Annotated in this window: 54 protein-coding genes and 1 pseudogene (1 of these 55 cut by a window edge); 25 read left to right on the top strand and 30 right to left on the bottom strand. The window is 69.4% G+C overall.

Going from position 1 to position 54,801, the window contains the following annotated elements; translation table 11 throughout:
• The 3 genes in view from Q1B08_RS03600 to Q1B08_RS03590 are tightly spaced (each overlapping or abutting the next) and all read right to left on the bottom strand, a layout consistent with a single transcriptional unit that may run on beyond the window.
• Positions 1-470, bottom strand: partial view of a DUF3618 domain-containing protein gene (locus Q1B08_RS03600; RefSeq protein ID WP_299814784.1) — the 5' portion only. The gene continues 730 nt to the left of window position 1, outside the view; only the first 470 of its 1,200 coding nucleotides appear in the window; the start codon lies at positions 468-470; the stop codon falls past the left edge of the window.
• Positions 470-862 (bottom strand): phage holin family protein, encoded by a 393-nt coding sequence (locus Q1B08_RS03595; protein ID WP_299814781.1) that lies wholly within the window; start codon positions 860-862, stop codon positions 470-472. The genes Q1B08_RS03600 and Q1B08_RS03595 overlap by 1 nt, the downstream gene beginning before the upstream one ends.
• Positions 859-1,614 (bottom strand): hypothetical protein, encoded by a 756-nt coding sequence (locus Q1B08_RS03590; RefSeq protein ID WP_299814778.1) that lies wholly within the window; start codon positions 1,612-1,614, stop codon positions 859-861. Before Q1B08_RS03590 ends, Q1B08_RS03595 begins: the two co-directional genes overlap by 4 nt.
• A 538-nt stretch (positions 1,615-2,152) precedes the next feature.
• Here Q1B08_RS03590 and Q1B08_RS03585 point away from each other — a divergent pair.
• A pseudogene (locus Q1B08_RS03585) lies at positions 2,153-2,437 on the top strand (mannitol dehydrogenase family protein); the annotation flags it as partial.
• A gap of 75 nt (positions 2,438-2,512) precedes the next feature.
• Here Q1B08_RS03585 and Q1B08_RS03580 read toward each other — a convergent pair.
• The 3 genes from Q1B08_RS03580 to Q1B08_RS03570 form a co-directional block, all read right to left on the bottom strand.
• Positions 2,513-4,186, bottom strand: coding sequence for an MFS transporter (locus tag Q1B08_RS03580; RefSeq protein WP_299814775.1), 1,674 nt, complete (start codon positions 4,184-4,186; stop codon positions 2,513-2,515).
• Positions 4,187-4,342: 156 nt separating this feature from the next.
• Positions 4,343-4,546: a hypothetical protein gene (locus Q1B08_RS03575; RefSeq protein WP_299814772.1), complete on the bottom strand. Its 204-nt coding sequence runs from the start codon at positions 4,544-4,546 to the stop codon at positions 4,343-4,345.
• 170 nt (positions 4,547-4,716) lie between these two features.
• A complete protein-coding gene (locus Q1B08_RS03570) occupies positions 4,717-5,325 on the bottom strand; it encodes an outer membrane lipoprotein carrier protein LolA (RefSeq protein WP_299814769.1) in 609 nt (202 codons plus the stop codon).
• Between the two features lie 270 nt (positions 5,326-5,595).
• On the opposite strand from Q1B08_RS03570, the gene Q1B08_RS03565 reads away from it, so the two are divergent.
• The gene (locus Q1B08_RS03565) at positions 5,596-6,192 is read left to right on the top strand and encodes a hypothetical protein (RefSeq protein ID WP_299814766.1); all 597 of its coding nucleotides are present in this window, start codon (positions 5,596-5,598) and stop codon (positions 6,190-6,192) included.
• A gap of 14 nt (positions 6,193-6,206) precedes the next feature.
• Here Q1B08_RS03565 and Q1B08_RS03560 read toward each other — a convergent pair whose 3' ends face one another.
• The 3 genes from Q1B08_RS03560 to Q1B08_RS03550 form a co-directional block, all read right to left on the bottom strand.
• Positions 6,207-8,951 (bottom strand): DNA translocase FtsK, encoded by a 2,745-nt coding sequence (locus Q1B08_RS03560; RefSeq protein WP_299814763.1) that lies wholly within the window; start codon positions 8,949-8,951, stop codon positions 6,207-6,209.
• A gap of 11 nt (positions 8,952-8,962) precedes the next feature.
• Positions 8,963-10,135, bottom strand: a complete 1,173-nt coding sequence (locus tag Q1B08_RS03555) for an aminotransferase class I/II-fold pyridoxal phosphate-dependent enzyme (RefSeq protein ID WP_299814760.1) — start codon at positions 10,133-10,135, stop codon at positions 8,963-8,965.
• A gap of 129 nt (positions 10,136-10,264) precedes the next feature.
• Positions 10,265-11,590 (bottom strand): amidase, encoded by a 1,326-nt coding sequence (locus Q1B08_RS03550; RefSeq protein ID WP_299814757.1) that lies wholly within the window; start codon positions 11,588-11,590, stop codon positions 10,265-10,267.
• An 84-nt stretch (positions 11,591-11,674) separates the two neighbouring features.
• Here Q1B08_RS03550 and Q1B08_RS03545 point away from each other — a divergent pair, with 84 nt between their 5' ends.
• Positions 11,675-12,877 (top strand): UbiH/UbiF/VisC/COQ6 family ubiquinone biosynthesis hydroxylase, encoded by a 1,203-nt coding sequence (locus Q1B08_RS03545; RefSeq protein ID WP_299814754.1) that lies wholly within the window; start codon positions 11,675-11,677, stop codon positions 12,875-12,877.
• Here Q1B08_RS03545 and Q1B08_RS03540 read toward each other — a convergent pair whose 3' ends face one another.
• The 5 genes from Q1B08_RS03540 to Q1B08_RS03520 all read right to left on the bottom strand — a co-directional run bounded on the left by Q1B08_RS03540 (position 12,878) and on the right by Q1B08_RS03520 (position 16,423).
• Positions 12,878-13,060, bottom strand: a complete 183-nt coding sequence (locus Q1B08_RS03540) for a Trm112 family protein (protein ID WP_299814751.1) — start codon at positions 13,058-13,060, stop codon at positions 12,878-12,880.
• A complete protein-coding gene (locus Q1B08_RS03535) occupies positions 13,057-13,701 on the bottom strand; it encodes an LON peptidase substrate-binding domain-containing protein (RefSeq protein ID WP_299814930.1) in 645 nt (214 codons plus the stop codon). Before Q1B08_RS03535 ends, Q1B08_RS03540 begins: the two co-directional genes overlap by 4 nt.
• A 37-nt stretch (positions 13,702-13,738) precedes the next feature.
• Positions 13,739-14,653: a tetratricopeptide repeat protein gene (locus Q1B08_RS03530; protein ID WP_299814748.1), complete on the bottom strand. Its 915-nt coding sequence runs from the start codon at positions 14,651-14,653 to the stop codon at positions 13,739-13,741.
• Positions 14,654-14,707: 54 nt separating this feature from the next.
• Entirely contained in the window at positions 14,708-15,496 is a 789-nt protein-coding gene (locus Q1B08_RS03525; RefSeq protein WP_299814745.1) for an exodeoxyribonuclease III, read from the bottom strand.
• 240 nt (positions 15,497-15,736) lie between these two features.
• Positions 15,737-16,423: a response regulator transcription factor gene (locus Q1B08_RS03520; protein WP_299814742.1), complete on the bottom strand. Its 687-nt coding sequence runs from the start codon at positions 16,421-16,423 to the stop codon at positions 15,737-15,739.
• 167 nt (positions 16,424-16,590) lie between these two features.
• Here Q1B08_RS03520 and ribA point away from each other — a divergent pair, with 167 nt between their 5' ends.
• Both ribA and Q1B08_RS03510 read left to right on the top strand, forming a co-directional pair.
• Positions 16,591-17,640 carry a GTP cyclohydrolase II gene (gene ribA / locus Q1B08_RS03515; protein ID WP_299814739.1) on the top strand — a complete coding sequence of 350 codons (1,050 nt, stop codon included), beginning with the start codon at positions 16,591-16,593 and terminating at the stop codon, positions 17,638-17,640.
• 14 nt (positions 17,641-17,654) lie between these two features.
• Entirely contained in the window at positions 17,655-18,134 is a 480-nt protein-coding gene (locus Q1B08_RS03510) for a L,D-transpeptidase family protein (protein WP_299814927.1), read from the top strand.
• A 4-nt stretch (positions 18,135-18,138) separates the two neighbouring features.
• Here the strand turns inward: Q1B08_RS03510 and Q1B08_RS03505 are convergent, their stop codons facing one another.
• Positions 18,139-18,792: a YggS family pyridoxal phosphate-dependent enzyme gene (locus tag Q1B08_RS03505; protein WP_299814736.1), complete on the bottom strand. Its 654-nt coding sequence runs from the start codon at positions 18,790-18,792 to the stop codon at positions 18,139-18,141.
• An 88-nt stretch (positions 18,793-18,880) separates the two neighbouring features.
• Positions 18,881-19,996, bottom strand: coding sequence for a porin (locus Q1B08_RS03500; RefSeq protein ID WP_299814733.1), 1,116 nt, complete (start codon positions 19,994-19,996; stop codon positions 18,881-18,883).
• A gap of 258 nt (positions 19,997-20,254) precedes the next feature.
• Here Q1B08_RS03500 and Q1B08_RS03495 point away from each other — a divergent pair, with 258 nt between their 5' ends.
• Genes Q1B08_RS03495 through Q1B08_RS03480 form a run of 4 tightly spaced genes read left to right on the top strand, consistent with a single transcriptional unit; the run spans position 20,255 to position 24,843 of the window.
• Positions 20,255-20,764 carry a DUF3576 domain-containing protein gene (locus Q1B08_RS03495; protein ID WP_299814730.1) on the top strand — a complete coding sequence of 170 codons (510 nt, stop codon included), beginning with the start codon at positions 20,255-20,257 and terminating at the stop codon, positions 20,762-20,764.
• A gap of 50 nt (positions 20,765-20,814) precedes the next feature.
• Positions 20,815-23,364: a leucine--tRNA ligase gene (gene leuS / locus Q1B08_RS03490; RefSeq protein WP_299814727.1), complete on the top strand. Its 2,550-nt coding sequence runs from the start codon at positions 20,815-20,817 to the stop codon at positions 23,362-23,364.
• Entirely contained in the window at positions 23,351-23,848 is a 498-nt protein-coding gene (gene lptE / locus Q1B08_RS03485) for an LPS assembly lipoprotein LptE (RefSeq protein WP_299814724.1), read from the top strand. Before leuS ends, lptE begins: the two co-directional genes overlap by 14 nt.
• Entirely contained in the window at positions 23,845-24,843 is a 999-nt protein-coding gene (locus tag Q1B08_RS03480; RefSeq protein WP_299814721.1) for a DNA polymerase III subunit delta, read from the top strand. Before lptE ends, Q1B08_RS03480 begins: the two co-directional genes overlap by 4 nt.
• A 3-nt stretch (positions 24,844-24,846) precedes the next feature.
• Here Q1B08_RS03480 and Q1B08_RS03475 read toward each other — a convergent pair whose 3' ends face one another.
• On the bottom strand, positions 24,847-25,989 hold the full coding sequence (locus Q1B08_RS03475; RefSeq protein WP_299814718.1) for a TIGR03862 family flavoprotein: 1,143 nt from the start codon (positions 25,987-25,989) through the stop codon (positions 24,847-24,849).
• A 10-nt stretch (positions 25,990-25,999) separates the two neighbouring features.
• Between Q1B08_RS03475 and Q1B08_RS03470 the strand changes: the two genes are divergently transcribed.
• Positions 26,000-26,320 (top strand): HNH endonuclease, encoded by a 321-nt coding sequence (locus Q1B08_RS03470; RefSeq protein ID WP_299814715.1) that lies wholly within the window; start codon positions 26,000-26,002, stop codon positions 26,318-26,320.
• A 4-nt stretch (positions 26,321-26,324) separates the two neighbouring features.
• Here Q1B08_RS03470 and msrA read toward each other — a convergent pair whose 3' ends face one another.
• Both msrA and Q1B08_RS03460 read right to left on the bottom strand, forming a co-directional pair.
• On the bottom strand, positions 26,325-26,948 hold the full coding sequence (msrA, locus tag Q1B08_RS03465) for a peptide-methionine (S)-S-oxide reductase MsrA (protein ID WP_299814712.1): 624 nt from the start codon (positions 26,946-26,948) through the stop codon (positions 26,325-26,327).
• An 87-nt stretch (positions 26,949-27,035) separates the two neighbouring features.
• Positions 27,036-28,079 (bottom strand): AbrB family transcriptional regulator, encoded by a 1,044-nt coding sequence (locus Q1B08_RS03460; protein ID WP_299814709.1) that lies wholly within the window; start codon positions 28,077-28,079, stop codon positions 27,036-27,038.
• Between the two features lie 199 nt (positions 28,080-28,278).
• On the opposite strand from Q1B08_RS03460, the gene Q1B08_RS03455 reads away from it, so the two are divergent.
• Positions 28,279-29,049: a VPLPA-CTERM sorting domain-containing protein gene (locus Q1B08_RS03455; protein WP_299814706.1), complete on the top strand. Its 771-nt coding sequence runs from the start codon at positions 28,279-28,281 to the stop codon at positions 29,047-29,049.
• Positions 29,050-29,101: 52 nt separating this feature from the next.
• Here Q1B08_RS03455 and Q1B08_RS03450 read toward each other — a convergent pair whose 3' ends face one another.
• Positions 29,102-30,334: an argininosuccinate synthase gene (locus Q1B08_RS03450; protein ID WP_299814924.1), complete on the bottom strand. Its 1,233-nt coding sequence runs from the start codon at positions 30,332-30,334 to the stop codon at positions 29,102-29,104.
• 107 nt (positions 30,335-30,441) lie between these two features.
• Between Q1B08_RS03450 and Q1B08_RS03445 the strand changes: the two genes are divergently transcribed.
• Positions 30,442-31,236, top strand: a complete 795-nt coding sequence (locus Q1B08_RS03445; protein WP_299814703.1) for a hypothetical protein — start codon at positions 30,442-30,444, stop codon at positions 31,234-31,236.
• Positions 31,229-32,461: a threonine ammonia-lyase IlvA gene (ilvA, locus tag Q1B08_RS03440; protein ID WP_299814700.1), complete on the top strand. Its 1,233-nt coding sequence runs from the start codon at positions 31,229-31,231 to the stop codon at positions 32,459-32,461. The genes Q1B08_RS03445 and ilvA overlap by 8 nt, the downstream gene beginning before the upstream one ends.
• Here the strand turns inward: ilvA and Q1B08_RS03435 are convergent.
• Positions 32,424-32,774: an Hpt domain-containing protein gene (locus Q1B08_RS03435; RefSeq protein ID WP_299814697.1), complete on the bottom strand. Its 351-nt coding sequence runs from the start codon at positions 32,772-32,774 to the stop codon at positions 32,424-32,426. The genes ilvA and Q1B08_RS03435 overlap by 38 nt on opposite strands.
• 131 nt (positions 32,775-32,905) lie before the next feature.
• On the opposite strand from Q1B08_RS03435, the gene Q1B08_RS03430 reads away from it, so the two are divergent.
• Positions 32,906-34,177, top strand: a complete 1,272-nt coding sequence (locus tag Q1B08_RS03430; RefSeq protein WP_299814693.1) for a fused response regulator/phosphatase — start codon at positions 32,906-32,908, stop codon at positions 34,175-34,177.
• Here Q1B08_RS03430 and Q1B08_RS03425 read toward each other — a convergent pair.
• Complete coding sequence (locus Q1B08_RS03425; protein ID WP_299814690.1) at positions 34,141-34,623, bottom strand: NUDIX domain-containing protein; 483 nt, start codon at positions 34,621-34,623, stop codon at positions 34,141-34,143. The two genes, Q1B08_RS03430 and Q1B08_RS03425, sit on opposite strands and share 37 nt — an antisense overlap.
• A 94-nt stretch (positions 34,624-34,717) precedes the next feature.
• Between Q1B08_RS03425 and Q1B08_RS03420 the strand changes: the two genes are divergently transcribed.
• The 7 genes from Q1B08_RS03420 (at position 34,718) to Q1B08_RS03390 (ending at position 43,462) form a co-directional block, all read left to right on the top strand.
• Positions 34,718-35,716 (top strand): Hsp33 family molecular chaperone HslO, encoded by a 999-nt coding sequence (locus Q1B08_RS03420; RefSeq protein ID WP_299814687.1) that lies wholly within the window; start codon positions 34,718-34,720, stop codon positions 35,714-35,716.
• Positions 35,706-36,308 carry a CoA pyrophosphatase gene (locus tag Q1B08_RS03415; RefSeq protein ID WP_299814684.1) on the top strand — a complete coding sequence of 201 codons (603 nt, stop codon included), beginning with the start codon at positions 35,706-35,708 and terminating at the stop codon, positions 36,306-36,308. The genes Q1B08_RS03420 and Q1B08_RS03415 overlap by 11 nt, the downstream gene beginning before the upstream one ends.
• Positions 36,284-37,435, top strand: a complete 1,152-nt coding sequence (locus Q1B08_RS03410) for a CCA tRNA nucleotidyltransferase (protein ID WP_299814681.1) — start codon at positions 36,284-36,286, stop codon at positions 37,433-37,435. The genes Q1B08_RS03415 and Q1B08_RS03410 overlap by 25 nt, the downstream gene beginning before the upstream one ends.
• 82 nt (positions 37,436-37,517) lie before the next feature.
• Positions 37,518-39,368 carry an ABC transporter ATP-binding protein gene (locus tag Q1B08_RS03405; RefSeq protein ID WP_299814678.1) on the top strand — a complete coding sequence of 617 codons (1,851 nt, stop codon included), beginning with the start codon at positions 37,518-37,520 and terminating at the stop codon, positions 39,366-39,368.
• A complete protein-coding gene (locus Q1B08_RS03400) occupies positions 39,365-40,312 on the top strand; it encodes a GIY-YIG nuclease family protein (protein WP_299814675.1) in 948 nt (315 codons plus the stop codon). Before Q1B08_RS03405 ends, Q1B08_RS03400 begins: the two co-directional genes overlap by 4 nt.
• Positions 40,309-42,165, top strand: coding sequence for an ABC transporter ATP-binding protein (locus tag Q1B08_RS03395; RefSeq protein WP_299814672.1), 1,857 nt, complete (start codon positions 40,309-40,311; stop codon positions 42,163-42,165). Before Q1B08_RS03400 ends, Q1B08_RS03395 begins: the two co-directional genes overlap by 4 nt.
• A 76-nt stretch (positions 42,166-42,241) precedes the next feature.
• Positions 42,242-43,462, top strand: a complete 1,221-nt coding sequence (locus tag Q1B08_RS03390) for a class I SAM-dependent RNA methyltransferase (protein ID WP_299814668.1) — start codon at positions 42,242-42,244, stop codon at positions 43,460-43,462.
• Positions 43,463-43,531: 69 nt separating this feature from the next.
• On the opposite strand, the gene Q1B08_RS03385 is transcribed toward Q1B08_RS03390, so the two are convergent.
• Complete coding sequence (locus tag Q1B08_RS03385; protein WP_299814665.1) at positions 43,532-44,173, bottom strand: sugar transferase; 642 nt, start codon at positions 44,171-44,173, stop codon at positions 43,532-43,534.
• A complete protein-coding gene (locus Q1B08_RS03380) occupies positions 44,170-44,976 on the bottom strand; it encodes an NAD-dependent epimerase/dehydratase family protein (protein WP_299814662.1) in 807 nt (268 codons plus the stop codon). The genes Q1B08_RS03385 and Q1B08_RS03380 overlap by 4 nt, the downstream gene beginning before the upstream one ends.
• 130 nt (positions 44,977-45,106) lie before the next feature.
• Here Q1B08_RS03380 and Q1B08_RS03375 point away from each other — a divergent pair, with 130 nt between their 5' ends.
• The 3 genes from Q1B08_RS03375 (at position 45,107) to Q1B08_RS03365 (ending at position 48,353) form a co-directional block, all read left to right on the top strand.
• The gene (locus Q1B08_RS03375; RefSeq protein WP_299814659.1) at positions 45,107-47,257 is read left to right on the top strand and encodes a YjbH domain-containing protein; all 2,151 of its coding nucleotides are present in this window, start codon (positions 45,107-45,109) and stop codon (positions 47,255-47,257) included.
• On the top strand, positions 47,236-47,925 hold the full coding sequence (locus tag Q1B08_RS03370; protein ID WP_299814656.1) for a YjbF family lipoprotein: 690 nt from the start codon (positions 47,236-47,238) through the stop codon (positions 47,923-47,925). The genes Q1B08_RS03375 and Q1B08_RS03370 overlap by 22 nt, the downstream gene beginning before the upstream one ends.
• Positions 47,926-48,110: 185 nt before the next feature.
• Positions 48,111-48,353: a hypothetical protein gene (locus tag Q1B08_RS03365; RefSeq protein ID WP_299814653.1), complete on the top strand. Its 243-nt coding sequence runs from the start codon at positions 48,111-48,113 to the stop codon at positions 48,351-48,353.
• Positions 48,354-48,441: 88 nt separating this feature from the next.
• Here Q1B08_RS03365 and dxs read toward each other — a convergent pair whose 3' ends face one another.
• From dxs to Q1B08_RS03335, 6 genes are read right to left on the bottom strand one after another with little or no spacing between them, the layout of a single operon-like run.
• Positions 48,442-50,355 carry a 1-deoxy-D-xylulose-5-phosphate synthase gene (gene dxs / locus Q1B08_RS03360; RefSeq protein WP_299814650.1) on the bottom strand — a complete coding sequence of 638 codons (1,914 nt, stop codon included), beginning with the start codon at positions 50,353-50,355 and terminating at the stop codon, positions 48,442-48,444.
• A 25-nt stretch (positions 50,356-50,380) separates the two neighbouring features.
• On the bottom strand, positions 50,381-51,250 hold the full coding sequence (locus tag Q1B08_RS03355; protein WP_299814648.1) for a polyprenyl synthetase family protein: 870 nt from the start codon (positions 51,248-51,250) through the stop codon (positions 50,381-50,383).
• Complete coding sequence (locus Q1B08_RS03350; protein ID WP_299814645.1) at positions 51,247-51,492, bottom strand: exodeoxyribonuclease VII small subunit; 246 nt, start codon at positions 51,490-51,492, stop codon at positions 51,247-51,249. Before Q1B08_RS03350 ends, Q1B08_RS03355 begins: the two co-directional genes overlap by 4 nt.
• Positions 51,485-52,411: a histone deacetylase family protein gene (locus Q1B08_RS03345; protein ID WP_299814642.1), complete on the bottom strand. Its 927-nt coding sequence runs from the start codon at positions 52,409-52,411 to the stop codon at positions 51,485-51,487. Before Q1B08_RS03345 ends, Q1B08_RS03350 begins: the two co-directional genes overlap by 8 nt.
• Complete coding sequence (locus Q1B08_RS03340) at positions 52,411-53,142, bottom strand: response regulator transcription factor (RefSeq protein WP_299814639.1); 732 nt, start codon at positions 53,140-53,142, stop codon at positions 52,411-52,413. The genes Q1B08_RS03345 and Q1B08_RS03340 overlap by 1 nt, the downstream gene beginning before the upstream one ends.
• Before the next feature lie 3 nt (positions 53,143-53,145).
• On the bottom strand, positions 53,146-53,634 hold the full coding sequence (locus Q1B08_RS03335) for a MarR family transcriptional regulator (protein WP_299814636.1): 489 nt from the start codon (positions 53,632-53,634) through the stop codon (positions 53,146-53,148).
• Positions 53,635-53,766: 132 nt separating this feature from the next.
• Between Q1B08_RS03335 and Q1B08_RS03330 the strand changes: the two genes are divergently transcribed.
• Complete coding sequence (locus Q1B08_RS03330) at positions 53,767-54,636, top strand: branched-chain amino acid aminotransferase (RefSeq protein WP_299814633.1); 870 nt, start codon at positions 53,767-53,769, stop codon at positions 54,634-54,636.
• Positions 54,637-54,801: the final 165 nt, after the last annotated feature.

The following is a 54,801-nucleotide window of genomic DNA, read 5'->3' as shown; positions in this document are numbered from 1 at the left end:
CGGAAGCCGTGAACGGGTTCGTATTCCCGGTCGTCATAGGCCACCTTCGGCGTATGGGCCGCCGGTTCGAGCTGGGTGCGCGATGCCGGCATGCGGTCACGATGCACGAAGCCGGACGTCTCCTCATCGGAGCCGGTCCCGACCGGATCGGGCCGTCCGTAGGTATCGCGGAAAGACTCGATATCGTGCGTCGCATCCCAGCGGTCGTATGTTCCAGCCGTCGGACGGGAGGGGCCGGCGATCAGCCAGGCGAGCCCCACCCCCGTCAACGCGAGCGCAATGGGATTGGCCTTCGCCTGACGGACGGCACCGTCCGCGAACGCACCGCCATGTTCCCGGAACAGCCCGGACGCGGTCTCCACCATCGCTTCGGGCGAGAAGCGGTTCTGCAACGCGTCGAGGGAGCGGGCGAGCTCGCCGCGCTCGGCCTCGATCTCGCGTTCGATCTCGTCGGGGGACTTGTCGGACATCACATCGTCTCCTTCACGGCCACGGCGTCGCGCTTGACGTTCTTCACCGTGCGGTTCGGTGCAAGGCTCGACAGCTTAAGATCGCTGATGCCCTTCGAAACCATCACGAAGGCGACCACCGCCAACGCGCCGCCCACAATCAACGCCGCCCAGCCCGCATCGAGCCCGAGCTCGGCGATCGCCGAGACGAGTGCCGCGGCCAGCACGTTCAACGCCACGAGCGCTACGATCAGCGCGCCGGCCAGCAGGCCGACGGCGACACCGGCACGGGTGACATTCTCGGACACCTCGGCGCGCGCGAGGTCCACTTCCTTGCGGACGAGATTGGAGACGTGCGACAGCACGTCCCCGATCAGGCTCGTCGTTCCTTTCGTTTCGGGCGTCTCGTTCATCGTCCATACCCCCCGACCGGGCGGTCATAGGCGGTTCTCGCGACGCCCGGCGTCGGCGCGTCGAAGCGCGAATCGTAGTCGTCACGGCGATAATCCGAACTGTCCCGCGATGTCTCGACGCGGTAGCCGCCCCGGCCACGCTCGGTAGCCTTGAGCATCCGCGCCACGGCGAAGCCGAGGAGTGTCGCGCCACCGAGGAACATGCCCGGATTGCGTCGCGCGAAGTGGGTCACGTCATCGGCGAGGGAGCCGAGATCCTTGTCACGGATCACGTCGGCCGCGTAGCCCAAGTTCGAGGCGAGGTAATCCGCCGCGCGGGCCTGGTAGCTGTCGTCACCGAATTCGTGGCCGGCATTGCGGATCTGGTCAGCCGTGCGCTCGATATTGGAGGTCGCGTAGCTGCGGGCTTCCTCGACGCGGGAATCGGCGACCGAACGGGCCTGATCGGCTAGTTTCTGCGCTTCGTGACGGGCCTTGTCGCCGAGTTGCGACGCACGGCTTTCGGCAGCGTCCCGGGTTTCCTTCGCCATATCGGCGGCGTTCTTCTCGGACCCGGCCTTGGAGCCGGTCGCGGTTGTGCCGCTTGCGGCGGAGGCGCTGCCCGTTCCGCCGGCCGTGGCGGCGCTGCCCGTCGAACCGGAAGATGCGCCAGTGGCCGCGGTCGCGGGATTCGCCGTCGTGGCGGTGGCGCTCGACGGGTTGCCGGGTTTCGGCGTGGCCGTCGGGGTGGGGGTGGATTTATCGGTGCTCATTCCATGTCTCCTATAGCCTGAAATCGGTCGATCGGATCAGCCGATGAAGCTGATCACCGCGAGGACCACGACAACGACGCCGATGATGTAGAAAATGCTGTGCATGATGGCCTCTCAGGTTCCACGAGGCGCCGGATTCGTGTGCGGTTGGCCGACGCCTCAACTTCGGCACCCCAACGCGGCCATTCACAAATCTGTTCCCTTTGGTTAAAGGGCCGTCTCCGTAAGTGCGCGCTTGCTCGTCCGAGGCCGGTTCCCATGGACGCGATGACACTCGAAAAGGTCACCGAAATCCTTTGGCGATGTGCTGGTCATTCCGCCCCGTCGAACCACGAAACGGGAGGGAATGAACGCTATCCCCAAGGGCGTGCGAACGCCGGACTGCGATCCCGCCGCGCTATCGCTAGGCATCGTTTGTATTGGCTGACAATTTCCACGGCGCGCATATGGGTGTCTGTCTCGATCAGCTGATCGGGTAGGGCGGGCCGAAGGACTAGCGGATCGTGGGCGCGGATGTGTGTCCGCCAGGCTGGCGGAGATGCGGGGCGAGAGGGACCTGCCGGGCGGCGTGACGTTCCCCAACGACCTGGACGACTGCATCACACCCGCGACAACCCACAAGGTGCGTGTCATGGTGCGGACCCGCTTCGGCCTCGACGATGCCGCGCCCGTCATCTGCGAGCCGTTCCGGCAACGGGTGCTGGAGCGCCATTTCCCGACGGGCCGTCCCCCGCTGGAGGAGGTCGGCGTCGAGTTCGTGACAGACAGGGTGCCCTATGAGCGGATGACGCTGCGCGTCCTCGACGCTGTCCACACCGCCATCGCCTATCCCTCGGCGCCGCCATCGAGGCGAAGGGGCCGCGCGGCGCCGTCCGGGGTTACGCCGCCACCTGACCCGTCAGCTCGCGCGCGTCGGGTCGGTCATCGGATCGCCCGCCTCCCGGCCCGATGGCGTGTGCGTCGTGGAGGCCGATCCGACGGGCCGCTCGATCATCCGGTGGACGCGCGGCGGATGGTTGTCGATATGCAGGGCACGGACCCGGTCGAAGTTCTCGAGGTCGGCCCTTGTCCGGCGCTGGGTGTCGCGCACGTATTCGAGCCAGGTCGGCATGTGGTACCGCTCGATCCAGAGCTCCGGGTCGGCGAGGTCGCGCAGCAGCGTCCAGCCGCGCGCGCCGTCGCGCAGGCAGATGCGGCGGCGCTCGTTCATGACTTGAACGAAGGTCGCTGCGTCGGCCTCCTGGATGCGGTGCTCGATGGTGATGACGATGGGGCCGCTCGTGTGCCGCAGGGGGATCGCCGTCTCCGGCTCCTGCCAGCGGTTCAGCGGGGCAAGGTCCTCCTGCCCGGTTCCCGGGACCGGCAGAACCAGCCCAAGGAGCCCCCCCGCGGCTTGCGTCGCCGCCGCCACGAGGAGCGCCGCGGTGACGCCATGTTCTTCCGCGATGGCGCCGCAGGTCCACGCCCCCGCCGACATGCCGCCGAACGTCGCCATCTGGTAGAGCGACAGCGCCCGCGCGACGACCCAGCGGGGCGACGAGAGCTGCACCGAAACGTTGAAGGTGGAAAGCGCGAGCACCCAGCCCATGCCGGCCACCATCAGCGCCGGCACCGACAGCGCCATCGCGCGGCTCACCCCGGTGCCCACGGCGCCGATCACGAGGAGCACGGAAGCCAGCCGCACGATCCCCTCCGTCGTCAGGTGCCCGCGCGCCCAGCCGCTCGACAGCGCCCCGCCGATGGCGCCGATGCCGAAGCCGCCGAGCAGGATGCCGTAGGTCAGCGGTCCACCCTGGATCAGGTCGCGCGCCACCACCGGCAGGAGCGCCGGCAGCGCCGCCGCGGCGAGGCCGAAGACGCAGCCGCGCAGGAGGACGATGCGGATGTTGGGCGACATCGAGACGTAGCGGAGCCCGGCCGCCATCGCGACGTCGAGCCGCTCGGGCGGCAGGGTGCGCGGCGTCCGCTTCGGGTGCCAGCGCAGCAGGACCACGATGATTCCGATATAGCTCAGCGCGTTGGTCAGGAACGCCGCTGCTGCACCCGCGACGGCCACGATCAGGCCGCCGATGGCCGGGCCGACGGACCGGGCGATGTTGAACCCCATCGAATTGAGCGCCACCGCGCCGGGCAGCGCAGCGCGGGGCACCATGTCCCCGACGGAAGCTTGCCAAGCCGGGTTGTTGAGCGCGGTGCCGCAGCCGATGGCGAAGGTGAAGGCCAGAAGCCCCCAGACCGAGAGCCAGTCGTTGTAGGCGAAGAGCGCGAGCAGCAGCGAGATCGCGATCATGAAGCTCTGCGCCGAAAGCATGACGAGGCGACGGTCGAGATTGTCCGCGATCGCCCCGGCAAGGAGCGAGAACATCATGATCGGCAGCACGGTCGAGGCCTGCACCAATGCCACGTCCTGCGACGAGTCCGACAGGCTCGTCATCAGCCACGACGCGCCGACGGCCTGCACCAGCCCGCCGAAATTCGAGGAGACGGAGGCCAGCCAGATCGCGCGGAAGATCGGGATCGAAAACGGAGAAGGCGCCGCGGAGGCGGCGTCCGAAGGCGCGGTCGTTGTCATCGGAAGCTGGTCATCAAGAGGTCTCGACGACATCGTTAGCGGGAACCATCGGCCCGCACATCCCGCAAGTGCCGTGATCCGCCTTTGCATCCATCCCCGGACGCAGGAGGATGGCCCGGACGGCGCCCCGGGATGCGATCCGAGCGCGCCGCCGGATCAGGCGTCCTTCCGGGTCGGGTCGTGCGGGCGGCAGGACCAACGCGCGACCGTCCAGCCCGGATGCGTGGCCGTCCAGTCCGCGAGCTGCGTCTGGCCGCGCATCATGCAGGCCGCCAGTGGCAATTCGGTGAAGAGGAGACTTTCCCGACGGCATTCCACAACGGATGCGTTCAGACAGGCGAGAAACATCAGTTCGATCATCACAAGGCCCCTATGCGTGGCATCGGGTCCGCCCGGCCGGCATGCGCCGACATGCCGATCTCAGGGGCGTCGCGACGATGCACCCGGAAGGAAGAGTAACACGACAAGGCCCGCGAGGCGAAACTGCGACCTTTTGCCCGATCACGCGGCATTTGCCCACGGAGCCGGCATCACTCGGTCAGGCCGCGCCGGCGCAACTCCAACGGAATGCTGAACAGGCTCGTTCCGAGGGCGCCGCCCGTCCGCATGTCGCCGAGAACCACCGTGGTCTCGGTTCCGGCATCGTCGGTAATGACCCATTGGCGGAGCTTCGTCGGGTTCGGCGTGAAGACGAGCTGGATGTTGCCGTATTCCGGATGGGCCGGATCCTGCAGCGTCACCGAGGTCTGCGTCGCGTTGCCCGCATGGCGGACCAGCATGCCCGAGCGGCCGAGATCGACGTTCCGGGCGAGGATCAGGCTCAGCGGCGTCTGGGAGAGGGGATACTGCTCGGGCGGTGTGTTCGAGACCGAGTCGAAGATCGCGACCTGTCCCCCGCCGGCGATCACCAGCCCCTTGTTCGGAGCGTCGTAGTCGAACCGGGCGCGGTTCGGCCGGCTGATCGAAAGATCGCCGGTGGAGATGCTGCCGTCGCCGTTCACCTGCGTGAACTCCGACTCGGCAGTCTCGAAGGAGTTCATGTAACGGCTGATCTCGCCCACCGGGATCTGTGCGGCGGCGGGCAGCGCGAGGGTGACGAGCGTGATGGCGGCCAGAAGGCTGCGGACAAGAGGACGCATGGGGCAGAATCCCTGTGGTTTCGTGACGAGGGGCATATAGGGATCCTGTCGCCGGATTGCCCGCGCTATGCGATAGCAGGCGGGCGTCGGCCGATCGCGCCGAACCCTGCCGCCGGACACATCGTGGCCGGAGGGCACCACGTCGGGGACCGCGGCGAGACAGGCAACAATCCGCGTGATCGAATCGTTAAGCCGGCTTAACCTTACGTGACGTTCCGCTGGATAGGATCTGGTTTTATGTACGCTCGTTTGCTCGGTTCCGCAGTTGTCATGGCCGTCGCGATACCGGCGGCCTCCGCGGTCTTTCTGTTCGAGGGCGGCGTCGTCGCGACGATCGGGGAATCGACGGACGGCGCGATCCCGTTCGATCCGCCGCTGGATACGCCCGCGGACGTTTCACTGACCATCTTCGACGACCACCCGAGCGCGGCCATCGCGGATCGCCTTGCCGCATCCGGTCCCGTCGCATCAGTGATGGTCGAGATCCCCGATGACCCGGTGGGGGTCACCGACCTCTTCTCGGCGGATGGCGGGTTTGTGGGGTCGGCCGGACTCGGCTTCCCGGGTGCGGCCTCTGCGACGATCCTCGCCGGGCCGGTTCCCGATCCGTTGGCGACGGGCAGCCTTTCCTTCGACGGCTTCTTCGATACGCCGATCGAGACGGCGCCGGTGACGGTCGGCAACCTCGTCGCGGCGCTGTCGAGCGATCCGCTGTCGGGATCATACCGGTTCGGCCCCGGCGGCGGCGGGACCGCCGTCGCCTTCGCCGATAAAGAACCGGTTCCCGCCGTGCCGCTTCCGCCCGCGGGCCTCGCCTTGCTGGGCGGTCTCGGCCTGCTGGGTTTCGCGGGCGCCCGGCGCCGCTGAGCGGCGGGTGGTGCTCAGCCGTTCGGATCGGGCAGGAGGATGTCGCGCTTGCCGACGTGGTTCGCCGCGGTGACGGCGCCGTTGTCCTCCATCTGCTCCACCAGACGCGCGGCCTTGTTGTAGCCGATGCCGAGTTTGCGCTGGATGTAGGAGGTCGAGCACTTCCGGTCCCGCGCCACGATGGCCACGGCCTGATCGTAGAGCGCGTCCTCTCCGCCCGTGTTGCCGCCGGTGAGCCCGAGCACGGCGTCGATGTCGGACGCGCTGTCCTCCGCCGGGCCGTCGAGAACGGAGGCGGCGTAGTCCGGCGGGCCGTAGGCCTTCAGGTGGTTGACGATCTCCTCGACCTCCTCGTCGGAGCAGAAGGGCCCGTGGACGCGGGTGATCTTGGAGCCGCCGGCCATGTAGAGCATGTCGCCCATGCCCAGAAGCTGCTCGGCGCCCATCTCGCCCAGGATCGTGCGGGAATCGATCTTGGAGGTGACGTGGAAAGAGATCCGCGTCGGGAAGTTCGCCTTGATCGTGCCGGTGATGACGTCGACCGAGGGGCGCTGCGTCGCCATGACGAGGTGGATGCCGGAGGCCCGCGCCATCTGCGCCAAGCGCTGGATGCAGGCTTCGATCTCCTTGCCGGCGACCATCATCAGATCCGCCATCTCGTCGACGATGACGACGATATAGGGCAGCTTCTCGGGCACCGTCTCCTCGGTCTCGAAGACCGGGTCGCCCGTCTCGTCGTCGAAGCCCGTCTGCACCGTGCGGCTGAAGAGCTCGCCCTTCGACAGGGCGTCGCGGACCCGGCCGTTGTAGCCCTCGATGTTGCGCACGCCCATGCGGGACATCTTGCGGTAGCGCTCCTCCATCTCGCCCACGACCCATTTCAGGGCGACCACGGCCTTTTTCGGATCGGTGACGACGGGGGAAAGCAGGTGCGGGATGCCATCGTAGACGCTGAGTTCCAGCATCTTTGGGTCGATCATGATCATCCGGCAATCGTCGGGCGAAAGCTTGTAGAGCAGCGACAGGATCATCGTGTTGATCGCCACCGACTTGCCCGAGCCCGTCGTCCCGGCGATCAGCAGGTGCGGCATCTTGGCGAGGTTGGCGACGATGGGGGCGCCGCCGATGTCCTTGCCGAGGGCGAGCGGCAAAGCCTGTGTGGTCTCATCGAAGTTCGGGGCCGAAAGGATCTCGCGCAGCACGACCTTTTCGCGCTTCTCGTTGGGAAGCTCGATACCGATGACGCTGCGCCCCGGCACGGTCGAGACACGCGCGGAGAGCGCCGACATGGAGCGCGCGATGTCGTCGGCGAGTCCGATCACGCGGGAGGCCTTGAGGCCGGCGGCGGGTTCGAGCTCGTACATGGTGACGACGGGGCCGGGGCGGACGGAGACGATCTCGCCCTTCACGCCGTAATCCTCGAGCACATTCTCGAGCTGCCGGGCATTCTCCTCCAGCGCCTCGTCGGAAAGGTGGTGACGCTCGACCGTGCCCGGATCGGTCAGCAGGTCGAGCGGCGGCATGTCGTAGTCGTTGTCCGCCACGGACACGGGCGGGGCGGGGCGGGGCCTGGGCTGCGGGGCGGGCATCGGGGCGGCGGGCACGACCTTGCGGTCGATCGCCTGCCGGAGCGGGAGATCGCGCTGCCGCGCTTCCTCGTCGTCGTCCTCGTCCTCGATAAGCGCGTCGTCCTCCAGATCGGGCGCCGAGGTGCGACGGATGGGCGGGGCCGTGTGCTCGACCTCGACAGGCCGATCCTCCGCAGGCCGGTCCTCCGCCGGTCGGTGCGGCATGGCGGTGAGCGTGGGCTCCGCCCGTTCGACCGGCGCCTCGTCCTCCGCGGCGAGCGCTTGCGCGATGCTGGCCCGACGGACGCGGGTGCGGACGGCATTGGCGATCCGGGCGCGGACGCGGTCGTCGTCGGGCATGTCGGGGTCGAACCCGTCCGCCTCGACGTCCATTTCCCCGGCCCCCGGACGGGTGCGCCGGCGGGGCAGCCAGGCGAGCCAGCGGGTCCGCGCCGGCGCGTCCTCCGTCTCGTCCTCCTCGATGAGATCGTCCCGCGACGCCCGGCGTTCGCGCAGGGCCGCGGCGCCCTTCGCCGTGCCGCGCGCCGCACTTCCCGTGGCCAGACGCAGCGCCTGCCACGCAACGCCGAGCCCGTTGAGGAAGAACAATCCGCCGGTCCGCAGATCCTCCCGCGTGAAGCCCAGCACCCAGGCGCCGACGAAGACCGCCGTGGCCGAGATCACCAGCGTGAAGAGCTTGAGGCTCAGCTCCGCGTGGATCGGCACGACCGACAGGAGCGCGCCGAGCCCGGTATCGCCGAAAAGGCCCCCGAGCCCGAAATCATGGGTCCAGTCCGGTCCCGGCACCAGCGAGGCGCTGTGCAGCGACAGGAGCAGCACCCAGCCCGGCACGAAGAACGCGCGGGGCAGGACGCGCTCCGACCCGCCATGAAGCGCGAAGCGCAGCCCCCACACGACGAGCGCCACCGGCAGGCCGAGCGCGCCGTAGCCGAGAACGAGATGGAGCGGCGCGGCCAGCGACGCGCCGAAGACGCCGAGCCAGTTGCGCGGCGGCGCGTCCGTCGCGGTCAGCCAGTTGGGATCGTCCGGATGATAACTGAGCAGCAGCGCGGCACTCAGCAGCCCCAGGACGACCATCAGAACGCCAAGTCCCTCGCGTCCGCGCCGGGCGAGGCTGATCTGCAGATTGGTGTCCAGAAGGGGATCGCGTTGCCGCACCGGATAGGCCATTCGGAGTCCTCTTACGTGTATAGGCAGTCGCGCAGCAGGGTGAGGCCGCGGACGGTCTCGTCCTGCGGTCCGACCAGCGCGACCCGGACGAAGCCGGTGCCTGGATTGCCGTCCTTCGTGTCGCGGGCGAAATAGGCGCCGGGCATCACCCGCACGCCCGTCTCGGTCCACAGCTTCAGCGCCGCCCGCTCGCCGTCCTCCACGGGCAGCCACAGAAAGAAGCCGGCCTCCGGGACGGGGTGGTTGCCGAGGATCTCGCGCGCCGCCGCGAACTTCGCGGCGTAAAGGGCGCGATTGGCTTCGACATGGCTGTCCTCGGCCCAGGCCCGCGCGGCCGCCATCTGCAGCGGCAGCGGCAGGGGCGCGCCCGAATAGGCGCGGAGCTGCTTCATGCGGGCCATGTTGCCCGGTCCGGACACGGCGAACCCGGACCGCAGGCCCGCGAGGTTCGACCGCTTGGAGAGCGAATGGAAGGCCACGACCCGCTCGGGATCCGCCCCCGACGCGCGCACCGCCTCGAGAATGCCGGCCGGCGGCGTGCCGGTATAGATCTCGGCGTAGCATTCGTCCGCGAAAATCGTGAAGTCGTGCCGCTCGGCGAGTTCGAGGAGCGTCGTCCAGTAATCGAGCGAGGCCACCGCGCCCTGCGGGTTGGACGGCGAGCAGATGTAGACGATGGCCGTCCGGTCGAGAAGCTCCGCCCCGAGCGCCGCGAAGTCCGGCAGGTCGCCCGTCGCCGCCGTGGCGTTCACGTAGACCGGCTCCGCCCGGGCCGCGAGGGCGGCGATGGCGTAGACCTGATAGAACGGGTTCGGGGTCAGGATCGCGGGCCGCTGCCCGTTCTTCTCCTCCGGGCAGAGCGCCGTTGCGGTGTTGTAGAGCCCTTCGCGCGTCCCGTTCAACGCGAGGATCTCCCGCTCGGGATCGGCCCGGTAGCCGTAGCGCCGCTCGAGCCAGCCGGCGCAGGCCGCGAGCAGTTCGGGGGTGCCGTCGTTCGGCGGGTAGGAGACGAAGGCGTCCCGGTGCGCGGCGATGACCTCGCCGACGAAGGCCGGGGCCGGGTGGCGCGGATCGCCGATCGTCATCTGAATCGGATCGCCGCCCGGGGCGAGATCGCCGAGCAGCGTCTTGAGACGCGAAAACGCGTATTCGGGCAGTTCGGAGAACCGCGTCGGAGAAATCATGCCTGAACCTCGATACGGATGCTCTGCCGGCCCCGTTTCGTTCACGATAGCAAAGCGGTGCCGCCGGGGTCCAACGAAAAGCGGGCCGAGCCGGGAGGTGTGGCAATCGGGTCAGTCGATGCCCGCCCGTCAGGTCAGCGCCGTCTCCATCGCCGCGCCGAGTCGCAGGAGGCGGTGTTCGTGCCCCGGCGGGGCGAGCGCCATGACGCCGCACATCGGCACGCCCGTCGGCAGCGTCAAACCGCAAAGGCCCAGAAGGTTGCCCACCCGCGTATTGCGTAGCGACAGCAGGTTCTCCTCCACGTAATACGCCTCGTCCGCGAGGAGGCGTTCGCGTTCCGGGGGCAGGATGGCCGAGGTCGGCAGCAGCACCGCGTCGTAACCTGCCGTTGCGGAAAGGTACTCCGTCACCGCCGCCCGCCGCCGTCGCTCCGCCACGATGACGTCCTTCGCGGTCGCGTCGCGCCCCGTCCGGAACCGCTCCAGGATGCGGTCGAACATCAGGTGTGGCGCGGCCTCGATCGCTTCGTGCCAGATCGCGTAGGCCTCCGGCGAGAACAGGTGTGGCGTCTGCGCCATCGCCGCCGCGACGGAGGGCAGTTCCGCCCGCTCGATCGTGGCGCCGGCGGCCGCGAACCGCTCGATGGCTTGCTGGCACGCCGCGCGCGGCTCGTCGCGACTCGTCTCCAGGTAGTCGGCCAGCACGAGGAAGCGCCGTCCGCGCAGGCTCGCTCCCGCGAGGTCGGGGACTGCCGTGCCTTCGATGAGGGCAAGCGCCAGCGCGCAATCCTCCACGTTCCGGGCAAGCGGGCCGATCGTGTCCATCGATTCGACGAGCGGGACCGTGCCCCGGTCGGACACGCGTCCATGCGCCGTTTTGAGACCCACGATGTCGTTCCACGCAGCCGGGTTGCGGACCGAGCCGCCGGTATCGGAGCCGATCGCCACCGGCGCGAGCCCGAAGGCCACAGAAGCCGCCCCGCCGGAGGTCGAGCCACCGGGCACGCGGTTCGGGTCGTGGCGGTTCGGCGGCGTCGCGGTGATCGGGTTCAGGCCGAGTCCGGAAAAGGCCAGCTCGCTCATATGCGTCTTGCCGAGGCAGACGCTGCCGCCCGCGGTCGCGTTGGCCAGCGTCTCCGCATCCTCCCGCGGCACGCGACCTTTCAAAAGCGCCGAGCCGGATTCGGTCGGCACGCCGGCCGTATCGAACAGATCCTTCCAGGTGATCGGCACGCCGTCGAGCGTCCCGCGCCGCGTCCCCGCCCGCGCCCGTCCGGCGGCCGCGGCGGCCTCGGCCCGCGCGCGGTCGGCGGTGACGTGAGTGAAGATCGTGTCGCGGTGCGCATGTGCTTCGACCGCGTCGAGGAACGTCTCGCAAAGCGCCTCCGGGTCGATCTCGCCCGTGCCGATCCCGCGCCCGAGGTCGCCCGCGCCCATCCAAAGCCAGTCGCGCATGTCCGTCTCCGTCCGTTGCCGTGCGCCACGCTAGGGGCGCGGACGCGGTTGGACAATGGCGATGCGGCACGCATATGGAGGCGCATGGATACGGACGTCATCATCGTCGGCGGCGGGCTGACCGGGCCGCTGACCGCGCTCGCGCTGGCCGATGCGGGGATCGATTCCATCCTTCTGGACGCGCGGCCCCGGGCGACGTTCGACGAGGCGTTCGACGGGCGGGCCTACGCGCTGGCGCTGGGCTCGGTCCGCGTGCTGCGCGCGCTCGGCCTTTGGGACGATCTGGCGGAGGAGGCGCAGCCGATCACCGGCATCCGCGCGAGCGACGGTCGCGCGGGCGAGGGGGCGTCGCCCCTGCACCTCGCCTTCGAGGCGTCGGAGATCGGCGAGCCCTTCATGGGGCAGATGGTCGAGGACCGGCACCTGCGTCCCGCGCTCCTCGCCGCCTGCGACGCGAACGCCCGGATCGAGACGCGCTTCGGGACGGAGGTCACAGCGCAATCCGTCGAGGGCGCCGCCGTGCGGGTCAATGCGGACGGGATGCTTGCCGCGCGCCTCCTCCTCGGCTGCGACGGGCGGACGAGCGGCGTGGCACGGCGCGCCGGGATCGGGCGGGCGGGCCGCGAATACGGGCAGACCGCGCTCGTCTGTGCCATCGGCTTCGAACGGCCGCACGAGGGCGTCGCGCATCAGTTCTTCATGCCCGCGGGCCCGCTCGCCATCCTTCCCCTGAAGGGCCGGCGCGCCAGCATCGTCTGGACCGAGGCCGACAGCATCGCCGCCGAACTGAACGCCATGCCGGATGCGGAATATCTCGACGTCCTGCGACCGCGCTTCGGCAGCTTCCTGGGCGAGATCGAGCTTCTGGGCGCGCGGCACACCTATCCGCTTTCCCTGAGCCTCGCGCAGGATTTCGCGGCCTCGCGCGTGGCACTGGTCGGCGACGCGGCGCACGGCATCCACCCGATCGCGGGGCAGGGTCTCAACCTCGGGGTGAAGGACGTGGCCGCGCTGGCCGATGTACTCGGCGGCGCGCGGATGCGGGGCGAGGATATCGGCACGTCGGACGTGCTCGCGCGCTACACGCGCTGGCGGCGGTTCGACACGACGACGATGGGGTTCGCGACCGACGCGGTGAACCGGCTCTTCTCCAACGACAACCCGCTGCTGCGGCTGGGACGCGATCTGGGGATGGGCGCGATCTCGGCGATGCCGTCGTTGCGGCGGCGCTTCATCTGGGAGGCGGCGGGCCTGACCGGCGACCTGCCCCGCCTGATGCGGCGCTGATCACTCGAGCGGGCGCGCCTCGTCGACGAGCATGATCGGGATGCCGCCCCGGATCGGATAGGCCAGCCCGGCGGATTTCGAGACAAGCTCCTGCCGCTCCGCGTCGTAGGACAGAGGGCCGTGCGTCTGCGGGCAGACCAGAGCCTCCAGCATCCGGCGGTCGTGGGCGGGCGTGTCGGTCATTGCAGCGCGTCCTCGCCGGAGCCGCCGCGCAGGGCGAACTCCATCAGCGTCACCACCGTTTCCCGACGAGTGGCGAGGGAGGGCGCCTCGAGCAACGCCTGCTTGTCCTCCGGCTCGAACGGGCAGAGCATCGAGAGGCTGTCGATCAGAAGCTCCTCGTCGGCATCCTTGAGGTTCTCCCAATCCGTCGACAGATCCTGACTTTCGAAGTAGCGATGCAAGAGCGCAAGAAAGGCGGCGCGGTTGAACTCGGTGTCGACCTCCGCCTTGCCGAGGTCGCGCTCGAACCCGTCCCAGTTCACGTCGGCCTGGAGGTAGGGCTGGAAGCCCATGATCTCCCGCGTCACCCGGTAGCGCGACATGCCCGAAAGCGTGATCATGTAGCGTCGGTCCTCGGTCTCGCTCAGCTGCGTCAGGCGCCCGGCGCAGCCGATGGTCTGAAGCTGCCGCCCGTCGCCGGATTTCTGCGCGCGCGGCTGGATCATCCCGATCAGGCGATGGCTCGTCTTGAGCACGTCGTCGATCATCTGGAGGTAGCGCGGCTCGAAGATGTGCAGCGGCAATCTGGCCCGGGGCAGCAGGAGCGCGCCGGGCAGGGGAAAGACCGGAATGGTCTTCGGAAGGTCGGCGTGGCGATACATCATGGGAATGTAGGGCACGAAACGCGGCGACAAGCCTTCAGGCGAAGATCATCGACGAGAGCCGGCGCCGGCCCTTCGCCGCCACCGGATCCTTGGGCCCGGTCGCGTCGAAAATCGTGAAGAGCTGCGTGCGCGCCGCGCCGTCGTTCCATTCCCGGTCGCGACGGAACAGCTCCAGCAACTCCTCCACCGCGCCTTCCGTGTCGCCCGAAGCCTGCAGCGCCGTGGCGAGGTCGAAGCGGGCCTGATGGTCGTCGGGGCGCGCCTCCACCGCCGCGCGCAGGTCGGCGACCGGCCCCGCATCGGCCGATTGCCGCGCGAGCGCGATCTGCGCCCGGGCCGCCTCGAGCTCCGGCGCGGCGGCTATGGCGGGGGGCGCGCCAGCGAGCAGCGCCTCGGCCTGGTCGATCTCGCCCATGGCGACATGCGCGCGCAGCAGGCCGGCATAGGCGACCGCGTTCTCCGACTCTTCGCCCAGGATCGCGGCGAAGGTCTGCGCCGCGTCGACGGCGGCCCCCTCGTCCAGCATCTCTTCCGCGGCGGTCAGCGCCTCGGCAAGGCCGTCGGCCTCGTCGGCGTTGTGCGCGGCGACGCGCTTGACGAACTCCTGCACCTCGCCCTGGCTGACCGCGCCCTGGAAGCCATCGATGGGCTGACCCTGCCAGAAGGCGTAGACGGTCGGAATCGACTGGATGCGGAGCTGCGCGGCGATCTGCTGGGCGCGGTCCACGTCCACCTTCGCCATCCGCACCTTGCCTTTGGCGGCCTTCACGGCGGCCTCGAGCTGCGGGCCGAGCGTCTTGCAGGGACCGCACCACGGCGCCCAGAAATCGACGATCACGGGTGTCTTCATCGAGGCCTCGACGACCTCCGCCATGAAGGTGGCTTCGGTGACGTCGCGGATCAGGTCGCCGTCGGCGGCGTCGGGCGTGGGTTGGCCGAGTTCGAGCATGGTAAACTCCTTTTCCTGGCGCTCATATGCGCGCCTCGCGCGCGTTTTCCAAGGTCAGAGGTCGAAGGTCGCCAGCACCGGTGCGTGGTCCGACGGCTTTTCCCATCCGCGGACGTTGCGCAGGATGCGGCTCCCATGCGCGGCGCCCGCGATATCGGGCGTGGCCCAGACATGGTCGAGCCTGCGCCCCTTGTCCGCCGCGTCCCAGTCGGGGGAGCGATAGGACCACCAGGAATAAAGGTTGCCGTCGGGGATGTCCTGCCGCGTCACGTCCACCCAGGCCCCAGCATCCTGCGCCTGGGCGAGATGCTCGACCTCGATCGGGGTATGGCTCACGACGCGCAGAAGCTGCTTGTGCGACCACACGTCGTCCTCGCGCGGGGCGATGTTGAGGTCGCCGACAAGGATCGACTTCGCGGGACGCTCCGCATGGAAGGCATCGCGCATGTCGGTCAGGTAGTCGAGCTTCTGTCCGAACTTCTCGTTCACCTCCCGGTCGGGCGTGTCGCCACCCGCGGGGACGTAGAAGTTGTGGATCACGACGCCGTTCTCGAGTTGGCCCGCGATGTGGCGCGCATGACCGAGCCCGGCATGGTCGAGCGCCGAAACCTCCGCGATAGGGCGCTTCGACAGGATCGCCACGCCGTTGTAGCCCTTCTGCCCGCGCGCGACCATGTGGGTGTAGCCCAGGGCCTCGAAGGTCTCGCGCGGGATCTTCTCCACCGGCGACTTGCATTCCTGCAGGCAAAGGACGTCCGGCCCTTCCTCGCGCAGGAACGCCGCCACGAGCTCCGCGCGCAGGCGGACGGAGTTGATGTTCCAGGTGGCGAGGGTGAAGGGCATGACGTCTCCGTCGGCGAGTCTCGGACGGGCGCGTCTTGCACGGCCCAAGGTCCGGCCGGAACCCCGGATGCGCCACTCCGGCCAAAGAAAAGCCCGAGCCGAAGCCCGGGCGAGTCCAACAGGGAGGTGCATCGAAAGTCCCGTCGATGCGGCGGTATTCCTTATGTTAGGGTGATCGCCGACGTAGGGTAAGGAAAATTTGCGTAAGCCCGCGTTTTCAACATTATTGTGTCCCCGCGATCACGCCATCAGCCGGTAGCCGCCGCTTTCGGTCACGAGCAGGCGCGCGTTCGACGGGTCCGGCTCGATCTTCTGGCGCAGGCGGTAGATGTGCGTCTCGAGCGTATGGGTCGTAACCCCGGCATTGTAGCCCCAGACCTCGTGCAGGAGCACGTCGCGCGGCACGGTGCCGTCGTTCGAGCGGTAGAGGAACTTGAGGATGTTCGTCTCCTTCTCGGTCAGGCGCACCTTCCGGTCGTCCTCCGTCACCAGCATCTTCATCGACGGCCTGAACGTGTACGGCCCGAGCTGGAACACCGCGTCCTCGGATTGCTCGTGCGTGCGGAGCTGGCTGCGGATGCGGGCCAGAAGGACGGGGAACTTGAACGGCTTGGAGATGTAGTCGTTCGCGCCCGCGTCGAGCCCGAGGATCGTGTCGGAATCCGTGTCGTGGCCGGTCAGCATGACGATCGGGCACTTCACCCCCTGCTTGCGCATCAGGCGGCAGAGCTCGCGACCGTCCGTGTCGGGCAGTCCCACATCGAGCACGATCAGGTCGTAATGCTGCTCCCTGACGCGGCTCATGCCCGCGGCGCCCGACTCCGCCTCGAAGACGTCGAAATCCTCGGTCAGCATCAACTGCTCGGCCAGCGCGTCGCGAAGGTCGTCGTCGTCGTCCACCAGAAGTATCTTCTTCGGATTCGCCATTCCTGCACCTCCTCATCCGTTCGTGAGAAGAACGTGTGCATCCGTGAGGTGCTTTTGAAGTCGGCTGCGCGCCGGTCACGGCGACGTGTCGCCAAGGCGGGATTTGTTTCATATGTGGGGGCTGCGCGTCCCGTCCGGCCGCGATTTGTTACAGGATCCCGCCCCCGATGCTGCCCGCCACGCCCGCCGAACTGCTTGCCCGCGCCCGCGCGGAGTTTCGTCTGGGCCTGCCCGTGGCGATGGGCCATGCGGTGATGGCGGCGGTCGAGACGGTGCCACCCGAACGGCTGGCCGCGATGCGGGCGGCGGGGCCGCTCGTCCTTGCCGTCTCCGGGCGGCGGGCGGAGACGCTGAAGGCGCGGGCCTATGACGGCGACGTCGCGCGCATCGCCGTCCCGGACGACGTGGATGCCGCGTGGCTTCGGGCGGTGGCCGACCCGGCGGACGATCTGCGCGCGCCGATGAAGGGGCCGCTGCGGACGCTGCGCGAGGGCGACGCCGCACCGTGGCGGGCGGGCGTGGCGCTCGCCAAGGCCGCGTGGCTCCTGCCCGCCGTGATCGGGGTGGAGGCGGAGGCGCCCGCGGGCGTCACGCGCCTGTCGCCGGCGACCGTGCCGGGCGATCCGGTCCGGCCCGTGGCCCCCGTGGCCTCCGCCCGCCTGCCGATGGCGGCCCATGCGAAGGGGCGGGTGCATGTCCATCGCGAGCCCGGCACCGGCGAGGAGCATTACGCCGTGGAGATCGGCCGCGTCGACCGCGCCGCGCCGGTTCTCGTGCGCCTGCATTCGGCCTGCTTCACCGGCGACGTGCTGGGATCGCTCAAATGCGATTGCGGACCGCAGCTTCACGCCGCGATGGACGCGATGGCGGCGGCCGGGGGCGGCGTGCTGCTCTATCTCAACCAGGAGGGGCGGGGGATCGGGCTCGCCAACAAGATGCGGGCCTACGACCTGCAGGATCAGGGTTTCGACACGGTCGAGGCGAACCATCGGCTGGGCTTCGAGGACGACGAGCGCGATTTCCGCCTCGGCGCGGCGATCCTCGACCGGCTGGGGATCGGGGCCGTGCGATTGATGACGAACAATCCCCGCAAGATCGCGATGATGACGGCGCAGGGGATCGAGGTGGCCGAGCGGGTGCCGCTCCATGTCGGGCTGACGCCGCAGAACGCGGCCTATCTCGACGTGAAGCGGGTGAAGTCGGGACATCTGGAGTGACGTCCCCCGGGGACATGGTGCTGACTCCCACGGGGCTGCGGTTCCGGAGGCGGACCCTTCCCTGCACCGTCGGGGCGGGGGGCATCCGGTCCGAAAAGCGGGAACGGGACGGGGCGACCCCGCACGGCGTCCACCGGATCACCGGGATGTTCTACCGCCCCGACCGGATGCCGCCGCCGGCACCCTGGGCGCGCCCGATCGGTCCGCGCGACCTGTGGTGCGACGCGCCGGAGCATCCCGCCTACAACCGGCTCGTGCGCGCGCCGTTCGACGCCTCGGCGGAGCGACTGCGCCGTGCGGACCGGCTTTACGACCTCGTCCTGACGACGGACTGGAACTGGCCGGATGCCGAGCCCTATCGCGGCAGCGCGATCTTTCTGCATCGCTGGCGGGGTCCGGTCCGGCCGACCGAAGGCTGCGTGGCGCTGGCGCCCGCGGATCTGCGCTGGCTTGCCGTGCGGGTTCGGGTGGGAACGCGGCTCGTCGTGCGCTGACGGCTCAGGTCGGAACGCGCTCTCCGAAGATGGCGGAGCCGACGCGGACATGCGTGGCGCCGAAAGCGACCGCCTCCTCGAAATCGGCGGACATGCCCATGCTGAGGCCCGGCAGGCCGTTGCGCTCCGCGAGCTTGCGGAGCAGCGCGAAATGCAGTGACGGCGCCTCGTCCACCGGCGGAATGCACATCAACCCGGCGAGCGGCAGGTCCATCCCGCGCACCTCGGCGACGAAGCCGTCGACCTCGGCGGGGGGCAGACCGGCCTTCTGATCCTCCTCGCCGGTATTGACCTGCACGAAGAGGTCCGGGCAGCGGCCGAGTTCCTGCGCCATGTCGGCGATGCGACGGGCGAGCTTCGCGCGGTCGAGGGAATGGATCGCGTCGAAAAGCTCCATCGCCGGGCGGACCTTGTTGCTCTGGAGCGGGCCGAGGAGGTGGAGCGCGACGTCCGGATGGGCCTCCTGCCAGGCCGGCCACTTGCCCTGCGCTTCCTGCACCCGGTTCTCACCGAAGATGCGGTGACCGGCGGCCAGCACGGCCTCGACCCGCTCGGGCGGCTGCACCTTGGACACGGCGATCAGGGTGACGTCGGACCGGTCCCGTCCTGCCCGTTCGCAGGCGGCGGCGATCCGGTCGTTTATGTCGGACAGGGGCATAGGCGGAACTCTCGTATCGGCCTGTCGATGCAAAACGAAACGGGCGGGCACAAGGCCCGCCCGTTCGATAGGCTCGATCCGGGTCGGATCAGAAGTCCAGGCGGACACCAAAGGAGACGGTGTCGAGCTCGTCCGGACCATCGTCGAGCCCGGCGATTTCGACGTCGCTGTAGTCCGAGTGACCGTAGCCGAACTGCACCGACGCGCCGCCGCCCAGATCGTAACCAGCCGTCAGGCCAATACCGTCGATGTCGCCGATCGGGGTGTCGTACTGACCGTAGTTCAGGCTCACGGAATAGGCGCCCCCGGTGTAGCCGACGCCGATGCCGAAGTGCTCAGTATCCCCGTCACCGAGGAAGAAGCGGTTGCTTTGCTCGACCTCGTTGTCCTCGTCCAGAGTGCCGTCCGTACCAAGGGCCTCGCTTGCGAAGCTACCGAAGTCGCTGTCGGCGATGGCATGCCCAGGCACATGGTTGTTGTAGTTCATGTACGAGACGCCGACGGCAAAGCCGAACAATTCGCCGTTGAGCGACGCACCCCAGGTATCCACGTCGGTATCAGCGACTTCCGCGGTCTGGTAGCCGAGGCCCATGCCGATGTTGGTGCCGCCCAGGTCGAGCTGGTAGGTCACGCCGAGGCCGTAGACCTCATCATTGCCTTCCACATCGTTGTCGTCGAGCTCGGCCGAGAGCGCGACGGCGAAATCGCCGAAGGAGTAGTCGTAACGGATGACCTGACCGTCGTAGAGGCCGTCGAGGCCATCGTTGTCATTGTAGCCGGCATGGATCGTCTCGTCGTCGTTGAGCGAGCCGGAGTTGAACGCGACTTCCGTCAGGGCGAAGTCGAGCGCGCCGTCGGTGTCACCACCGGTCAGGGTACCGAAGGCGCCCGAGATGAAGATGCTCTCGCCGCCCTGCTCGTTCGGCCGCTCGAAGGGCTCGCCGTTGCCGCTCTCGTCGAGGTCGATATCGGCACCGAAGAGCAGACCGCCATCGGTCTCACCCGTCATCGTGAAGGTGACGTCGATATCGGTGAAGAAGCCGACCTTGTCGTTGCCCTTGTAGCCTTCGTCCTGACCCTGGCTGAAGTTCAGGCGCTCGCTGGAACGGAGGCCCAGCTCGGCGTTACCGGAGAGGAGGATTTCGGCCGAGGCGGTGCCGGCGAAGGCGACCAGCGCGGTCGAGGCGAAGAGAATCTTTTTCATGTGTCCCTCGTTTTTTCAGTCGTCCCCACCACGGGAATCGCGTTGGGCGTGGTTCTCGTTTCCCCCAATCGGCCCCCACCTCGCAACAAAACCGAACTACGGCCCCGGCAAACGCCGGACCCTTGGTGCTTTCGTGCCACAGTGACCGAAGACGCCCTTTCGCCACCGCGCAGGCCGATCGTTGCGACGGCTTGTTCGAGACCCGTCCGATGGGCTAGGCAGGCCGCGACGGGAACGACGGCCGGAACGGATATGGACATGCTGGGATCGATGAGGCGCCGCGCCGGGATCGCCGCAGGGCTCGCGCTCCTGGTGGCGGTGTCGGGATGCGGCGACCGGACGGTGTTCGGCCAGACCCGCGAGGACCGGATCGCCGCCCAGCAGAACCCGGCCACGATCCAGCGCGCCGCGCGGGCCAATTCGCGGCAATCCTCGGTCTTCGACCTGTTCGATACCGAGGATCCGAACGTGACGCTCGAGGTGAACCGCTATCTCTGGGCGGCGTCGCTCGACGTGCTGTCGTTCCTGCCGGTGGAGGGCGCCGATCCCTTTTCGGGCGTCATCCAGTTCGGCTACGGCACGCCGCCCGGCGGGACGCGCGCCTACCAGGCGACCGTTCTCGTGCAGGACCCGGCGCTCGACGCGCGCAGCCTGACCGTCGCGCTCCGCACGCGGAGCGGCGCGGTCGACCGCGAGACGCAGCGCGCGATCGAGGACGCGATCCTGACCCGTGCCCGCCAGCTGCGCATCCGCGACAGCGAACTCTGACATCCAAGCCCGCGTGCCCCGGGGCGCGCGGCCCGACGGGGCATTCCGACATGAGCTACGACACCGCGTCGATCGAGGCGAGATGGCAGGACGCCTGGACGGAGGCCCGCGTCTTCGAGGCGACGCGCGACGACCGCCCGAAATACTACGTCCTCGAGATGTTCCCCTATCCGTCGGGACGCATCCATATCGGGCATGTCCGCAACTACACGATGGGCGACGTCGTGGCGCGCTACCGGATGGCGCGGGGCTTCAACGTGCTGCACCCGATGGGCTGGGACGCGTTCGGCATGCCGGCGGAGAACGCCGCGATGGCGAGTGGAGGACATCCGAAGGACTGGACCTACGCCAACATCGACACGATGCGTGGCCAGATGAAGCCGCTCGGCCTGTCGATCGACTGGAGCCGCGAATTCGCCACCTGCGACCCCGAATATTACGGCCAGCAGCAGGCGCTGTTCCTCGACATGCTGGAGGCGGGGCTGGTCTATCGCAAGTCGGCCACGGTGAACTGGGATCCGGTCGACATGACCGTGCTCGCCAACGAGCAGGTGATCGACGGGCGCGGCTGGCGCTCGGGCGCGGAGGTGGAGCGGCGCGAGCTCGTGCAATGGTTCTTCGCCATCTCCGGCATGGCCGAGGATCTGCTCGAGAGCCTGGACGGGCTCGGGAAGTGGCCCGACAAGGTGCGCCTGATGCAGGAGAACTGGATCGGGCGGTCGCGCGGCCTTTCGATGGAGTTCCCGCTCGACCCGCCGGTCTGGGGCTTCGACGAGGTCGAGGTCTACACGACGCGTCCCGACACGCTGCGCGGCGCGTCCTTCGTGGCGATCGCGCCGGAGCATCCGCTGGCCAAGGCGCTCGCCGCCGACGATCCCGCTCTGGCCGAGTTCTGTGCCGACGTCCGCAAGGGCGGCACCACCGAGGAGGCGCTGGAGACGGCGCCGAAGCGCGGCTACGAGACCGGCATCGAGGTCGACAACCCGCTCGGCGGGACGCTTCCCGTCTGGGTCGCGAACTTCGTTCTGATGGATTACGGCACCGGCGCGATCTTCGGCTGCCCCGCCCACGACCAGCGCGATCTCGACTTCGCCCGCAAGTACGACCTGCCGGTCACGGCGGCGTTCCGGCCGGTGGACGCCGAGGGCTTCGGGATCGGCGCCGAGGCCTACGTCCCGCCGAAATCCGAGATCGTCGACTACATCGACAACCCCGCCGACGTGGCGCGCGCGACCGGGGCCGAGGGGATCGAGGCGACGATCGACTGGGCCGAACGCGAGGGGTTCGGCACCAGCCGGGTGCAGTACCGCCTCCGCGACTGGGGGCTGAGCCGGCAGCGCTACTGGGGCTGCCCGATCCCCGTCGTGCATTGCGAGAGCTGCGGCGTGGTGCCCGAGCGGAAGGAGAACCTGCCCGTCCGCCTGCCCGACGACGTGAGCTTCGACGTGCCGGGCAACCCCCTCGACCGCCACCCGACATGGGGCGATGTGGCGTGCCCCGCCTGTGGCAAGCCCGCCCGGCGGGAGACGGATACGATGGACACCTTCGTCGACTCGTCCTGGTACTACGCCCGCTTCACCGCACCCCGTGCAGAGACGCCGACCGTCGCCGAGGACGCGGCGTACTGGATGAACGTGGATCAGTATATCGGCGGGGTGGAGCACGCGATCCTGCATCTGCTCTATTCGCGCTTCTTCGCCCGCGCGATGAACCGCACCGGCCACCTGCCCGACACCGCGCGGGAGCCTTTCGACGCGCTCTTCACGCAAGGGATGGTCACGCACGCGATCTATCGCACGAAGGGCGCGGACGGTCGCGACCGGTTCCACTACCCCGAGGAAGTGGAGCTACGCGACGGCGGGGCGTTCCTGAAGGCGGGCGGCCACCCCGTCGAGGTGATCCCCTCGGCCAAGATGTCGAAGTCCAAGAACAACGTCGTCGATCCGCAGGCGATCATCGCGCAGTACGGCGCCGACACCGCGCGCTGGTTCGTCCTGTCGGACAGCCCGCCCGAGCGCGACGTCGAATGGACCGCCGCCGGGGCCGAGGCCGCGCACAAGCACCTCGCCCGCGTCCACCGCATCGCGGAGGACATCGCCCGCGCGGACCGGGTGGCGAACGAGAACGACGCCACGCTGGCCCGTGTCGCCGCCGGCGCGATCCGGGACGTGACCGAGGGGATCGAGGGGTTCGGCTTCAACAAGGCGGTCGCCAAGCTCTACGAGTTCACGAACGCCATCAACCGTTCCGATGCGGGCGGGCAGGCGCGGCGCGACGCGATGCGGACGCTGGCGCAGCTCATGGCGCCGATGACCCCGCATCTGGCCGAGGAGGTCTGGTCGATGATGGGTGGGCAGGGCTTCGTGCTGGAGGCGCCCTGGCCCGAGGCGGATCCCGCCCTGCTGGAGGACGACACGGTGACGCTGCCGATCCAGATCAACGGCAAGCGCCGGTCCGAGATCGCCGTGGCGAAGGACATGGACAACGCCGTGATCGAGCGTCTGGTCCTCGAGAACGAGGCGGTGCGGCGTGCCCTCGCCGGGGCCGCGCCGAAGAAGCTGATCGTCGTGCCGGGGCGGATCGTGAATGTGGTCGTCTAGGCATCCCGCACGGCGCCTCGCGCTCGCGGGGTTCTTCCTCCTCGCCGCTTGCGGTTTCGCCCCGGTCTACGGACCGGGGGGCGAGGCGCGCGTCCTGCGCAACGCCGTGCGCGCGACCGAGCCCGACACCGACCTTTCCTTCGCCTTCGTCCGCGAGCTCGAGGAGCGGCTGGGCCGGCCCTCGGAGACGCGCTACGGTCTCGACTACGTGATCGCGACCGATGAGGAGGGACTGGCGATCGACGGGTCGAACAACATCACCCGCTTCTCCGTGTCCGGCACGATAAACTGGACCCTCACCTCGCTGGAGGCGCAGACGATCCTGCTTCAAGGGCAGGAAACGGCGTTCGTCTCCTACGCGGCCACCGGCTCCACCATCTCGGCCCTCGAATCGGAGCGCGACGCGCAGCGGCGGCTGGCGACGATCCTCGCGGACCGGGTGATCACCCGGCTTCTGGCGGACGCCGCGACGCTGGCGCGATGAACCTGCGCGGCGCGGCGGCGGCGAAGTTTTTCGCGGCGCCCGATCCCGGAACGGCGGGGGCGCTCATCTACGGCGCCGACGCGATGCAGATCGCGCTCAAGCGGCAGGAGCTCATCGCCAACCTTGCCGGTCCGGAAGCGGAGGCGGAGATGCGGATCACCCGGATGGGCGGGGCCGAGGCCAAGGCCGACCCCGCCGCCGTGATCGACGCGATGAAGGCCTCCGGTTTCTTTCCCGGTCCGCGCGTCGTGTTCGTCGACGGCGTGACCGAGGTCCAGGCCCCCCCCGTCATCGCCGCGCTGGCGGGATGGTCGACGGGCGACGCGGCCCTCGTCGTGACGGCAGGTGCGCTGCGGAAGTCCTCCAAGCTGCGCGCGGCGTTCGAGGGGCACGGCCGCGCCGCCGCCATCGGCCTCTACGACGACCCGCCCGGCCGGGAGGAGGTCGACGCCGTCATCGCCGCCGAGGGCTTGAAGCTCACTTCGGAAGCACGGCGCGCGGTGGGCATCCTCGCGACCGAGCTCGACCCCGGCGACTTCCGGCAGACGCTGCGCAAGCTCGCGCTCTATTCCGGGGGCGAGACGGCCGAGGCCCCGGACGTCGCGCTGATGGCGCCGGCCACGCAGGAGACGGGCATCGACGACGTGATCGCCGCCGCCGCCGAAGGGCACGTGCAGGCGATCGGTCCGCTGATGCAGCGGCTCGCGGGGCAGGGGGTTGCGCCCGTTACGCTCGCGATCTTCGCGACCCGGCATTTCCAGCAGCTCCATGCCGCCGCGACGGGCGGCGGTGTCGGCAACCTGCGGCCGCCCGTCTACGGCCCCCGCCGCGACGCGATGGAGCGGCAGGTCCGCGGCTGGGGGGCGGACCGCCTCGAACGCGCGCTCGACCTGCTGATGGAGACGGACCTCACGCTGCGCTCCGCCTCTCGCGCGCCGCAGATGGCGGTGACGGAACGCGCCTTCATCCGGCTCGCGATGATGGCGAAACGCTGACGGCTACCGGCCGACCCAATCCGCCGCTGCCCGGCCCGCCCAGACCCCGGTGGCGAGGCAGGCCGTCAGCAGCCAGCCGCCCGTCGGCGCTTCCCAATCGAGCATCTCCCCCGCCGCGAAGGTGCCGGGGCGGTCGCGGAGCATGAGCCGGTCGTCCACCGCGTCGAAGCGCAGGCCGCCCGCGGTCGAGATCGCCTCGTCCAGCGGACGCGGCCCGGCGAGCGGCACGGGCAGGTGCTTGACGAGGGGCGCGAGATCGCCGGGAAGCGGGCGGCCGAACTCCTGCAGGAGCGCGACCTGCACCGGCGCGAGACGCAGCGCCTTGCGAAGCCGGTTCGGCAGGCTGTCGCGGCCGCCGCGGGCCAGCCGGTCGCGGACCTGCGCGAGCGTCATGTCGGGCTTCAGGTCGAGCGCGAGCGGCGCGCCGTCGCGCAGGGCCGGGCTCAGCGGATAGAGCCCGCCACCCTCCAGCCCGTGGCGCGAGACCGTGATCTCGCCCCGATGCGTCGCGCCACCGACAAGGAGGCCCGCGTTCTTCACCGCCGCACCGAAATGGCGGCCCATATGCGGCGACCATTCGACGCGAAAGCCGACATTCGCCGGCGCGAAGGGCGCCGTCGCCCCGGGCAGGTGCGCGGCCCAGCGGCCGTCCGAGCCGAGCCGCCGCCAGGACGCGCCGCCCGTCGCGAGGATCGTGGCCTCGGGCCGGATCGCGGTCCCGTCCGCGAAGCGAAGCGCCCCATTCGACCAGCCGGTCCAGCGCATCCGCCGGTGCAGCCGCACGCCCAGCCCGTCGAGCCGCGCGAGCCAGGCCCGGAGCAGCGGCGACGCCTTCATCGCCTCGGGAAAGACCCGCCCCGTGGAGCCGGTGAAGACCGGCTGCCCCAGCCCCTCCATCCAGGCGATCACCTCCGCCGGGCCGAACGCCGCGATCATGGGGGCGAGCGCATCGGGGAGCTTCGACGCGAAACCCGAAGCGGTGTTGGTGACGTTCAGCCCGGACTTTCCCGCCATCAGGAGCTTTCGCGCCGGGGACGGCATGTGGTCGTAGACGTCGACGGCGCAGCCGCGCGCGGCGGCCGCTTCCGCCGCCATCAGGCCGGCGGGACCGGCGCCGACGATTGCTATGGCAGGTCCGCGATCCATCTTGGGGGGCATGTCAGAGGAACGCGAACCGGACCAGCCCGTCTGCGCGCTTTGCGAACGGCCGGTCCTGCCGGGCACGCCGCAGAGCCTGCATCACCTTGTCCCGAAGCTCCGCGGGGGCAAGGGCGGGCCGACCGTGCTCGTCCATCAGGTCTGTCACAACGAGATCCATGCGAGCGCATCGGAGGCGGAGCTGGCGCGGCTCGGGAACACGCCGGAAAAGCTCCGCGCGCATCCCCGGCTCGGGAAGTTCGTCGCCTGGGTCCGCAAGCGCCCGGCCGACTTCCATTCCAAGACCCCGGGAACGCGGCGCGGATGGAAGCGCCGCTGAGAGGTCAGTCCACGAACGGCGCGTCGACGCCCCAGACCTGCCGGATCCGCGCGTCCCGGCCGCAGCCTTCGCGGTAGCGCTTGTAGGCGACCTTCTTCGGGACGGCGACGCCGACGGAGGAGAAGGCCAGCCGGTCGTCGGACTTGTAGTAGTCCTGATGGTAGTCGCCCACCGGGAAGAACTCACCCGTCTCCAGGATCGGCGTGACGATCTCCTGCCCAAGCTCGGACTCGGCCGCGGCGATCGCAGCCTCCGCCGCCGCCCGCTGCTCCGGGCCGTCGACGAAGATCGCGGTCGTGTATTCGCGGCCGCGGTCGCAGAACTGCCCGCCATCGTCGAGCGGATCGACCGAGCGCAGGAACAGGTCGAGGATCTCGCGGTAACCGATGACGGACTCGTCGAAGGGGATCTGCACCGCTTCGATATGATCGCCCGACGCGCCGTATTCCGGATCGGGCGTCGTGCCGCCCGCGAAGCCGGACACCACGTCGCCCACCCCTTCGACGGATTCGAAATCCGCCTCCACGCACCAGAAGCAGCCGCCGGCGACGGTGGCGGTGCCGGCCTGCGGCGCGGTGGCGGGAAGAAGGGCGAGGGCGGCGGTGGCGAGAATGCGGACGGGGGTCATGGGATCTCCTGCGGACGGGGCAGTCTGTTCCGTCAACGCGGCGCGCGCCAATGACGTTTCATCGCGCCCGCGTGAGCGCCGCGCGCCCTAGCGGAACCGGCGGAAGACCAGCGGCGCGCAGGTGATGACGATCACGATGCGGGTGACGTGGTGCGTGATCACGTAGGCCACGTCCGCCCCCGCGACGATCGCCATGAGCGCCATCTCCGCCTGCCCGCCCGGCGAGAAGGCGAGGATGGCATCGAGCTGCGGCGCGAGGCCGAGCAGCACGACCGCCTCCGCGAAGAAGGCGGCGATGATCGTGAGCAAGACGCCGTGACCAAGCCCGGCGACGAGGAAGCGCCGCACTTCGCGCAGGGTGATGCCGGAATACTTCACGCCCACGACCATGCCGATGAAGAACTGCGCCGCCTGGATCGCCTCCGCCGGCGGACGCTGCTCGATGACGCCCATGAGCGAAAGCGCGGCGGTCAGGATCATCGGCCCGAGGATCGATGCGCCGAAAAGGCCGACCCGCTTGGCCAGGCGCCAACCGGCCAAGCCGGCCACGGCCATCACGACGAGCTCCGCCGGGGAGAAGTCCCGCAGGGGCTGACCGGGCATCTGCGTCAGGTCCACTCCGAAGGCCAGCGTCAGGATCGCCGGAACGATCGACACGATCAGGAGGACCCGCGTCGCGTGCAGCAGCGACAGCGCCCGCGCGTCGCCCCCGGCCTCCTCTCCGAAAAGGAGCATGTCCTGCAACCCGCCGGGCATCGCCGCGTAGAAGGCGGTCGGCGGATCGAAGCCGCAGACGCGACGCAGATAGGGATAGCCCGCCACGCCCGCCGCCAGCAGAAAGAGCGGAGCGAGCGTGAGCGACAGCGTCATGGAGGGAAGCTGCGCCACCAGCGCGGGCGTGAAGGATGCGCCGACCGCGATGCCGAGGATCGTGCGCATCGTGTCCGTGACCGGCGCCCAGGCCGCGAGCCGGACGCCGAGGAGGGCGGCCACGAGCGAGGCGAAGAGCGGGCCGAGAAGGAACGGCAGGGGCAGCGACAGGACGCGAAACACGACCACCCCGATGATGCAGACGGCGAAGGTGACGGCCATCCGGATCAGGGCGTTTCGGGTTGGAGGCGTGGACGCCATCGGGTCGGATCACTCCGTCGGTTTGTTCGGATGTGTCAGGGGGCGCCGGGCGTGTCCATGCGTGCCGCCCGTTTGCGACGGAGACCTGTTGACCGGAACTTTGGAGCTAGATCCATGTTAACCATTCTCGTAACTATAAACGGCGCTTACCGTTCGAGGTCGGCGTGCGGACGACTTTTTGACAGGGAGACTGAATTCTATGACTTACGGAAAATTCGCGACGGCCACGGCCGCTGCCCTTCTGGCGACTGCCGGGGCAGCTTCCGCGGCGCATCTGAGCTACTATGCAGCCGAACTGACCCCGCTGAACATGAGCGGTGTCAGCGGCAACGTCTATCTGACCTATAACGGACCGGAAGACGACGGCATGCGGTCGCTGTTCGTCCAGGTCCGGGCCAGCGGGCTCGAGCCCGGCGAGCATGCGGGCCATGTTCACGGCTTCGAGGGCAACGTCGAGACCGGCGCCGTGCAGGATAGCGTTCTGCCCGTTCCGCCCGTGTTCAATCCGAACGATATGCTGAACGGCAGCGACGGAGACGGCTTCACCGAGCTCAACGAGGGGGCGCCCTTCTACGGCGGCATCCTGCAAACCTTTACCGGTCTGACCGCCGATGCGGACGGCACCGTTTCCTACGACCAGACATTTGCGGTCGACGCGGGAAGCCAGCTCGACGGCGACATCTTCGACTACGTCAATCGCGAGACGGTACTGCATGGAATGACCGTTCCGTTCGGTCCCGAACTTGATTCCGACGGGAACGCGATCGCCGGGAGCATCGACCCGTCGAACGAGATGACGAACTTCAACGCGTTCCTGCCCATTGCGACCGGTGCCTTCGTCGAGACGACGGTGGATGCCCTGCCGGGCGGACCCGCCCCGGCGCCCGTGCCGCTTCCGGCCGGCATCTTCCTGATGGGGGCCGCGCTGGGTTCGCTCGGCGTGGCGCGCAAGCTGAAGAAGCGCGCCTGATCCATCCGATCCGAAGTTACGAGCGGGGCGCCTCCGGGCGCCCCGTCCGCGTTCATCCCGTCCGCTTGTTGCGGTTCGCCACGAGCTTCAGACGCAGGGCGTTGAGATGGATGAAACCCTTCGCGTCGCGCTGGTCGTAGGCGCCGGCATCCTCCTCGAAGGTGACATGCGCTTCCGAATAGAGCGAGTGGTCCGACCAGCGCGCGACGGTGCGGGCCGATCCCTTGTAGAGCTTGATGCGGACCGTGCCGGACACGTGCTCCTGCGATTTGTCGATCGCGGCCTGCAGCATCTCGCGCTCGGGCGAGAACCAGAACCCGTTGTAGATGAGCTCCGCGTAGCGCGGCATCAGCGAGTCTTTCAGATGGCCCGACCCGCTGTCGAGCGTGATCTGCTCGATCCCGCGATGGGCCTCCAGAAGGATCGTGCCCCCCGGCGTCTCGTAGATGCCGCGGGATTTCATGCCGACGAAACGGTTCTCCACGAGGTCGAGGATGCCGACGCCGTGACGGCCGCCCAGTTCGTTGAGCCGTGCGAGGATCGTGGCGGGCGACATCGCCTCACCGTCGATGGCGACCGCGTCGCCGCGCTCGAAGGTGATCTCGACATGCTCGGGCGCATCGGGCGCCTCCTCCGGGCGGGTGATCCGCTGCAGGACGTAGTCCGGCGCCTCCTCGGCGGGATCCTCGAGCACCTTGCCCTCGGACGAGGTGTGGAGCAGGTTCGCGTCCACGCTGAACGGCGCCTCGCCGCGTTTGTCCTTGGCGATGGGGATCTGGTTCTTCTCGGCGAAGTCGAGAAGCTTCGTGCGGCTCGACAGGTCCCACAGGCGCCAGGGCGCGATCACCTTGATGTCGGGGTTGAGCGCATAGGCGGCGAGTTCGAAGCGGACCTGATCGTTGCCCTTGCCGGTGGCGCCGTGGGCCACCGCGTCCGCCCCCTCCGCCGCGGCGATCTCGACGAGGCGCTTGGAGATCAGCGGCCGGGCGATCGAGGTGCCGAGGAGGTAGAGCCCCTCGTAGAGCGCGTTGGCACGGAACATCGGGAACACGAAGTCGCGGACGAACTCCTCGCGCAGATCCTCGATATGGATGGACGTCGCGCCCATCATCTCGGCCTTCGCGCGCGCGGGCTCCAGCTCCTCGCCCTGACCCAGATCGGCGGTGAAGGTCACGACCTCGCATGCGTATTCGGTCTGAAGCCATTTCAGGATGATCGAGGTGTCCAGCCCGCCGGAATAGGCGAGCACAACTTTCTTCGGCGCGTCCATCTGTCTCTCCGATATGTCGCGGACGGCCTAGGCCATCGCCCCCCGCCTCGCAAGGCGCCCGCCCCGCGTTGACCGGGTGGCGCGCGGGCGCGTAGGAGAGCCCGGAGTTGCGGAGGGGCGAGATGCTGAGCTGGAAGATCTTCATGCGCGCGATCCGCGTGATCCTGGACGATGTCGGAGCGGCGCTGCGGATCTCGGCGGTGCCCTACCTGATCCTGATGGCGGCCTCGTTCTGGTTCGTCTCCGCCTTCGGTGATCATAGCCTTGCCGAACTGGACCCGACCATGACGGTCGAAGGGGCCGACACGCCGGCGCTGCCCGAGGGGTTCGTCGCCGCGAGCGTCCTGCTGATGCTGGTGCAGGTCGCCGTCTCCGTCTGGATCGCGGTGGCCTGGCACCGCCGCGTCCTGCTGAGCGAGGATACCGGCGGCGCCGTGCCGCCGATCCACGGAAGGCGGATGCTGGGTTATCTCGGCCGCTCCATCATGATCGGGCTGATCGTCATGGCCGTCATCGTCGCGATCATGGTGGCGCTCGGGGCGATCCTGCCCATGGTCGCGTTCCCGCTCGCCCTCATCGTCGCGATCGTCCTCTTCTACCGTTTCGGCCTGATCCTGCCGGCCGGGGCAATCGGCAAGCCGATCACCGTCGGCGAGGCTTGGGCCGCGACCAAGGGGCAATCGGCCACCGTCGTATTGCTGGCCTTCCTGACCTTCGCGGCATCCCTGCTGCTGCAGGTGCCGGCGTTCCTCGATGCCTCGTTGAGTGACGCGCCGGCGGTGGAAGGCGCGGTGGCGGGGCCTGGAACGATCTCGGTCGTCTACAACCTCGTCGTGGGATGGATCCTCCTTCTGCTGGGCGTCAGCATCCTGTCCGTCCTCTACGGGCATTTCGTCGAAAGGCGTCCGCTTGACTGATTTCGCGCAGGCGGCGGAAGCCGCGACGGCGGCGATGCGGGGCGTTTTCGCGCCGACCCCGCTTGCGCGCAACGACTGGCTGTCGGACCGGTTCGGTGCCGATATCTGGCTCAAGCGCGAGGACCTGTCGCCTGTCCGCTCCTACAAGCTGCGCGGCGCGTTCAATGCGATGCGCAAGATGGATGGCTCCCGCGTCGCCTGCGCCAGCGCCGGCAACCACGCGCAGGGCGTCGCCTGGATGTGCCGGCATCTGGGCGTGGATGGCGTGATCTTCATGCCGGTGACGACGCCGGGCCAGAAGATCGCCAAGACGCGGATCTTCGGCGGCGCGCGTGTCGAGATCCGCCTGACCGGCGATTTCTTCGACGCGACCCTGGAGGCGGCGCAGGAGTACTGCGCAAAGACGGGGGCGCAGTTTTTGTCGCCGTTCGACGACGCCGACGTGATCGAGGGGCAGGCCTCGGTCGCGGTGGAGATGCTGATGCAGATGCCCGTGCCGCCCGATCTGGTCGTCCTGCCCGTGGGCGGCGGCGGCCTGTCGGCCGGCATGCTCGGCTATTTCCAGGCCAAGGGCGTCCTTCCCGAGATCCGCTACGTGGAGCCGGCGGGCGGCGCCTCGCTGTCGGCCGCGCTGGCGGCGGGCAAGCCGGTGACGCTCGAAACGCTCGACAGTTTCGTGGACGGCGCCGCGGTGGCGCGGATCGGCAACCGGACGTTCGCGACGCTGCGCCAGGTCCCGCCGCAGCACGTCCTGCGCGTGCCGGAGAACCGGATCTGCATCACCATCCAGGAGATGCTGAACACCGAGGGCATCGTCCTCGAGCCGGCGGGCGCGCTCTCGATCGACGCGCTGCGCGACCTCGGGCCGGAGATCGCTGGCCGACGCGTCGTCTGCGTGACCTCGGGCGGGAACTTCGACTTCGAACGACTGCCCGACGTCAAGGAACGGGCGCTGCGCTTCGCCGGGCTGAAGAAATACTACGTCCTGCGGATGGCGCAGCGGCCGGGCGCGCTGCGCGAGTTCCTCGACATCCTCGGACCCGACGACGACATCGCGCGGTTCGAATACCTCAAGAAGTCCGCGCGCAATTTCGGCAGTGTCCTGATCGGGATCGAGAGCGCGGATGCGGGCGGGTTCGCGGAGTTGGAAGGGCGGATGGACCGTCTCGGACTCGCCTGGCGGGATCTTACGGACGACCCGCTTCTGGGCGAGCTGGTGATCTGAGGGATCGTGCCGCGGGCATCCGCGGCGCGAGCGCGACCCGTGTTTCCTCCAGGATGTCCGTCAGGGCAGCCCCGTCCGCGACGGGGCCGATTTCCCGCATCCGCTCGGCGATCTCCGCAAGCCCGACAAGCCCGAGATTGAGCGCGCCGCTGCGCAGGAAGTGAAGCGCCCGGACGATCTCCTCGGGCCGGAGACCATGCTCGATCCGCCGGATCATCGCCCGTGCTTCCTCGAAATACGCGGCGAGGATCATCACGAGATCCTCCGCCCCGATCTCGCTTTCAAGTTCAAGGATGCGGGCCTGATCGATCATGAGCCGAACCTGTCGTCGACAGGTATCAACACTTTCCTAACGCCCACCGCGCTTTTGCGAAAAAAGCGCCGTTTCACCGCACTTTAACTTCCGCCCGGTCATGACGTCGGCACCACGGGAGCGCGATGCCGATGACCGAGAAGGACGATAGATTGCTGCCCAGGGCCGGCGAATGCCTGCGCGCGCTCGTCGTCGACGACAGCGCGTCGCAGCGACACCTTCTCGTTTCGTTGCTGGAGGCAATGGACATCGAGGTTCTGACCGCGTCGAACGCGGCCGAAGGGCTTTTCCTGTGCATGACGGAGGATCCGCCGATCCGGCTCATCCTGTCGGACTGGCAGATGCCGGAGATGGACGGACCGGAATTCTGCCGCACGCTCCGCGAACTGGCGCAGCAGACCTATACCTATTTCGTCCTGATGACCTCGGAAACGGATCGGGCGTTCAAGACGAGCGGACTCGAGGCCGGGGCGGACGATTTCGTGACCCGGCCGATCGACATCGCCGAGCTTCGCGCGCGGATCAATACCGCGCGCCGCCTGCTCGAGATGCAGGAAAAGCTCCTGCAGCGGAACCAGGAGGTGCGCGCCACGCTGGACGAGCTGCGCACCATGCACGAGGCGGTCAACCGGGACCTCGCCGAGGCGCGCAAGCTGCAACGGGCGTTCCTGCCGGCACCCACGTACCGGATGGGCGGGTCGGAGTTGTCCCTGCGGCTGGTGACCTCGGGTCAGATCGGCGGCGACCTTGTCGGCTACTTCCCGATCTCGGACACGCGGATCGCGCTCTATTCGATCGACGTCTCGGGACACGGCATCGCGTCGGCCCTGCTGACGGGACGGCTCGCGGGGCTCTTCACCTACGCCTCGCGCCGCGGCAACATCGCTTTCCGTAGCGACGGCACCGGCGCGCACAGCCCGGAGGTGGTGATGCGGCGCCTCAACGAGATCATGCTCCGCGAGCTGGTCTCGGACATCTACTTCACCGGCGTCCTCGCTTATGTCGATACGGAAACGGGCGAGGTCGAGTTCTGTCAGGCCGGCCATCCCCACCCGCTGATCCGCCGCGCGGACGGTCGCGTGGATCGGCTGGGGGAGGGCGGGCCGCCCGTGGGGCTTCTGCCGGAGGTGAGCTTCGACCGCGTCACGGCGCGGCTGGCGCCGGGCGACGCTCTGCTGGCCTATTCCGACGGTCTGACGGATTGCACCGATACCCGTGGCGACATGCTCGCGGAGGAGGGGCTGATGGCGCTTCTGGCCGGCATCGACGGCGCCCCCGAGGCGGCGGTGGACGGGATCGAGGCGGCGCTGCACGACCATGCCGGGATCAATCAGTTCGAGGACGACATCTCGATGCTGCTGTTCCGCTACGACCTTCCGACGAGGGTCGAGGCTGCGGCCTGACGGGGCCGGGCGAGCCACCGCGCGAGCGCCCGGCGCCCGCCCTCCTGCGCGATCCTTTCGCGCGCCGCCGCCAGCGGAAGCCACAGCGCACGATGCCCCGCCTCGCGGGCCGGACCGAGCCGGAGACCGGGCCGTCCGAGATAGACGTGACAGAGCTTCTCCGTGTGCCGTCCGTAATCGGGCATCCAGGTGAACTCCCGCCAGACGGTCAAGCGCCGCAGGATCGTCGCCGTATGCCCCGTCTCCTCCAGGATCTCCCGCAGCAGCGCCGGACGGGCGGACTCGCCCGGATCGATGCCGCCGCCCGGCAGCTGCACCTCCTCGCCCGCGGACGTCTCCTGCACGGTGAGCAGGATGCGGTCGTCGCGGATCAGAAGGGCGTAGGCGCCGGGCCGCGCCCGGTAGGCCGTGCCCCGGCGCGGGGGATTTCCGTAGCGGGGTATCACGGGGTTTATCCTGGCAATGTCAAAACCTATATGAGCGGCTTGATGCCAGTCCCGCGCTGGAGTTTGAAGCCGGGCGACGCGAAGGACACCTGTCATGACCGAGACCATTCCCCGCCTCTGGGACGACACCGTATTGCCCTTTCAGCTCGACGCGAGCGACATTCGCGGCCGGGTGGCACGTCTCGACAACGTTCTGGCCGAAATCCTGTCGCAGCACGACTACCCCCCGGCCATCGAGGCGCTGGTGGCCGAGATGGCGCTGCTGACCGCGTTGATCGGGCAGACGATCAAGCTCCGCTGGAAGTTGTCGCTACAGGTTCGCGGCGACGGGCCGGCGCGGCTTCTGGCGACGGATTACTACGGCCCGACCGAGGACGGAGAGCCCGCGCGCATCCGCGCCTGGGCCAGCTTCGACCGTGACCGGCGCGACGAACTCGGCCTGGACGCGCGGCCCTTCGACCTCGTGGGACAGGGTTATTTCGCCATCCTGATCGACCAGGGGAAGGGGATGACGCCATATCAGGGGATCACGCCGCTCGCCGGCGGAAGCCTCGCCGCCTGCGCGGAGACCTACTTCGCCCAATCCGAGCAGATTCCCACCCGCTTCGCGCTGGCCTACGGCCGCTCGCAGGAGCCGGGCCGGGCCGAGGGCTGGCGCGCGGGCGGCGTGATGTTGCAGCACATGCCGAAGGCCTCCCCCTTCGCCACCGGCGGCGGGTCGGGCGAGGGCGGGCTGCTCACCGCGTCCGACATCCTCGACGACGATGCGGAGGAGAACTGGAGCCGCGCCAACATCCTGCTCGACACGACCGGCGAGCTGGAGCTGATCGGCCCGACCGTGGCGCCGACCGACCTCCTCCTGCGACTCTTCCACGAGGAGGGGCCGCGCGTCTTCGATCCGCAGCCGGTGCGCTTCGGCTGCACCTGCTCGGCGGAAAAGGTGCGGCAGTCGCTGTCGATCTACTCGCAGAAGGACATCGCCCACATGACGACCGAGGACGGGCGGGTGACCGCGGATTGCCAGTTCTGCGGCGCGCATTACGAGTTCGACCCCGCGACGCTGGGCTTCGAGGCGACGAAGGATGCGGATTGACCGCATCAGAGACGCCCTGGCACGGCCGGGCAGGGACTCGTCCGACTTCGACCTGAACCCCGAGGTCGTGCTGCCCGGCCGCCGCATCCTGCGCGACGCGGCGGTTCTGGTGCCGCTGATGGACGGCCCCGCGGGGCTGCAGGTGCTCCTGACCAAGCGCAGCTCGAAGCTCCGCCACCATCCCGGACAGGTCGCCTTTCCCGGCGGCAAGCTCGAGGCGGGGGAGACGCCCGAGGCGGCGGCCCTGCGCGAGGCGGGGGAGGAGGTCGGCCTGCCCGGCGACGCGGCATGCGTTCTGGGCCGGCTGCCCTCGCACGAGACCGTGACCGGGTTCACCGTCACGCCCGTCGTGGCGACGGTCGCGCCCTTCCGCTGGCTGCCGGAGCCGGGCGAGGTGGACGAGGTCTTCACCGTGCCGCTCGCCCATCTCCTCGAGCCGGCGAACTACACGATCGAACGGCGGCAATGGCGCGGCACCTGGCGGCGTTACTATGCCGTGCCCTACGGGCCCTACTACATCTGGGGCGCCACGGCCCGGATGCTTCGGGGACTGGCGGAGCGGATGCGATGCGAATCGACGGCGACTGGCTGAGGGCCACATCCACGCAGGGGGTCTTCGCGATGCTGCGCGCGGGCGGCCACCGGGCGCTGGCCGTGGGCGGTTGCGTGCGCAACGCCGCGCTCGGCGCGCCGGTCGCCGATGTCGACATCGCCACGGATGCCCGCCCCGAGCGGGTCGTGGAGCTGGCCCGCGCGGCCGGGTTGAAGCCTGTCCCCACGGGCATCGACCACGGCACGGTCACGGTTGTCGCCGACGGCGTCCCGCACGAGGTCACGACCTTCCGCCGCGACGTCGAGACCGACGGGCGCCATGCCACCGTCGCCTTTTCCGACGACGTGGCCGAGGACGCATCCCGGCGGGACTTCACGATGAACGCGCTCTACGCCGAAGCGGACGGGACGGTGATCGACCCGCTGGGCGGCCTGCCCGATCTGCGGGCCCGGCGCCTGCGTTTCATCGGCGACCCCGCCGCACGCATCGCGGAGGATTACCTTCGCATCCTTCGCTTCTTCCGCTTCACGGCCTGGTACGGCGACCCGGATCACGGGATCGACGCCGAGGGGCTCGCGGCCTGCGCGGCGGCGGGTGACGGGCTCGACCGGCTCAGCGCGGAGCGGATCGGCCACGAGATGCGCCGCCTTCTGGCCGCGCCCGACCCTGCCCCGGCCGTCGCGGCGATGGGGCAGGCGGGACTCCTCTGGCGCGTCCTTCCGGGGGCGGGGCCGGCGGCGCTGCCGGTGCTGGTGCATCTGGAGGACGCCCCCTCGGACTGGATCGTCCGGCTCGCGGCGCTGGGCGGCGACGTCGCCCGCCTGCGCCTGTCGAAGGCGGAAGGCCGCGCCGTCGCCACCCTCTCGGAGGCCGCGCGCGGCGATGCGTCGGCCTTCGCGCTTGGCGACGAACTCGGGGCAGAGCGTGCGCGCGACGTCCTCGCCATTCGCGCGGCGCTCCGGGCGCGACCTCTCGACGCGGACGAGATCGCCGCCGCCCGGGCTGGCGCCGACGCGACCTTCCCCCTCGCCTCGGCCGATCTGATGCCCGACCTGTCCGGCCCGGCGCTCGGGCAGGGTCTCGCGCGGGCGCGAACGCTCTGGCGGGCTTGGGCGGGGCAGGTGTCGAAGGAGGAGCTGCGCGTCGCGGCCCTCGCCGTGGACTGACGCAAAACCGGCGCAGCGTCGCCGATCCGTGGCAATTCCGGACGGGGGCGTTATATGCGGATCGAGCCCGAAAGGCCCTCCGATGTTCCGATTTCTCGAATCCCGCGTCGACCCCTATGCATCGCATCAGGGGGGCGAGACCCCGCCCGCCCGGCTTTGGCCGTTCCTTCGGTCCTGGACCAGACCGTTTCACCGTCTCTTCGCGATCACCGCGCTCGTTTCCGTCGCGGTCGCGGTCGTGGAGATCGGGCTCATCGCCTATATGGGCCGGATCGTCGACATCCTTTCGGACACGACGCCCGCCGACCTCGCCCGCGATCACGGGCTGGAACTGGTGGCGGTCGCGGTCTTCATCTTGCTGATCCGCCCGGCGATCCAGGCGCTCGACGTGATGCTCCTGAACAACGCGATCCTGCCGCAGATGGGCGCGATGTTCCGCTGGCGCGCGCACAATCAGGTGCTGGGGCAATCCGTCGGCTGGTTCGAGAACGATTTCGCCGGCCGCGTCGCCAACCGGATCATGCAGACGCCCACCGCGGCGGGCGACGCCATCTTTCAGGTCTTCGACGCGATCACCTTCGCCATCGCCTATCTGGTTGGCGCGGCCATCCTGCTGTTCGACGCCGATGCCCGGCTGCTGATCCCGATGCTGGTCTGGATCGTTCTCTATGGCGGGCTCGTGCGCTGGACGATGCGGCGGATCGGGCCGGCCTCCAAGGCGTCCTCGGACGCGCGCTCGATGACGACGGGGCGGGTGGTCGACGCCTATACCAACGTCCACTCCGTCAAGCTCTTCGCGCATGAGGGGCAGGAGCTGACCTACGCGCGCGAGGCGATCGAGACGACGCGCAGCACCTTCGCCGCGGAGATGCGGCTCTTCACGATCATGGACGTGGCGCTCGTGATGTTGAACGGGCTCCTGATCGTGGGGGTGGTCGGCTGGGCGGTGCTTTTGTGGATGCAGGGGCAGGCCTCGGTCGGCGTGGTCGCGGCGGCGACGGCGCTGGTGCTGCGGCTGAACGCGATGACCGGCTGGATCATGTGGGCGCTGTCGACGTTCTTCCGCGCGCTCGGCGTCGTGGCCGAGGGGCTGGAGACGATCGCGCAGCCGATCCGCCTGCTGGACGCGCCGGACGCCGCGCCGCTGCGCCTTGCCCGGGGCGATCTCGTCTTCGAGGGGGTGACGCATCATTACGGCGGTGGCGCGGGCGGGATCACCGACCTGACGCTGCATGTCCGCCCGGGCGAGAAGGTCGGCGTCGTCGGACGGTCGGGCGCAGGCAAGTCCACGCTGGTGAAGCTGCTCTTGCGCTTCTACGACCCGGAGCAGGGCCGCATCACGCTCGACGGGCAGGACGTGACGCAGGTGACGCAGCAAAGCCTGCGGCACGCGATCGGCATGGTGCAGCAGGACAGCTCGCTCCTTCATCGCTCGGTCATGGAGAACATCCGCTACGGCCGGATCGACGCCACCGACGCGGAGGTCTTCGCCGCCGCGCGGAAGGCGCAGGCGCACGACTTCATCCTCGAGCTCGCGGACCCGGAAGGCAATCGCGGCTACGACGCGCAGGTGGGCGAGCGGGGCGTCAAGCTGTCGGGCGGTCAGCGCCAGCGCGTGGCCCTCGCCCGCGTGATCCTGAAGGACGCGCCGGTGCTGGTGCTCGACGAGGCGACGAGCGCGCTCGACTCGGAGATCGAGGCGGCGATTCAGGACACGCTCTACGGGATGATGGAGGGCAAGACCGTGATCGCCATCGCGCACCGCCTGTCCACCATCGCCGCGATGGACCGGATCGTGGTCATCGACGACGGCCGCGTCGTCGAGGAGGGCACGCACGAGGCGCTGCTCGGGCAGGGCGGCCTCTACGCGAAGTTCTGGGCGCGGCAATCCGGCGGCTTCATCGACACGCGCGCGCAGGAGGCGGCGGAATGAGCACCGGCGAGACCTTCGGCCGCACGATCCAGCTGTTTCTGGTCGACGGGAAGCCGAGCGGGCTCCGCAAGGCGACCATTCACGGCTGGACCGGGCTTCTCTTCGTCTCCGGCGCCTCGGCCTTCGGCGCGATGACCGCGCGCGACGAGGTCGACCGCACGGGCGTCTACATCCTCTCCGGCCCCGACCCCGAGACGCCCGGCGGCACGCGCGCCTATATCGGCTCGGGCAATTCGGTGTCCGAGCGCATCCGGCAAAGCGCCAGGAATCGTTATTTCTGGGAAATGGCCATCGCGGTCACGACGAGCGACGACGATCTGTCGAAAGGGCATGCCGAATACCTCGAGGCGCAGCTGATCCGGCTCGCCGCGGAGGCCGGGCGCGTGACACTGGATAACGGAACGCATCCCGACAGTTCCCGCCGGCGTCTGCCCGAGGCGGACGTCGCGAACATGGAGCAGTTCCTCGCGAATTTGCGGATCATCCTGCCGGTGATCGGGCTGGACATGCTCAAGCCGCAACCGAAGGCGGTCGCCAAGGCGGCCCAGCCGGTGGAGGAGCGGACGAGCGGCGAAGTACGGTTCGAGGTGAGACACAAGAGCGGTGTAAGGGCTCTAGCCGTGGAAGAGGACGGCGAATTTGTTGTTCTGGAAGGGTCCGAAGCTCTTATGGATATGGACTATGCTAGAAAGAGCTACGACTCATTGAAGAAGCGTCTGATAGCAGACGGTGTTTTAATTCCGGACAAGTCAAATAGCGTCGCGACGCAAGCGACGCTGCTTCGTTTCTCTAGGCCTTGGGCCTTCAAAGGCCCCTCGGCGGCGGGCTCTGTCGTTCTGGATCGGAACACCAACGGCCGCACTCGCTGGTACGTCGAAGGCACCGACTTGTCCTACCACGACTGGCAGCAGGCGCAGGCGGAGAAGCGGGAGGCGACGAAATGAAGCTCCTCACTCCGCTGGCCCATCTCATCACCCCCTTCGCGCGCGCGGACGGCCCGCCGCCCGACACGCTGGGCGCGTTCATGCGCTGGACCCTTTCGGGCGCGTGGCCCGTTCTCGGCGTAGCCTTCGCGGCGAGCGCGGCCTCGGGCGTTACCGAGGTCGTCACCGCGTTCCTGCTCGGCGCCGTCATCGACAGCGTCACGGGCGGCACCGAGGGCTACTTCGCGCGGAACGCCCTTCTGCTCGGCACCTTCGTCGCCTTCTACCTGATCCTGCGGCCGCTGATCTTCGGCACCTCGGCCTCCTTCAACGGCATCTCCATTCAGCCCTCGGTCTACCCGCTGGTGCAGTCGCGCCTGCATCGCTGGACGATGGGGCAGGCGGTGACGTTCTTCGACAATGACTTCGCCGGGCGCATCGCCACGAAGCAGATGCAGACCGCCCGCGCCATGACGTCGGTCACCTCGGAGACGATCAACGTCGTGGCCTTCGCGGCCTCCTCGCTCATCGGCTCGGCGATCCTCCTCGTTTCCATCGACTGGCGGGTGGCGCTGGCGCTGACGGCGTGGATCGCGGGCTACGTCCTCTTGATCCGGGGCTTCATGCCGCATGTCCGCAAACGCTCCAAGGCGCGCGCCGCCGCGCGCGCGATGGTCACGGGGCAGGTCGTGGACACGATCACCAACATCAAGACCGTCAAGCTGTTCGGCCATGCCGAGCACGAGGACCGCAACGCGCTCGAGGCGATGTCGACCTTCCGCGACCGGGCGATCGACTTCGGCTACGTCTCCGCCGCGTTCCGCTTCGCGCTGATGGCGGTGGCGGGGCTGCTCCCGGTCGTGCTGATCGGCGGCACGATCCTGCTCTGGCAGGCCGGGACCGCGACGCCGGGCGACATCGCCGCCGCCGGCGCCATCGCCATCCGGATCGCGCAGATGACCGGCTGGGTCAGCTTCTCGCTGATGGAGATGTACGCCAATGTGGGGGAGATCGAGGACGGGATGCTCACCCTCACGCCGCGCTGGACGCTGACCGACGCCGACGACGCGGTGCAGGTGGACCGGGCCGAGGGGCGTGTCGCTCTGGAAGGCGTGACCTTCACCTACGGCCGCGCGGAAGGGGGCATCCGCGACTTGTCGCTGACGCTGGAGCGGGGCGAGAAGCTGGGCCTGGTCGGCGCGTCGGGCGCGGGAAAATCCACACTCGTCGCGCTGATCCTGCGGCTCTACGATCCCGAATCGGGGCGCATCACGCTCGACGGGCGCGACATCCGGGAGATCAGACAGGACAGCCTGCGCCGCCAGATCGGGATGGTCACGCAGGAGACGGCGATGTTCAACCGCTCCGCCCGCGACAACATCCTCTACGGCCGCCCCGACGCCACGCAAGCGGAGGTGGAGGACGCGGCCCGCCGGGCCGAAGCGCACGACTTCATCCTCGCTCTGCGCGATCACAAGGGCAATCGCGGCTACGAGGCCTTTCTGGGCGAGCGGGGGGTCAAGCTCTCCGGCGGCCAGCGGCAGCGCATCGCGCTGGCCCGTGCCATCCTGAAGGATGCGCCGGTCCTCGTGCTCGACGAGGCGACGAGCGCGCTCGACTCGGAGGTCGAGGCCGCGATCCAGTCGGCGCTGGAACGGGTGATGGAGGGCAAGACCGTCATCGCCATCGCGCACCGTCTTTCCACCATCGCCCGGATGGACCGGATCGTGGTGATGGAGGCCGGCCGCATCGTCGAGCAGGGCACCCATTCCGAGCTGCTGGCGATGCAGGGCACCTATGCCCGCTACTGGGAGCGGCAATCCGGCGGGTTCATCGGCACCGACGAAGAGGAGAGCGGTGTCGCGGCGGAGTAAGCGCATGCTCATCCGTTCCGTTGGCCCTCCCCCCGTGGCGCGACCCTTTCCGACACAAGCGAACGACCTGTCCAGAATGACCGACCTCACCATCACCCGCCTCGGCCATCAGGGCGACGGCATCGCCATGACCGAAACCGGCCCGGTCTACGCCCCCCGCACGCTGCCCGGCGAGACCGTGACCGGGGCGCGGGCGGGCGACCGGATCCCCGCGCCGAAGATCGTGACGCCCTCGCCCGACCGCGTGGCGCCGCCCTGCCGGCATTTCCGGCGTTGTGGCGGCTGCGCGCTGCAGCACGCTTCGGACGGCTTCGTGGCCGGCTGGAAGGCCGCGCTGGTGCGCGACACGCTGGCGCGCGCGGGGATCGCGGCGGAAATCGCGGGGGTCTCCACCTCGCCGCCGAACGCCCGCCGCCGGGCGGCCTTGGCCGGGCGCAAGACGAAGAAAGGGGCGGAGGTCGGGTTCCACGTTCCCGCCGGGCACGAGATCGTGGCGATCCCGGATTGCAAGCTCCTCCATCCCCGCATCCTCGCGGCGCTGCCGGCGCTCGAGCGGATCACCCGCATCGCCGCGGCGCGGGGCGCGGAGGTCACGCTGCATGTCACGGAGGGGCCGGACGGGCTCGACCTCGCCATCGACGGGGCCAAGCCCTTCGACCGGGACGCGATGCTGGCACTGGCGCCGCTCGGTCCGGGCTTCGCGCGGATCACCTGGAACGGCGAGCCCGCGCTCCAGCAGCTGCCGCCGGCGCGGAACATGGGCCGCGCCCGCGTCGTCCCGCCGCCGGGCGCGTTCCTGCAGGCCACGGCCGAGGGGGAGGCGACGCTGGTGGCGGAGGTTCTGGAAACGGTTCGGGGGGCGGCGCGGATGGTCGACCTCTTCGCCGGCTGCGGCACGTTCACCTTTCCGGCTGCCGAGCTCGCGCCCGTCGACGCGTTCGAGGGCGACGCGGATCTCGTCGCGGCACTCGAGGGCGGGGCGCGACACGCGAGCGGGCTGAAGGCCGTCGCCGCGCGTCGACGCGACCTGTTCCGCGACCCGCTGACGGCGGATGAGCTGGCCGCCTACGACGCCGCCATCATCGACCCGCCCCGCGCGGGCGCGGCGGCGCAGGTGGCGGAGCTCGCGCGCGCCGGGCTGCGGACGGTCGCCTTCGTCAGCTGCCACCCCGGCACCTTCGCCCGAGATGCCGCCGTGCTGGTCGCGGCGGGCTGGCGCATGGGGCCGGTGACGGTGGTGGACCAGTTCCGCTGGTCGCCGCATGTGGAGCTCGTCACGCGGTTCGACCGGGATTAGTCAAGCGGATGGATTAATCCACGCCGCGGATGGCGGGGCACGGCGGCGTCCGCGGCTCGGTGGCCGCACTCAGACCCAGTTGCCCTTCCGCCGCGGCCGGATCGCGCGCGGCAGGAACTTCGCCGTGGTCCAGGAGATCAGCCTCACGTCCAGCCAGAAGCTGCGATGCCGCTGGTAGAGCAGGTCGAGCGCCGCCTTCCGGGGGACGCAGATGCGGATATAGGCGAGCTCCGTCTCCTCCGACGTGTCGCAGGCCTCGAGGATGCGCGCCTCGTGCGGGGAGAAGACGAGGCTCGCCAGGCCCGTGACCCCGGGGCGCGAGCGCAGGACCTCGGCGTAGAGGTCAGGGAACATCTCGACGTAGCGCCGCAGCGGCGGGCGGGGGCCCACGAAGCTCACGTCGCCGCGCAGCACGTTCCAGAGCTGCGGCAACTCGTCGAGCCGGCGACGGCGCAGGGCGCGGCCGAGCGGCGTGATGCGGCGGGACTTGTCGCCGCCGGTCACGCCCCGGTCCGAAGGGTCGGACGCCATGGTGCGGAACTTCCAGAGCGTGAACGCCTCGTCCGGGGCGCGCATCCGCTCGGAGCCGTAAAAGACGGGGCCGTCCCCCTGCCGCCAGACCTTCCACGCGACCACGGCGAAAACCGGGGCGAGAAAGACCATCAGGTAGAGCGAGAACACGATGTCGAAGAGCCGCTTGCCCCGGGTCACGCGGTCGCCTCCCGCCATTCCGCGACCAAGGTGGCGGGCGCCGCCGTTTTGGGACCGAGCGGCACGATCCCCGCCAGCCGCGACGTGTCGAGCGCGACCTCCGGCAGGGCCGCGTCGGAGGCGGGCACGGCGTCCCAGTCCCGTCCCGCCGCGCGCAGCAGGTCCGTCATGTCGACGAGCCCCGGCGAGCCGAGGTTCAGGACCGGGGGCAGGGGGCCGGGATGGGCGGCGAGTGCGGCCAGCGTCCGGGCGAGCGTGACCGGCCCGACATAGTTCCGCCGCGGCCCGCGCCCGTCGGGGAAGATGTCGAGCCGGGGCGGCGTGGCGCCGAGCCGGCCGAGCAACGCGTCGGCGCCCGCGACGTTGCCGAGGCGCAGGCAGACCGCCTCCGGCCCGTCCGGATGCGCGGCCCGCCACGCCGCCACACCGCGCTCCATATCGTGCTTGGCCGCGCCGTAGGCGTTGGCGGGGATGGCCGGCCGGTCCTCGGTCAGCGGGCCTTCGGCGCGTCCGTAGACCGCCGAGGAGGACATCAGCAGGACCCGCGCCGCGCCGGCCGCCCGAGCCGCCTCCAGAGCGTCGAGCGCGGCGTCCGTGTTTCCCGCCAGCGCCGCCGCGTCGCCCGAGGTGACCCCCGCCAGGCAAACGACGACGCCGCGTCCCGCGACCGCCGGGGCCGGCGGCCCGTCCGACCGCGCATGCCAGGCGGGCGCCGCGCCCCAGATCGGGCGAAGCAGCCGGCCGATGCGGCCGCCGGCGCCGAGCACGGCGAGACAGGAAAGGTCGGGAGGGGCAGCGGGCATGGGGACGCCATACAAGTCGCAGTTGCAGATTCAAGACACTCCGTCGCGCGATCCTGCCGATCGTGCCGGGGGCGCTTTCCGCCGCCGCGACGAGGGGCCATTAAGCGGATGACCTGATCCGAGGACTTCCATGCCGCGCTGGACCCGAGCCGCCCTCTTCGCCGCCACGTTCCTTGCCGGCAGCGTGGCGCAGGCGCAGATTCAGGGCGTCCGCTCGATCAACACCTACGGCGTGCCGGGCCTGATCGAGACGCCCTCCGCGCAGATGCAGCCCGACGCGGAGCTCACGACGAGCCTGACGCTGCTGTCGAACGACATCGGTCGCGGCCAGATCGCCTTCCAGATCCTGCCCCGGGTCGAGGGCTTGTTCCGCTACGCCTCGGTGCCCGACTTCCTGCCGCGCGGAAACGGCGAGTTCGAGCGCACCTACGACCGTAGCTTCGACCTGCGCGTGCAGCTTCTGCCCGAGGGCGGATGGCGTCCCGCGGTGACGGTGGGCCTGCAGGATTTCGGCGGAACGGGCATCTACGGCGCGGAATACCTCGTCGCCACCAAGTCCGTCGGCGACCTCACGCTCTCCGGCGGGATCGGCTGGGGACGTCTTGGCGGGAAGGGCGGGTTCGACAACCCGCTGGGCGCTCTGGACGAGCGTTTCGACGACCGTCCCGGCTTCGACTTCGACGAAGGCGGCGACTTCTCCCTCGACCGGCTGTTCCGGGGCGACGCCGCGCTGTTCGCGGGCGTGCAGTACGACGCGACCGACCGCCTGACGCTGAAGATGGAGTACTCGCCCGACGAGTACCGGCTGGAACAGGCGCGCGGGCGCGACATCATCGACCCCGAGAGCCCGATCAATTTCGGGCTCGACTACGCGATCCTGCCCGGCATTCGCGTGGGACTCCATGCGATACAGGGGACGGAGGTCGGCCTGACCTTCCAGTTCGCGGCCAACCCCAAGCGCGCGCCGCTGGGCAGCGGCCTCGAGGAGACCCCGCGCCCGGTCACGCTGCGCCCGGATTACCGCGAAAACCCGGACGTCTGGTCGCGCGGCTGGGTGTCGGACCCGGCGGCGGCGCCGGCGGTCCGGACCGCGCTCGACACGGCGCTGGCCGAGGCCGAGCTGGAGCTCGTGGCCACCCGGCTCGACGCGACGCGGGCCGAAATCCGGTTCCGCAACCGCCGCTACACCACGGAAGCGCAGGCCATCGGCCGTGCCGCGCGCGCCGCGACCGCCGCTCTGCCGCCCTCGGTCGAGACGCTGATCCTGGTGCCGCTGAACGCGGTCGGCACGGCGGGCTCCGCCGTCATCCTCCGGCGTAGCGACGTGGAGCGGTTCGAGAACGCGCCGGACGGCGCCGCGCGAATCCTCGCGGCCTCCCGCCGGGTGGACGCGGTGACCCTGCCGGATGCCGGGCTGGTGACGGAGGCCGAGGCCTATCCTCGCTTCCGCTGGGCGCTGGGCCCGTACACGGCGACGACCACCTTCGATCCGGACAACCCGTTCCGCCTCGATGTCGGCGCGCAGCTCTCGGGGCGCTACCAGCCGGCGCCGGGTCTCATCCTCGACGGCGCCGTGCGACAGAAGATCGCCGGCAACCGCGACGAATACGACCGTCGCTCGAACTCCGTCCTGCCGCGCGTGCGGACCAACTCCTACCTGTACGCCGAGGAGGACGGGCCGTTCATTCCGTACCTGACGGCGAACTACATCTTCCGCCCCGCGCCGGATTTCCATGGCCGTTTGTCCGCGGGCCTGCTCGAGACGCAATATGGCGGCGTCTCGGCGGAGCTGCTGTGGAAGCGCGACGGCGCGCCGCTCGCCATCGGCGCCGAGGTCAACCGCGTGCGGCAGCGGGACTTCGACATGGCTTTCGGCTTCCGCGAGCTCGACGCGACCACCGCCTTCGTGACCGGCTACTACGATCACGGCAACGGCTTCCTGAGCCAGCTCGACGTGGGCCGCTATCTGGCGGGCGACGAAGGCGCGACCTACGAGCTGACGCGCGAATTCGCCAACGGCTGGCGGATCGGGGCCTACGCGACCAAGACCAACGTCACCTCCGAGGAGTTCGGCGAGGGCAGCTTCGACAAGGGGATCAGCCTGCGCATCCCGCTCGCCTGGATGACCGGGCAGCAGACGCAGACCGGCGCGGCGTTCACGATCCAGCCGATCCTTCGCGACGGCGGCGCGCGGCTGCGTCTGCGCAACCGGCTCTATCCTCTGGTGCGGGACCAGTCCGCGCCGGATCTATCCGACGAATGGGGGCGGTTCTGGCGATGACACGGTTCTGGCGCCGCGCGGGCCTCGCCGCCGCGCTCACGCTCGCGCTGGCGGGCTGCGGCAACGACATCCGGGAATCCCCGCTGCGGCTGGCGACGGCCGCGGTCGCGGATCTCGTCCGGCCGGACCCGCCCTCGGTGGATGCCCGCACGCAGCTGACCCCGGAGCTGATCGCTTCGGCCCCCGTCTCGGTGCTGCTCGTGATCCAGCAGACGGAGGATATCGGCTTCACGCTCGTCGCCAACAGCGCCAATCTCGGCGTGATCGAATGGCGCAACACGGCGGGCCAGTCGATCCTGCGGCGCGACGGCATCGTTGCCGGCACGCGGGGATTCGGGTTCGACCGGATGACGACGGATGCGGACGGACTGATCCGCGCGCTCCGGGCGGGCGGCGCGGACGGCGTGGTGCGGGTCCACCGGGTCATCGACGGCGCCGGCGTGATCGAGGCGCGGCAATATCTCTGCAATGTCCGGCTGGTCGGAACCGAGACGCTGTCGATCTACGGGCGCGACTACGACACGCGCACCTTCACCGAAAGCTGCGACGGGCCGGGCGGGCGCTTCACCAACCGCTACTGGATCCAGCCGGGCGGGACGATCCGCAGGAGCGTCGAGCGAATCACGCCCGAGCTGGGCGATTTCGAGTTCGTCCGCCTCAACGACTAGATTTCGAGACGTCCTGAAATGCGCGGGACGCCCGATCGGTTCCGCCTCGGCGAAATTTCGACGCATTCCGTGGCCAAGTCGCCGAACATCCATCTTTTTACAGCGATGTTCATGGAAACGCTTGATCGCCTGCGGCCACCGGCATAGCTCTCACGGTAATCGCGTCGCCATTTGGAGTTTCACCGATGAAGACTATCCTCGCTTCCGTCGCCGCAGCCGCGCTGCTGGTTTCCCCCATCGCCGCGTCCGCGGATCAGGACGTGCGCCTGACCGACAAGTCGACGCAGAACTTCGGCGGGTTCGACATGAACAACCCTGCCGTCGCGACGGCTTCGGTCCTGGTGGGTGGTATCGCCGTGATCGCGATCGTCTCCGACGATGACGACGACGACGGCAGCTCGACCACCACGACGAGCACGACCAACTGATCCCCAAAGATCATTCGGACGTTCGGGGGCACGCTTCGGCGTGCCCCTTTTCGTTCAGGCTAGGCTCTGACGGCGAACAGGTCGCGCGTCAGGCGCGCGCGCGCATGACGCCGATGTCGAGCGCCTCGAGCACCTTGCGCTCGATATCCGCCGCCGTCAGCCCCGCCTCGGCATACATCTCGCCCGGGGCGCCCTGGTCGAGGAACGCGTCGGGCAGGACCATCGAGCGGAAACGCAGGCCGTCGTCGAACACACCCTCCTCCGACAGAAGCTGCGCGACATGGCTGCCGAAGCCGCCGACCGCCCCCTCCTCGATGGTGATCAGCGCCTCGTGATCGCGCGCGAGCCGCAGGATCAGGTCGCGGTCGAGCGGCTTGGCGAAGCGGGCATCGGCCACGCTGGGCGAGATGCCGCGTGCGATGAGTTTCTCGCGCGCCGCCGCCACTTCCTGCAGGCGTGCGCCGAAGGACAGGAGCGCCACACGCTCCCCCTCGTGAATCATCCGTCCCCGGCCGATCTCGAGCGGGGTGCCGCGTTCCGGCATCTCGACCCCGACGCCCTCGCCCCGTGGGAAACGGAAGGCGATGGGGCCGGCCTCGTGCGCGGCCGCGGTCGCGACCATGTGCCGAAGCTCCGCCTCGTCGGCGGCGGCCATGACGGTGAAGTTCGGCAGGTTCGACAGGTAGGCCACGTCGAAGCTGCCCGCATGGGTGGCGCCGTCCGCGCCGACGAGCCCCGCGCGGTCGATGGCGAAGCGCACCGGCAGGTTCTGCAGCGCGACGTCGTGCACGACTTGGTCGTAGCCGCGTTGCAGGAACGTCGAGTAGATCGCGCAGAAGGGCTTCAGGCCCGACGCGGCGAGTCCGGCGCAGAAGGTCACGCCATGCTGCTCGGCGATGCCCACGTCGAAGCAGCGGGCCGGGAAGCGCTCGGCGAAGAGGTTGAGGCCGGTCCCGTCGGGCATGGCGGCGGTGATGGCGACGATGCGGTCGTCCCGCCCCGCCTCGTCGATCAGGCTTTCGGCGAAGACCCTTGTGTAGCTCGGCGCGTTCGACTTGGCCTTGGACTGCTCGCCGGTGGCCATGTCGAACTTGGAGGTGGCGTGGCCGCCGTCGACGGCACTTTCGGCCGGACGGAAACCCTTGCCCTTCTTGGTGATGGCGTGGATCAGGATCGGCCCCGTCGCGCGGGATTTCACGGTGCGCAGCACGCTCAGGAGGCTGTCCATGTCGTGCCCGTCGATCGGGCCGACATAGCTGAAGCCCAGCTCTTCGAAGAGGGTTCCGCCGAAGGTCATGCCCTTCAGCATCTCCTTCGCCCGGCGCGCGCCCTCCTGGAAGGGCGTGGGAAGGTAGCCCACCGCCCCCTTGGCGACGGCCTTGATGTCCTGGAACGGCGCGCCGGCGTAGAGGCGCGACAGGTAGGAGGACATCGCCCCGACCGGGGGCGCGATCGACATCTCGTTGTCGTTCAGCACGACGATCAGGCGGGTGCCCAGATGGCCCGCATGGTTCAGCGCCTCGTAGGCCATGCCGCCCGTCAGCGCACCGTCGCCGATCACCGCGATGGCGTCGCCCACATCGTCCGCCCCGAGCTCGCGCCCGGTGGCAAAGCCGAGCGCCGCGCTGATCGAGGTGGAGGCATGCGCCGCGCCGAACGGGTCGTAGGGCGACTCGGTCCGCTTGGTGAAGCCCGACAGCCCCGCGCGCTGACGCAGCGTGCCCATGCGATCGCGGCGGCCGGTCAGGATCTTGTGCGGATAGCTCTGGTGCGAGACGTCCCAGATCAGCTTGTCGCGCGGCGTGTCGAAGACGGCATGCAGCGCCACGGTCAGCTCGACCACGCCAAGCCCCGCGCCCAGATGCCCGCCGGTGCGGGACACGGCCTGGATCGTCTCGGAGCGGAGCTCGTCGGCCAGTTGCCGCAGGTCGCGGTCGGACATCGGCCGCAGATCGGCGGGACCGGCGACGCGGTCGAGAAGGGGGGTGTCGGATGCGGTCATGCTGTCGAGATCATCGGTCGGAACCTTATCTGTCGCGGTCGACGACGTAGCGCGCGACCTCCTTCAGGCTAGCAGCCCGGGCGCCAAAGGGCAAAAGGGCGGCCTCCGCCTCGCGCACGAGCGCCTCCGCCCGGCGGCGCGCCTCGGCGGTGCCGAGAAGCGAGACGAAGGTGGCCTTGCCCGCGCCCGCATCCTTGCCGGTGGCCTTGCCGAGGGTCGCGGCGTCGCCCTCCACGTCGAGGAGGTCGTCGGCGATCTGGAAGGCGAGCCCCAGATGGCGCGCATAATCGAGGAGCGGCGCGGGATCGGCGCGGCCCAGGATCGCCCCGGCGCGGCAGGGCCATTCGAGGAGGCGGCCGGTCTTGAGGCGCTGCAATCGCGTAATGGCGTCGATGTCGAGTGGCTCGTCCGCGGTCTCGGCGGCGATGTCGAGCGCCTGGCCGCCGACCATGCCCGCCGCCCCCGCCGCCCGCGCCAGCGTCAGGACGAGTTCGGCGCGGATGGCCGGGTCGGGATCCGTCCCATGCCCCGCCAGCTGCTCGAAGGCGAGCGTCTGTAGCGCGTCGCCGGCCAGCACGGCGGTCGCCTCGTCCCAGCGGCGGTGCACGGTCGGCCGTCCCCGACGCAGGTCGTCGTCATCCATGCAGGGCAGGTCGTCGTGGATCAGCGAATAGGCGTGTACCGCCTCGATGGCGGCGGCGGCCCGGAGCGCGCCGGCGCGCGGCACGTCGAAGAGCGCCGACGTTTCCAGCACGAGAAAGGCGCGGAGCCGCTTGCCGCCCTCGCTGGCATAGCGCATGGCCGCACCGACCGGGCCGTCGAACGGTGCCAGCGCGGCGTCGAGCGCGGTCTGGGTGTCGTCCTGCGCCGCGCGCAGCCTGTGGGCGAGGCTCACGGGTCGGCGGGCCCCGCGCCGGTGGGATTGCCGCCCGCGTCAAGGGTGATCTGCTCGACCTTTTCCTCGGCGTCCTTGAGCTTGGCGTCGCAGCGAGCCTTCAGCGCGGCGCCCCGCTCGTAGAGCTTGATGGATTCGTCGAGAGGCACGTCGCCGCGGTCGAGCTGGTTCACCACGCGCTCGAGCTCGGCGATAGCCTGCTCGAAGCTCATCGTGTTCACGTCGTCGGGGGCGTCAGCCATCGTCAAGTCCTCGCAGCACGTCCACATGGGCGGCGCCGGCCTCCGCCAGCGCGTCGAGGTCATAGCCGCCTTCGAGACACGACACCACCCGGCCCCGCGCGTGCCGCCTGGCCACGTCGCAGATCCGTCCGGTGAGCCAGACGTAATCCTCCGTCTCCCAGTTCAGGTTGGCGAGCGGGTCGGCCCGGTGCGCGTCGAACCCGGCCGAAACGAGGATCAGTTTCGGCGCGAACGCCTCCAGCCGGGGCAGGACGTCGTCGGTAAACCGCGCGCGAATCTCGGCGCCGTCGGAACCGGGGGGCAGGGGGACGTTCATCACGTTGTCGTGCGCCCCTCGTTCCGACGCGGCGCCGGTGCCGGGCCAGAGCGGCGATTGATGGGTGGAGACGAAGAGCGCGCGCGGTTCGTCCCAGAGCAGATCCTGCGTGCCGTTGCCGTGATGGACGTCGAAATCGATTACGGCGACGCGGTCGAGCCCGTGATGATCGAGCGCGTGCTTCGCGGCGACGGCGACCGTGCCGAACAGGCAGAACCCCATCGGCGTCGCGGTCTCGGCATGGTGGCCGGGCGGACGCATGGCGACGAAGGCGCTGCGGGTCCGGCCCTCCACCACCGCATCCACCGCCTGCACCGCGCCGCCGGCGGCGAGGCGGGCGGCGCGGAGCGAGCCGGGGGAAAGGAACGTGTCGGCGTCGAGCTGCGCCCAGCCTTCGGACGGGGCCGCGGCGTCGAGGCGGTCGAGATAGTCCTGCGGGTGGCAGCGCAGCAGATGCGCGTCCGTGGCGGGCAGCGCCCCGCGCCGGTCGAGCGGCATGCCCTCGAGCGCCCGGCGGATCGCGGGCAGACGGGCGACCTGTTCGGGGTGGCCCGGCGGCGTCAGGTGCAGGTCGGCGTCGGGATGCGTGATCAGAAGGGTCATCAATCGGGTGCCAGCATGTAGCCCTCGCCCCTGACGGTCTGCAGGTAGCGTGGCTGTTTCGGGTCGGCCTCCAGCTTGCGCCGGAGGCGGGTGATCTGCACGTCGACGGCGCGCTCGCTCGACATCTCGCCGTCGCGTCCGAGCTTCTCCACGAGCGAGGTGCGGGAGACAGGTTCGTGCGGGTTGGCGGCGAGGGTGCGCATCAGCGTGGTCTCGGTGATCGTCAGCCGCACGGAATCCTCTCCGCGCAGAAGCTCTCCCCGGTCGAGGTCGTAGCGAAGGGGGCCGAGATGCAGGATCTTCGACATCGCGCTGCCGGTCGCCGGAGCGCGGCGCAGGATGGCCCGGAGGCGCAGCAGAAGCTCCTTCGGCTCGAACGGCTTGGCGAGGTAATCGTCCGCGCCGGCCTCGAGCCCGGTGATCCGGTCCGACGTCTCGCCCCGCGCGGTCAGCATCAGGATCGGCATGTCGCGCGTCTCGCGGATTTCCGCGCAAAGGACGTAGCCGTTGTCGCCCGGCATCATCACGTCGAGCACGGCGAGGTCGAAATCGAGCCCGGCGAGGAGGCGCCGCGCATGGTTCGCGTCGCGCGCCGCCGTGGTCAGGTAGCCGTTCCGCACGAGGAACTTCTGCAACAGGCCGCGAATCCGCTCGTCATCGTCCACGAGAAGGACGTGAGTCTGCAGCGTGGGGGCCTCCCGGCCGTCCTGCGCGGACCGCGCGTCGTTCATGCGTCAGCTATCCTTCGTGGCCGTGAAGCGCCGTCTCAGTTCCGGGTCCATCATATGTTCGAGTACCTGCCGAAAGCCAGCCACCGCCACCGGGCCGGCCTCGCGGAAGGCCGCGCGCATCCGGGCGCGCTGCGCGTCCGACAACTTCCGTTCGAGCGTCTCGCCCGCATCCGTCAGGTAGAGATGCCGCTCGCGCCGGTCCCGGTCGCCCACGCGGCTGTCCACCAGACCGTCCTCGACCAGCGTGCGAAGGACGCGGTTCAGCGATTGCTTGGTGACGCCGAGGATGGTCAGCAGGTTGTTCACCGTGGTGCCCGGACTGCGGTGAATGAAGTGGATCGCGCGGTGATGCGCGCGCCCGTAATCGTGGCCGGCAAGGATGCGGTCGGGATCGGCGGTGAAGCCGCGATAGGCGAAGAACATCGCTTCCGTGGCCCGGCGGAGTTGCTCATCCGTCAGAAACAGGAGATTTTCGCTCTGATCCTTCGTCATTCCGGCCTCCCGTCACGAAACTATGTCAACCTTGTTGACATTCCAAGGACCGATTGCTAGCGACGCGCAGATTTCACGCAACAATATGTCCGAACTGGACAATCCAGCGACAGATACGGGATGGGGGTGGCAATGGCCGGGTCATTTGCGGAGCTCGACGGGCAGATCTGGATGGACGGGGCGCTGGTCGACTGGAAGGACGCGAATGTCCACCTGCTGACCCATGCGATGCATTACGCGAGCGCCGTGTTCGAGGGTGAGCGGGCCTATTCGGGCAAGATCTTCGAAAGCCGCAAGCATTCGCAGCGGCTGATCGATTCGGGCCGCGCGCTCGACATGGAAATCCCCTGGACCGTCGACGAGATCGAGGCTGCCAAGTACGAGGCCATGCGTGCCAACGGGCTGGAGGACGCCTATGTTCGCGTCCTGGCCTGGCGCGGGTCGGGCGAGGACATGGGCGTCAGCTCCGCGCGCAACCCGGTGCGGATGGCCGTCGCGACCTGGGCCTGGGGCAACTATTACGGCGATGCGAAGATGCGTGGCGCCAAGCTCGACATCGCCAAGTGGAAGCGGCCCTCGCCGGAAACGGCGCCGAGCCACGCCAAGGCGGCCGGGCTCTACATGATCTGCACGATGTCGAAGCACGCGGCCGAGGCGAAGGGCTGTTCGGATGCGATGATGTTCGACTATCGCGGCTACGTGGCGGAGGCGACGGGGGCCAACGTCTTCTTCGTCAGGAACGGCGAGGTCCACACGCCGACGCCGGATTGCTTCCTCAACGGGATCACCCGGCAGACGGTGCTCCGCATGCTGGCCGACCGGCAGATCAAGGTGCACGAGCGCCACATCATGCCCGAGGAACTTGAAGGGTTCGAGCAGTGCTGGCTGACCGGAACGGCGGCCGAGGTCACGCCGGTGGGACAGATCGGCGACTACAACTTCGAGGTCGGCGCCATGACGCGCGACATCGCGGAGGCCTACGAGGCGCTGGTCCGCGCCTAGCCCCCCGGCGAACGGCGTGGAGCGGCTCCGCCCCTTGGGGACGGAGCCGTCCGGGCGCGCGGGCCGGCCCTGAGGGGTCGACCCGAACTACGCGCCGACGCAGCATTGGGTGGGGGCTATGAGATGCTGCGTCGGAATGCGGGGCATTGTGCTCCCGATGGCAAC

The sequence above is a fragment of the uncultured Jannaschia sp. genome (assembly GCF_947494025.1).
GTDB lineage: Bacteria > Pseudomonadota > Alphaproteobacteria > Rhodobacterales > Rhodobacteraceae > Jannaschia.
The sequence above is the reverse complement of the archived record's forward strand: the minus strand, read 5'-3'. Positions and strand labels throughout refer to the sequence as shown.

Coding starts and splice junctions, on each gene's coding strand:
- Q1B08_RS03570 (WP_299814769.1), bottom strand. CDS start 5,325: ATGCGTCCTCTTGTCCGCAGCCTTCTGGCCGCCATCACGCTCGTCACC.
- Q1B08_RS03380 (WP_299814662.1), bottom strand. CDS start 44,976: ATGCCCGCTGCCCCTCCCGACCTTTCCTGTCTCGCCGTGCTCGGCGCC.
- Q1B08_RS03375 (WP_299814659.1), top strand. CDS start 45,107: ATGCCGCGCTGGACCCGAGCCGCCCTCTTCGCCGCCACGTTCCTTGCC.
- Q1B08_RS03500 (WP_299814733.1), bottom strand. CDS start 19,996: ATGAAAAAGATTCTCTTCGCCTCGACCGCGCTGGTCGCCTTCGCCGGC.
- ribA (WP_299814739.1), top strand. CDS start 16,591: ATGCTGCCCGCCACGCCCGCCGAACTGCTTGCCCGCGCCCGCGCGGAG.
- msrA (WP_299814712.1), bottom strand. CDS start 26,948: ATGACCCCCGTCCGCATTCTCGCCACCGCCGCCCTCGCCCTTCTTCCC.
- Q1B08_RS03420 (WP_299814687.1), top strand. CDS start 34,718: ATGACCGAGACCATTCCCCGCCTCTGGGACGACACCGTATTGCCCTTT.
- Q1B08_RS03410 (WP_299814681.1), top strand. CDS start 36,284: ATGCGAATCGACGGCGACTGGCTGAGGGCCACATCCACGCAGGGGGTC.
- Q1B08_RS03435 (WP_299814697.1), bottom strand. CDS start 32,774: ATGATCGATCAGGCCCGCATCCTTGAACTTGAAAGCGAGATCGGGGCG.
- Q1B08_RS03405 (WP_299814678.1), top strand. CDS start 37,518: ATGTTCCGATTTCTCGAATCCCGCGTCGACCCCTATGCATCGCATCAG.
- Q1B08_RS03565 (WP_299814766.1), top strand. CDS start 5,596: ATGGCCGTCGCGATACCGGCGGCCTCCGCGGTCTTTCTGTTCGAGGGC.
- Q1B08_RS03540 (WP_299814751.1), bottom strand. CDS start 13,060: ATGACCGACACGCCCGCCCACGACCGCCGGATGCTGGAGGCTCTGGTC.
- Q1B08_RS03430 (WP_299814693.1), top strand. CDS start 32,906: ATGACCGAGAAGGACGATAGATTGCTGCCCAGGGCCGGCGAATGCCTG.
- Q1B08_RS03495 (WP_299814730.1), top strand. CDS start 20,255: ATGCTGGGATCGATGAGGCGCCGCGCCGGGATCGCCGCAGGGCTCGCG.
- Q1B08_RS03400 (WP_299814675.1), top strand. CDS start 39,365: ATGAGCACCGGCGAGACCTTCGGCCGCACGATCCAGCTGTTTCTGGTC.
- Q1B08_RS03535 (WP_299814930.1), bottom strand. CDS start 13,701: ATGTATCGCCACGCCGACCTTCCGAAGACCATTCCGGTCTTTCCCCTG.
- lptE (WP_299814724.1), top strand. CDS start 23,351: ATGTGGTCGTCTAGGCATCCCGCACGGCGCCTCGCGCTCGCGGGGTTC.
- Q1B08_RS03560 (WP_299814763.1), bottom strand. CDS start 8,951: ATGGCCTATCCGGTGCGGCAACGCGATCCCCTTCTGGACACCAATCTG.
- Q1B08_RS03525 (WP_299814745.1), bottom strand. CDS start 15,496: ATGCCCTTCACCCTCGCCACCTGGAACATCAACTCCGTCCGCCTGCGC.
- Q1B08_RS03330 (WP_299814633.1), top strand. CDS start 53,767: ATGGCCGGGTCATTTGCGGAGCTCGACGGGCAGATCTGGATGGACGGG.
- Q1B08_RS03555 (WP_299814760.1), bottom strand. CDS start 10,135: ATGATTTCTCCGACGCGGTTCTCCGAACTGCCCGAATACGCGTTTTCG.
- Q1B08_RS03475 (WP_299814718.1), bottom strand. CDS start 25,989: ATGGATCGCGGACCTGCCATAGCAATCGTCGGCGCCGGTCCCGCCGGC.
- Q1B08_RS03510 (WP_299814927.1), top strand. CDS start 17,655: ATGGTGCTGACTCCCACGGGGCTGCGGTTCCGGAGGCGGACCCTTCCC.
- Q1B08_RS03460 (WP_299814709.1), bottom strand. CDS start 28,079: ATGGCGTCCACGCCTCCAACCCGAAACGCCCTGATCCGGATGGCCGTC.
- Q1B08_RS03345 (WP_299814642.1), bottom strand. CDS start 52,411: ATGACCCTTCTGATCACGCATCCCGACGCCGACCTGCACCTGACGCCG.
- Q1B08_RS03520 (WP_299814742.1), bottom strand. CDS start 16,423: ATGGCGAATCCGAAGAAGATACTTCTGGTGGACGACGACGACGACCTT.
- Q1B08_RS03415 (WP_299814684.1), top strand. CDS start 35,706: ATGCGGATTGACCGCATCAGAGACGCCCTGGCACGGCCGGGCAGGGAC.
- Q1B08_RS03365 (WP_299814653.1), top strand. CDS start 48,111: ATGAAGACTATCCTCGCTTCCGTCGCCGCAGCCGCGCTGCTGGTTTCC.
- Q1B08_RS03455 (WP_299814706.1), top strand. CDS start 28,279: ATGACTTACGGAAAATTCGCGACGGCCACGGCCGCTGCCCTTCTGGCG.
- Q1B08_RS03370 (WP_299814656.1), top strand. CDS start 47,236: ATGGGGGCGGTTCTGGCGATGACACGGTTCTGGCGCCGCGCGGGCCTC.
- Q1B08_RS03595 (WP_299814781.1), bottom strand. CDS start 862: ATGAACGAGACGCCCGAAACGAAAGGAACGACGAGCCTGATCGGGGAC.
- Q1B08_RS03335 (WP_299814636.1), bottom strand. CDS start 53,634: ATGACGAAGGATCAGAGCGAAAATCTCCTGTTTCTGACGGATGAGCAA.
- Q1B08_RS03470 (WP_299814715.1), top strand. CDS start 26,000: ATGTCAGAGGAACGCGAACCGGACCAGCCCGTCTGCGCGCTTTGCGAA.
- Q1B08_RS03580 (WP_299814775.1), bottom strand. CDS start 4,186: ATGACAACGACCGCGCCTTCGGACGCCGCCTCCGCGGCGCCTTCTCCG.
- Q1B08_RS03480 (WP_299814721.1), top strand. CDS start 23,845: ATGAACCTGCGCGGCGCGGCGGCGGCGAAGTTTTTCGCGGCGCCCGAT.
- leuS (WP_299814727.1), top strand. CDS start 20,815: ATGAGCTACGACACCGCGTCGATCGAGGCGAGATGGCAGGACGCCTGG.
- dxs (WP_299814650.1), bottom strand. CDS start 50,355: ATGACCGCATCCGACACCCCCCTTCTCGACCGCGTCGCCGGTCCCGCC.
- Q1B08_RS03590 (WP_299814778.1), bottom strand. CDS start 1,614: ATGAGCACCGATAAATCCACCCCCACCCCGACGGCCACGCCGAAACCC.
- Q1B08_RS03445 (WP_299814703.1), top strand. CDS start 30,442: ATGCTGAGCTGGAAGATCTTCATGCGCGCGATCCGCGTGATCCTGGAC.
- Q1B08_RS03390 (WP_299814668.1), top strand. CDS start 42,242: ATGACCGACCTCACCATCACCCGCCTCGGCCATCAGGGCGACGGCATC.
- Q1B08_RS03505 (WP_299814736.1), bottom strand. CDS start 18,792: ATGCCCCTGTCCGACATAAACGACCGGATCGCCGCCGCCTGCGAACGG.
- Q1B08_RS03545 (WP_299814754.1), top strand. CDS start 11,675: ATGGATACGGACGTCATCATCGTCGGCGGCGGGCTGACCGGGCCGCTG.
- Q1B08_RS03340 (WP_299814639.1), bottom strand. CDS start 53,142: ATGAACGACGCGCGGTCCGCGCAGGACGGCCGGGAGGCCCCCACGCTG.
- Q1B08_RS03575 (WP_299814772.1), bottom strand. CDS start 4,546: ATGATCGAACTGATGTTTCTCGCCTGTCTGAACGCATCCGTTGTGGAA.
- Q1B08_RS03350 (WP_299814645.1), bottom strand. CDS start 51,492: ATGGCTGACGCCCCCGACGACGTGAACACGATGAGCTTCGAGCAGGCT.
- Q1B08_RS03550 (WP_299814757.1), bottom strand. CDS start 11,590: ATGCGCGACTGGCTTTGGATGGGCGCGGGCGACCTCGGGCGCGGGATC.
- Q1B08_RS03530 (WP_299814748.1), bottom strand. CDS start 14,653: ATGCTCGAACTCGGCCAACCCACGCCCGACGCCGCCGACGGCGACCTG.
- Q1B08_RS03395 (WP_299814672.1), top strand. CDS start 40,309: ATGAAGCTCCTCACTCCGCTGGCCCATCTCATCACCCCCTTCGCGCGC.